This window comes from Streptomyces sp. NPDC040432 (assembly GCF_055595445.1).
In genome coordinates, this window is record NZ_JBVIVP010000002.1 from 57,672 (window position 1) to 115,342 (window position 57,671).

Sequence of the window (57,671 nt, forward strand, 5' to 3'; positions counted from 1 at the left end):
GCCTGGCGGGCGGGGATCTGGCCCGCGCCGGCCTGGAGCACCTGGCCCATGATCACGTACTGGACCTGGTCGCCGGAGATCCCGGCCCGTTCCAGCGCGGACTTGATGGCGAAACCGCCGAGGTCGGCTCCCGAGAAGGACTTCAGCGAGCCGAGGAGGCGTCCCATGGGCGTGCGGGCCCCGGCGACGATCACGGAAGTGGTGCTGTTCGATCCGGACATGAGGCGGATCCCCTTTCAACAAGGGAAGCTGAGGAGTGAACGAGGGTTTACCTGAATGTACTGAGCGGTACCCGCGCAGTCACCGGGCAGTCGGTGTGATCGCTGGCACGTTGCGTGACCACCCTCCTCGGCGGTGAAGTGTTCCCATGCTGACAAGAATCGACCACATCGGGATCGCCTGCTTCGACCTGGACAAGACCGTCGAGTTCTACCGTGCCACGTACGGCTTCGAGGTGTTCCACACCGAGGTCAACGAGGAGCAGGGCGTCCGCGAGGCCATGCTCAAGATCAACGAGACGTCCGACGGCGGCGCCTCCTACCTCCAGCTGCTGGAGCCGACCCGCGAGGACTCGGCCGTCGGCAAGTGGCTCGCCAAGAACGGCGAGGGCGTCCACCACATCGCCTTCGGCACCGCCGACGTCGACGGCGACGCCGAGGCCATCCGCGGCAAGGGCGTCCGCGTCCTGTACGACGAGCCCCGCATCGGGTCCATGGGTTCCCGGATCACCTTCCTGCACCCGAAGGACTGTCACGGCGTCCTCACCGAACTCGTCACCTCCAAGCCCGAGGACCCGGCCGCCTCCCACTGACCCGAAGAGCAGGACGAACACCGCGAACCTCGCATTCGGTGCCGCCCTCGGGATCCCCTCCGGTGCCCGGGGGCGCGCGCCTCATCGAGAGCGCACTGATGTCCCGATTCCCCGGCCGGTAGAGTGGCCATGGCTCGGCCGGGGTTCGGTGCGGAGACGGGGTCGGGGCCTGTGACCCCTGCCCCGGTATCTGACACCATTCCCCGGGGGCGTCGTTCAGCGGGCGAGCGATGCTCATGTGGAAATGAGCTTGCGACCAGGGGACGGATGGGACCGCGCTGTGCGGGGCTACGAAAGCCAGGAGAGCCACCAGGCCGAGGCCGACCACCTCTCGCGCTTCGAGGCCGAGATGGAGCGGCTGAAGAAGGAGCGCGGGAAGGCCGTCCAGCACGCTGAAGACCTGGGGTACCAGGTCGAGGTGCTGCGCGCCAAGCTCCATGAGGTACGCCGCAATCTCGCGTCCCGCCCTGCCTACGACGGCGCGGACATGGGCTATCAGGCGGAGCAACTGCTCCGCAACGCCCAGATCCAGGCCGACCAGATGCGCTCCGACGCCGAGCGCGAGCTGCGCGACGCCCGGGCGCAGACCCAGCGGATCCTCCAGGAGCACGCCGAGCACCAGGCGCGCCTGCAGGCCGAACTGCACTCGGAGGCCGTCAACCGCCGCCAGCGGCTGGACCAGGAACTCAACGAGCGCCGCCAGACCGTCGAGGCGCACGTCAACGAGAACGTCGCCTGGGCCGAGCAGCTGCGCGCCCGTACGGAGTCCCAGGCCCGCCGGCTCATGGACGAGTCCCGCGCCGAGGCCGATCAGGCGCTGAACGCCGCCCGAGCCGAGGCCGCCCGGACCGTCGAGGAGGCCCGCCGGCGGCTCGCCGCCGACACCGAGACCGCCCGCGGCGAGGCCGAGTCCACGCTGCTGCGCGCCCGCAAGGAGGCCGAGCGGCTGCTGGCCGCCGCCTCCGCCCAGGCCCAGGAGGCCACCGAGCACGCGGAGCGGCTGCGGAGCAGCACCAGCGCCGAGGCCGAGCAGACCCGGCAGCAGACCATGGACCTCGGTCGGGTCGCCGAGGCCCGCGTCCAGGAGGCCGACGGGACGCTGCGCACGGCCCGCGCCGAGGCCGAGACCCTGCTCTCGGACGCCAAGGAGAGCGCCGCCCGGCAGCTGGCCTCGGTCGAGTCCGTCAACGAGCAGCGGACCCGGACCGCCAAGGAGCAGGTCGCCCGGCTGGTCGGCGAGGCCACCAAGGAGGCCGAGGCCCTCAAGGCGGAGGCCGAGCAGGCCCTGGCCGACGCCCGCGCGGAGGCGGAGCGGCTGCGCACCGAGGCCGGCGAGCAGGCCCGTACGGCCGCCGCCGAGGACACCGCGGCGCAGCTGGCGAAGGCCGCGCGCACCGCGGAGGACGTACTGAACAAGGCCTCCGAGGACGCCCGGGCCACCACCCGCGCCGCGTCCGAGGAGGCCGAACGGATCCGCCGCGAGGCGGAGTCCGAGGCGGAGCGCCTGCGCGCCCAGGCGGCGACCACGGCCGACGAGCTCAAGGGCGCCGCCAAGGACGACACCGAGGAGTACCGGGCCCGCACGGTCGAGCTCCAGGAGGAGGCCCGCCGGCTGCGCGGCGAGGCCGAACAGCTGCGCGCGGAGGCCGTCGCCGAGGGCGAGCGGATCCGCGGCGAGGCCCGCCGCGAGGCGGTCCAGCAGATCGAGGAGGCGGCCCGTACCGCCGAGGAGCTCCTCGGCAAGGCCAAGGCCGACGCGGACGAGCTGCGCGGCGGGGCGACCGCCGAGAGCGAGCGGGTGCGCTCCGAGGCCGTGGAGCGGGCCACCACCCTGCGCCGGCAGGCCGAGGAGACCCTGGACCGCACCCGCGCCGAGGCCGAGCGGGTGCGCTCCGAAGCCGAGGAGCAGGCGCAGGCCGTGGCCGCCGAGGCGGACGCGGCGGCCCGGGCCCGGCGCGAGGAGACGGAGCAGGCACTCGCCGCGAAGCGCGAGGAGGCCGACGCGGAGCTGGTCCGGCTCCACACGGACGCCGAGGCCCGCCTCACGACGGCCGAGCAGACGCTGCGCGACTCCCGCGCGGCGGCGGAGGCCGTCCGCAAGGAGACCACCGAGGAGAACGACCGGCTGCGCGCCGAGTCGGCGGAGCGGATCCGTACCCTCCAGGCCCAGTCCCAGGCGGAGGCCGACCAGCTGCGCACCGACGCGGCGGACGACGCCGCGCGGGTCCGCGCGGAGGCCGAGCAGGTCTCCGTACGGCTGCGCGGCGAGGCCGAGGCGGAGGCGGAGCGGCTGCGCACCGAGGCGCAGGAGACCGCGGACCGGCTGCGCGCCGAGGCCAAGGCCGCTGCCGAGCGGGTCGCGGCGGAGGCCGCCGAGGCCCTGTCGGCCGCCCAGGAGGAGGCCGCGCGGCGGCGCCGGGAGGCCGAGGAGACCCTGTCGGCGGCCAGGACGGACGCCGGCAACGAGCGGGCGCAGGCCCGCGAACAGAGCGAGGAACTCCTCGCGCAGGCCCGCAAGCGCTCCGAGGAGGCCACCGCGGAGGCGGTCTGGCTGACCGAGGAGGCCGAGCGGCGCGCGTCCGAGGTGGTCGCGGCGGCCGAGGCCACCGCCCAGCAGGTGCGCGACGCCGTGGCCGGGCTGCACGAGCAGGCCGAGGAGGAGATCGCCGGACTGCGCAGCGCCGCCGAGCACGCGGCGGAGCGTACGCGCACGGAGGCGGAGGAGGAGTCGGACCGGGTCCGCGCCGACGCCCGCGCGGAACGCGAGCGCGCGGCCGCGGACGCGGCCCGCGTCCGCGACGAGGCCCGGGTCGAGACGGACGCGGCGAAGGCCTTGGCGGAGCGCACGGTCGGCGACGCGATCGCCGAGTCCGAGCAACTGCGCGCCGACACGGCGGAGTACGCGCAGCGGCTGCGCACCGAGGCGACGGACGCCCTGGCGGCGTCGGAGCGCGACGCGGCGCGCACCCGGGCGGACGCCCGGGACGACGCGAACCGGATCCGCGGCGAGGCGGCGGAGTCCCTGGAGACCTCGCGCGCCGAGGGCGGCCTGATCGTCGCCGAGGCGACGGCGGAGGCCGAACGCATCACCGCGGAGACCGCGGCGGCGAACGCCCTCACCGTCGGTGAGGCCGCGGCGGAGGCCGAGCGGCTGACCGCGGAGGCGCTGTCGGCGGCGGACGCGACCCGTGCCGAGGCGGCGGGCACCCTGGACGAGGCCCGGACGGAGGCCGGCCGGCTGCGCACCGAAGCCGCCGAGCAGGCGGATCGGCTGGTGTCCGGGGCGGCGGCGGAGGCCGAGCGCCTCACGGAGGAGACCCGCGCGGCCAACGAGGCGACCGTCGCCGAGGCCGGCGCGAAGGCGGAACGGCTCACCGCGCAGGCTGCGGAGACGCTCGCCGCGGCCGAGCGGGACTCGACGCGGATCCTGGTCGACGCGCGCGCCGAGGGCGACCGGCTGGTCGAGGAGACCCGCGCGGCGAACGAGGCGACCGTCGGCGAAGCCGCCGCGGAGGCGGAGCGGCTGCTCGCCGAGGCGGCGAACACCCTGGCCGAGGCGCGCGGCGAGGGCGGCCGGATCATCGGCGAGGCCACCGCGGAGGCCGACCGCGTCACGGTCGCGGCGAACGAGACGCTGGCCGCGGCCGAGCGGGACGCCGAGCAGACGCTCGACGAGGCCCGCACGGAGGCCGGCCGGCTGCGCACCGACGCCGCCGAACAGGCGGACCGGCTCATCACCGAGGCCGTCTCCGAGTCGGAGAAGCTCACCGAGCAGACCCGCAAGGACAACGAGCGCACGGTCGGCGAGGCCCGCGACGAGGCCGAGCGGTTGCGCGCGGAGGCGGCGCAGTCGCTGTCCTCGGCGCAGGAGCACGCGACCCGTACCCGGTCGGAGGCCGAGCGGGTCAAGGCGCAGGCGGCGTCCGAGGCCGAGCGCACCCGCGCCCAGGCCCGTACGGAGTCCGAGCGGCTGCTGGACGAGGCCCGGGAGGCGGCCAACAAGCGGCGCAGCGAGGCCGCGGAGCAGGTCGACCGGCTCATCACGGAGGCCTCGGCGGAGGCGGACAAGCTCACCGCCGACGCCGGCCGGCAGGCCCTGGCCGCCACCACGGCGGCCGAGGAGCAGGCCGACGCGATGGTCGACGCCGCGCGCAAGGAGGCCGAGCGGATCACGGCGGAGGCGACCGTCGAGGGCAACTCCACGGTGGAGAAGGCTCGTACGGACGCGGACGAGCTGTTGGTCGGTGCGCGCACGGACGCGGCCGCCATAAGGGAGCGGGCGGAGGAGCTGCGTTCGCGGGTCGAGTCCGAGGTCGAGGAGCTGCACGAGCGGGCCCGTCGGGAGTCGTCGGAGCAGATGAAGTCCGCCGGTGAGCGCGTGGACAAGCTGGTGCGGGCGGCGACCGAGCAGAGCGTCGAGGCCGAGACGAAGGCCAAGGCCCTGGTGTCGGACGCGAGCAGCGAAGCCGGCAAGGTCCGGATCGCGGCGGTGCGCAAGGCGGAGGCGCTGCTCAAGGAGGCCGAGACGAAGAAGGCCGAACTGGTGCGGATCGCCGAGGCGGCGCTGTCGGAGGCCCGCGCGGAGGCCGAGCGCCTGGTCGACGAGGGCCGGCGGGAGTTGGAGGTCCTGGTGCGCAGGCGCGAGGACATTCAGGCGGAGATCTCCCGTGTCCAGGACGTTCTTGAGGCGTTGGAATCATTCGAGGCACCTTCGGGTGGCGGAAAGCCCCTGTTGGGCGGCCAGGGCACGGGGGGCGTGAAGGCCGGCGCAACAGCGGGTTCCACTCGTTCGGGTGGCAAGACATCCGAGGGGTAGTCGGAACTCATGATGTGTGCTGCCGATGTGTGCTCCTGATGAAGGTTCAGGCGGACGAGTGACCAGCATTCCGTCGCCTTGCCACTCAAAAGGGGTGTCATTGTCCAGGGCAAACACGGATTGACTCGATGACACGCCGCCCGGGCGCCTAGGATTCCCCTTAACACCTCACGTAGCACCTCATTGGTCTCATTCGACAGGAACCCCATGAGCGACTCTCACTCCCCCTTCGGCTTCGAGCTCGTGCGGCGTGGTTACGACCGCGGTCAGGTGGACGACCGCATTACCAAGCTGGTCTCCGACCGCGACAGCGCCCTAGGACGTATCAACTCTCTGGAAAAGCGGATCGAGGAGCTGCACCTCGAAACGCAGAACGCCCAGGCCCAGGTGAGCGACGCCGAGCCGTCGTACGCCGGCCTCGGCGCCCGGGTCGAGAAGATCCTGCGGCTGGCCGAGGAGGAGGCGAAGGACCTGCGCGAGGAGGCCCGTCGCGCTGCCGAGCAGCACCGGGAGCTGGCGGAGTCGGCGGCCCAGCAGGTGCGCAACGACGCCGAGTCGTTCGCGTCGGACCGCAAGTCGAAGGCGGAGGACGAGGGCGTCCGCATCGTCGAGAAGGCCAAGGGTGACGCGTCGACCCTGCGTGCGGAGGCGCAGAAGGACGCGGCCTCCAAGCGCGAGGAGGCCGACGCGCTGTTCGAGGAGACCCGCGCCAAGGCCGCCCAGGCCGCCGCGGACTTCGAGACCAACCTGGCCAAGCGGCGCGAGCAGTCCGAGCGCGACCTGGCCTCGCGTCAGCAGAAGGCCGAGAAGCGCCTCGCCGAGATCGAGCACCGCGCCGAGCAGCTCCGCCTGGAGGCCGAGAAGCTCCGTACGGACGCCGAGCGCCGCGCCCGCCAGACCGTGGAGACCGCGCAGCGCCAGGCCGAGGACATCGTCGCCGACGCCAACGCCAAGGCCGACCGGATCCGCAGCGAGTCCGAGCGCGAGCTGGCGGCGCTCACCAACCGTCGCGACTCCATCAACGCGCAGCTGACCAACGTCCGCGAGATGCTGGCGACGTTGACGGGCGCGGCCGTGGCGGCCGCGGGCACCCCGATCGACGACGAGCCGGTGACCCGTGGCGTTCCGGCGCAGCAGAGCCGCTAGGGCATCCTCCCGAAGGCCGTTGCCGCGCGCCGGTAGCGAAACTGTGGGTCCGTGGGCCGTATGTCACCCGTTCGAGGTGGCGTACGGCCCTTCGGCGTTCTAGCGTGTCGGCATGATCGAGCTTGAGGGCCTTACCAAACGATTCGGCGCGAAGACCGCCGTGGACCACCTCAGCTTCCAGGTCAAACCGGGGGTGGTCACCGGCTTCCTCGGCCCCAACGGGGCCGGGAAGTCCACGACCATGCGCATGATGCTCGACCTCGACAACCCGACCAGCGGGACGGTCAGGATCGACGGCAAGCACTACCGGGACCTGCCGGAGCCTTTGAAGTACATCGGAGCGCTGCTCGACGCGAAAGCCATGAACGGCGCGCGCAGCGCGTACAACAACCTTCTCTGCCTCGCCCAGTCGAACCGGATCCCGCAGAGCCGGGTGACCGAGGTGCTGGACCTGGTCGGGTTGACGGCCGTGGCGAAGAAGAAGTCGAAAGGATTTTCGCTCGGGATGGGGCAGCGGCTGGGAATCGCCGCTGCGCTGCTCGGGGATCCGGAGATCCTGATGTTCGACGAACCCGTCAATGGTCTGGACCCGGAGGGAATTCTCTGGATCCGCAATCTCATGAAGGGCCTGGCCTCGGAAGGTCGGACGATCTTCGTGTCGTCCCACCTGATGAGCGAAATGGCGCTGACCGCCGACCATTTGGTGGTGATCGGACAGGGGAAGCTCCTCGCCGACTTGTCGATGGCCGATTTCATCCAGCAGAACTCGCGGAGTTTCGTCCGACTGCGCTCGCCGCAGCAGGAACGACTCAAGGACGTCCTGCACGGGGCCGGGATCACCGCCGTCGACGTGCCGGGCACCGGGGCACTGGAAATCGACGGTGTGGAGTCCGAGCGGCTCGGCGAGCTGGCCGCCGAGCACCGGATCGTGCTGCACGAACTCAGCCCGCAACGGGCTTCACTGGAGGAAGCGTTCATGCGCATGACGGCCGACTCCGTCGAGTACCACGCCCACGCGCCGGGCATGCCGACCGGCCCCGTCCCGGGTCCGGTCGACGCCGCCGCCTGGGGCGCCGGGTTCGACGCGACGCGCAAGGACGGCGAGTGATCATGGCTTTCTCCGCAGTCCTCCGCTCCGAGTGGACCAAGATCCGCACGGTCGCCTCCACCACGTGGACCCTGGCTTCCGCGCTCGTCGTCACCGTCGGCATCAGCGCCGCGCTGTGCGCACTGTTCAACTCCACCTTCGACGACATGCCGAAGGAACAGCAGATCACCTTCGACCCGACCCTCGCGAGCTTCGCGGGCATGACCCTCGGGCAGCTCGCGATGATCGTCTTCGGTGTCCTGGTGGTCGGCAGCGAGTACAACTCGGGGATGATCCGCACCTCACTGGCCGCCGTGCCGGGCAGGGCGGGCTTCCTCTTCGGCAAGCTCACCGTCGCGACGGCGCTCGCGCTCGTCGTGGGCCTGCTGACGAGCTTCATCTCGTTCTTCCTGGGCCAGGCCGTCCTCGGCGACCGCAGCATCGGGATCGGCGAGGACAACGTCCTGCGGGCGGTGATCGGCGCCGGCCTCTACATGGCGCTGATCTCCCTGTTCTCGATGGGCGTGACGGCCATCCTGCGCAGCCAGATGCTGGCGCTCGGCATCCTGATGCCGTTCTTCTTCCTGGTCTCGACCATCCTCGGGGCCGTCGAGACGACCCGGAAGGTCGCGCAGTACTTCCCGGACCAGGCGGGCTCCAAGATCATGCAGGTGGTGCCCGGCGCGATGGACAGCGGTGAAACGCCGTACGGGCCGTGGGGCGGCCTCGGGATCATGGTGCTGTGGACGCTCGCCGCGGTGCTCGGGGGCTACATCGTCCTGAAGAAGCGCGACGCCTGATCCAGGAGTACCCGGGGGGTCCGTCGCAGGACGGACCCCCCGGGTACTACGGGACATCCCGGAGCCGGATCTCAGGGGCAGCTCAGGGATTCGGCCCGGGCGGGAACCGACGTAGGCTCGATACCCTCTTAAGGCTCATACGGACGAGAGCCTTCCGGGCCTGGCAAGGGGCAGCACGATGATCGAGGCAGTCGGCCTGACCAAGCGCTTCGGCGCGAAGACCGCCGTCGAGCAGCTGTCGTTCCAGGTCAGGCCGGGTCACGTCACCGGTTTCCTGGGGCCCAACGGCTCCGGCAAATCCACCACCATGCGCATGATCGTCGGCCTGGACCGGCCCACGTCCGGTCATGTCACGATCAACGGCGCCCCCTTCCGGGAGCTGCCGAACGCGCAGCGGCACGTCGGCGCCCTCCTCGACGCCAAGGCCATGCACGGCGGGCGCAAGGCCCGCACCCACCTGCTGTCCATCGCCCAGCTCTCCGGGATCCCCGAGAAGCGGGTGGACGAGGTGCTGGGCGTGGTCGGCCTCCAGGACGCCGCCCGGCAGCGCACCAAGGGCTTCTCCCTCGGCATGGGCCAGCGCCTCGGCATCGCGACCGCCCTCCTCGGCGACCCCCAGGTGCTCCTCTTCGACGAGCCGGTCAACGGGCTCGACCCCGAGGGCATCCTCTGGGTCCGCAAGCTGATGCGAAAGCTCGCGTCCGAGGGCCGCACCGTCTTCGTCTCCTCGCACCTCATGAGCGAGATGGCGCTGACCGCCGACCACCTGATCGTCATCGGCCGCGGCAGGCTGCTCGCCGACATGAGCACCCAGGACTTCATCACGCACAACTCGGCCGGATTCGCGCGGGTCCGTCCCGCCGCGGACCGGCCCGACGGCCGGGCCGTCCTCGGCGCGGCGCTCGTCAAGGCGGGCGCCCGCGTCCTCCAGGAGACGGACGGGGCGCTGCGCGTCACCGGGCTGGAGCTCCCCCGCATCAGCGACGTCGCCCACGAGGCCGGGGTGCGGCTGTGGGAGCTGTCCCCGCACCGGGCCTCGCTGGAGGAGGCCTACATGCGGATGACGCAGTCGTCCCTGGAGTACACCTCCACCGAGGACCCCCGCGCCGAGCTGTGGGAACCCGAAGCACTGACCGTTCCCGACTGGGAGGAGGCGGTCGCCCCGGAGGTCCCGACGGAGACCGCGGCGAGCTTCTTCGCTCCCCCACCCCCCACCGCGGGTGGACGGCCCTTCCTGATGCCCGGCAGCGCCGCCGACCTCGCCCCCTCCGTACGGCAGGGCGACCCGGCCCGTACGCCCGAGAACGCCCAGAGCACCTCCGAGGACCACAGATGACCGGCCGCCCCGACCCGACGACGGGCTACACCTCGCCCCTGCCCGCCCGGCAGCCCCACCTGGGCCACGCGCTGGCCTCGGAGTGGACCAAGCTGACCTCGGTGCGCTCCACCCTGTGGACGCTCGGCTCCCTGGTGGCCCTGGTCGTCGGCGTCGGTCTGCTGGCCATCGTGCAGACCCGGGGCGCGGACTACATGAAGACCCCGTACACGGGGCCGGCCCTGTTCGGCCTCATGGTCGGCCAGATCGCCGTGATCGTCCTCGGCGTGCTGACGATCTGCTCCGAGTACGGCACCGGGCTGATCCGCACCACCTTCACCGCGGCCCCCGAGCGGACGCGGGTGCTCACCGCCAAGTACCTCGTCTTCGGCGCCGTCTCCTTCACCGTGATCGTGGGCTCGGTGGCGGTCGTCGGCCTGTCCGCCGCGCTGGTGCACCGGGCGTCGCCCGACGGGGCCCGCTGGGTCTCGGCGTGGGCGGACGCGGTGGGCGGCTGTTTCTACGTCACCCTGCTCGGGGTCCTCGCCCTGGCCGTCGGCGCGCTGGTACGGCATTCCGCGGGCGGCATCGCCGTCATGCTGGGCGTGGTGACCCTACCCCCCGTGCTCGGCTCCATCCTGACCGCCTGGCCCTCGACGGCGGCGGTCGGGGTGGCCGTCATGCGCTACAACGCGCCGGTCGCGCTCGTCCAGTTCTTCGGGGTCCAGGAGAACGCGACGATAGAGGGCTCGGCGACCCCCGGGAACGGCGCGCAGCTGCTGCTGCTCCTGACCGTGACGGCGGCCATGGTCGCGGCCTCGTACGTCGTGGTGCGGCGCCGGGACGTCTGAGCCCTCGCCGACCCGGTCAGTACTTGGGCGCGTTCCGGGACCGCTGCACCTTCGAGGTGCGGCGGTCCTTCGCGTTCCAGCAGGCCTTGTGCCAGTGGCGCCGGTCGTCCACACCGCCGTACTCGGGCCAGGCCACGAGGTGCGGGGTGCCGGAGGGGATCTCCTGGTCGCAGCCGGGGCACCGGTAGCGCTTGCCCGCCGCGGCGGCGCCCGCCACGTGCCGGACCTTCCACTCCTCGCCCTGGTACTCCTCGGTCCGCTCCAGCCCGAACCGGTCGAGGCCGGTCGCGGGTCGTTCGTCCGGGGTCTCGCCGCCCCTGGGGCGGTTGTGGCGCGGTGACACGTATACCTCACGAATGGGCGGCGGGCAGTGACTTTCTCCCAGACTACGCGCAGCGAGGCAGGGTACCCGCAGGGTGGCCGGAGAAGGCCGGAGCAGTTCGACGGACCGGCCCGACAATCTCAATAACTTTCCGGTGAGGCCGTGCCTTTGGCACGTGTCAGACGTTGTTGCCATCAGACGTTGATGTCATCAGCGAGTCGGTCCGCCTGGGGGAGGCCGCGTCAGCCGCGAGGAGGATAAGGGCGATGCGCGTAGGAGCGTTTGTACTGGCGGCCCAGTTTCCGGGCCAGGGACAGGGGGAGGCACTGCACCGGGCGGTGCGGACCGCCGAGGTCGCCGAGGAGGCCGGGCTGGACTCGGTCTGGCTGGCCGAGCACCACTTCGTGCCGTACGGGGTGTGCCCGTCGGCGGTGACCCTGGCGGCGCTGCTGCTGGGGCGGACCCGTCGGCTCCGGGTGGGGACCGCGGTGAGCGTGCTGCCGAGCACGCACCCGGTGGCGCTCGGGGAGCAGGCGGCCCTGCTGCACGTCACCTCGGGGGGTCGGTTCACCCTCGGGGTGGGCCGGGGCGGGCCCTGGGTGGACCTGGAGGTGTTCGGGGGCGGCCTGGAGGCGTACGAGAGCGGCTTCCCCGAGGACCTCGACCTGTTGCGGCGCTGGCTGAGCGAGCCGCGCGTGGGGGCCGCCGGCGACCGGTACGCCTTCCGCGAGGTGGCCGTCGTACCGCGGCCGGACGAGGCGCTGGACGGGGACGGGAGTGGGCCGGAAGTGATCGTCGCGTGCACGTCCCCGGCGTCCGTGCGGGCCGCCGCGGAGCGCGGACTGCCAATGCTGCTGGGCATGCACTGCGGTGACGAGGACAAGGCCGCGATGGTCGCGATGTGGAGCCGGACCGCGCTGGCGGCGGGGCACGGGCCCGACGCCGTGCGTGCGGCCGGGCACGTCTCGGCGGGTGTCTGCCAGCTGGCGGACCGGACGGCGGACGCCCGCGAGACCCTGGTCAAGGCGATGCCGGGCTGGTTCCGTCAGGGCCTGGACGCGCACGTCACGGTCGACGGTCGACAGCGCGCGATGCGCGATCCCGTCGCCTACACGGAACTGCTGTGCGCCCTGCATCCGGTCGGCACCCCGAGGTTGGCGGCGGACCGGCTCGCGGCGACCTCGGAACGCACCGGGATCACGCGCTTCGCCCTGCTCACGGAGGGCTCCGGGGACCTCGCCGCGACCGAGGAGAACGTACGGCGCCTCGGTGCCGAGGTGCTGCCGCGGCTGGAGGCGGCCGGGGCATGAGCCCCGGTGGATCCGGCCTGGGCTGCCGCTCCGGTGTCAGTCGCACCTCCCGCGACACGGAGCGGCAGCGAAGTACCGGTCCTGCTAGCAGTCCCGCATCTCCGGCGACTGGTTGAGCAGCTGGCCGCGGATCGAGGTGAACCGGGCATGCCTCTCATCCGACGAGGAATCCAGCGGGAAGACCGCCACACGGTGGCAGTTCTGGAATGCCAGGCGCACCCCGAAGTGCCGTTGAAGCGCAACACGTATCGCGTCACTCGCGAGCGCGCGCAGCAGCTGCCCGCGCGCCTGCTCGTCCGGCGGCGGCGTCTGGTTGTCGGCGAACTCTCCGCCCTCAACCTCCAGCTGGGCCGTCAACGAGCTGATCATCTCCCATGCGTAGGGCAGGGAGGTCCGGACGCAGTCGACGAAGGCGGCTTCGTCGACCTCGCCTCGCTCGGCCTGTTCGAGTAGGGCCGGTGAGACGTCGAGCGACATGGGTTCTCCTCTCGTGACTCCGGCCGTTGGGTTGCCGGAGTCTTACGGGCAGGGAAGGAGATCGCGACGCAGCGTGCACGCTCGACGACCTCCCGCTCACCACGGTAGGCGCCCGCCGGGTACCGCACCAGGAGAATGCGCATACAACGCGCCATCGGCGAACGGGGCTTTCAGGGGCGAATCGCGTGGAGGCGCATCCGTCGAGTAGCGTTGCCGACCATGCGTCTCGTCATCGCCCGCTGCTCCGTCGACTACGCGGGCCGGCTCACCGCCCATCTGCCCTCGGCACCCCGTCTGATCCTCGTGAAGGCCGACGGCAGTGTCTCGATCCACGCGGACGACCGGGCGTACAAACCGCTCAACTGGATGTCGCCCCCGTGCACCCTCAAGGAGGGGAGCGGTGACGACGCCGGCGTCTGGACCGTCGTCAACAAGGCGGGCGAGAAGCTCATCATCACCATGGAGGAAGTCCTCCACGACTCCTCCCACGAGCTGGGCACCGACCCCGGTCTCATCAAGGACGGCGTCGAGGCGCACCTCCAGGAACTGCTCGCCGACCGGATCGACACGCTGGGCGAGGGTTACACGCTGATCCGGCGCGAGTACATGACGGCCATCGGTCCCGTCGACATCCTGTGCCGGGACGCCTCCGGTGCGACGGTCGCGGTGGAGATCAAGCGACGCGGGGAGATCGACGGCGTCGAACAGCTCACGCGCTACCTGGAACTGCTGAACCGGGACCCGCATCTGGCCCCGGTCCGCGGCGTGTTCGCCGCGCAGGAGATCAAGCCGCAGGCGCGGGTGCTCGCGAACGACCGCGGCATGGACTGCGTGGTGCTCGACTACAACGCCATGCGCGGCATCGAGGACGACAAGCTCCGCCTGTTCTGATCACCCCTTGCCTCGGGGCCGGCACCTCCGGACACGACGAAGGCCCCCGGGACGGCTCCGGGGGCCTTCGTCGTGTCCCGGGGCGCGGACGCTACGTCGCCTCGGCCGTCGGGGAGCCCTCGACCGCCGACGCGCTGACGCTCGCGGGGGTCGTCGCCGGGGGCGTGGCGGTCGCGGGCGGCGTCTCGGTGGGCGTCGGGGTGTCGCTGGGCGTCGGGGTGCCCGGGTCGGGATCCGGGTCCGGGCCGGGGGGCGTGGGCGTCGGGGTGGGCGTCGGCTTCCCCGGGGGCCGCGGCGTGGCCGCGGGGACGCCGGGGCGTCGCGGCGGGGTCGTGCGGGGCGTCGGGCCGCCGTCCGGGGCCCGGTCCCCGGCCTCGCCGGGGGCCTCCTCGGGGCCGGGCGATTCCGCGGGCGGGGGCGTCGTACCGGGCTCGGGCGCGGGGTCGGTCCCGTTGTTCCCCGGGACCGTCGGCGGCTCCGGGGCCTCGGGCGTCGGGGTCGAGGACACCGCCGGCCTGGTGGGTGCCGCCTCCTCCTCCCCCGAGGTCAGGGCCAGGCCGATCACCGTGCCGAGCGCGGCCACCGTGAGCACCCCGGCCGCGGCGAGCAGCACGGTCTTGCGACGGGATCCCGGCTCGGATGCCGGGGCGGCGGGGGCGGGTGCGGCGGGGGTGGGCCCGGCCGGCGGCGGGAACGCGTCCTCGAAGACCTCGGACAGGGTCGCCGGCGCGGGGCCGGTGGTCGGGCCAGCGCTACGGACGACCGGGGTGACCTGCGTGACGGCCTCCCCCGGGGCCGTCGCCGCCGGCAGTGCGGTCGCGGCGGACATCGGGGCCGCGGCGGGTATCGCGGCGGCGGCCTTTCCCGAGGTCAGGGCCGGTCCGGGCGTCGCCGCGGGCAATGCTCTCGGCGTCGGGGCGGCGAACGGGCTCGGCGTCGGGGCCGGGGCGGTCCCGGGCAGGGCGACGGTGGCGGCGTTCGGCGGCGCGGCCGTCGGCGGCTCCAGCCGTAGCGGCGGCGAGGCCTGCGCCCGGGCCGCCTCCCGGTCGGTGACGAGGGCCAGCGCCCGGCGTCCGGCGACCGTTCCGCGCTTGTCCGCCAGCGCGCCGCGCAGCCCGATGGAGGCCTCCAGCTCGGCGCGCGCCCGGTCCAGGCGCCCCTCGCACAGCGCGAGCACGCCCAGCTCGTGGTGGAAGTACGCCTGCTCGGCGACCTCCCCCGCCTTGCGGGCGGCCTCGGCGCCCGCGCGCAGCGCCCGCTCCCAGGCCTCCCAGTGCAGCGAGGCGGCGAGGGCGGGGGCGGCCGTACGGGCCAGGAGTACGGCGGCCACCACGTCGGCGCCCGCCAGGGCGGCCAGTACGGCGTCGGCCTCCGCGGCGACGCGCGTCGGGGTCACCGAGGCGTGGCCGGTCCACCAGGCGTAGTGGCGTGCGGCGGTCCGGGCCTCCTCGGCGGCGGTCTCCCCGTACCCGGCGTCCTCCAGTTGTCGGGCGACGCCCTCGGCGAGCCGGTAGCGCGATCCGACCGGGGTGATCAGCCCGCAGCCGAGGAGTTCCGCGACGGCGGAGTCCGCGTGCGTGTCCCCGACCAGGGCCGGGAGGTGGGCGTGGTGCGGCAGCTCGCCGCCGAGCGCGCAGGCCATCCGCAGGGCGGCCCGCGCTGACTCGCTGACCCGGGAGGCCAACAGTTCGGCGGGGGCGGCGGCCTCGGCGAGGGTGGGCAGCGGAACGTGGGCGGGGTCCCGGGGGCGTTCCTCGAAGACGCCGGGTTCCTCGTCGTCGTCCTCGGAGGCGGCCCGGTTCAGTTCGTCGCGCTGGCGCAGCAGTCCGGCCGCCTGCACGAAGCGCAGCGGCAGCCCTTCGGAGGCGAAGCGCAGGTCCCCGGCCCAGGCGGTCTCCTCCTCGGTCAGGGCCCGTCCGGCGGCGGCCTCCAGCAGCAGGACGCAGTCGGCCTTGCCGAGCCCGCCGAGGAAGACCTCCTCCAGGTGCGAGTCGTCGGAGGGGGCCTTGGTGTCGGGGGTGGCCGCCAGCAGGTAGGCGCATTCGGGGGTGGCGCGCAGCAGCTCGTCGAGCGCGGAGCCGCCCAGTTCCAGGTCGTCGAGGAGCACGATGGCGCCGATCTCCCCGACCCGGGCGAGGAGTTCCGTACGCTCGGGCCGTTCGTCGCCGGCGTCGTGGACGGCCCCGTACAGCGCGTGGAGCAGTTCGCCGGGCTGCTGGTGGCCGTGGCCGCTGAGCCGGACGACCCCGTCGGGGGCGAGGCACGCACAGGCGGTGGCGACGGAGTCGAGGAGGGCGGTGCGGCCCGATCCGGCGGGTCCGGTCAGGCGTACGGAGCGGCCGCGGCCCAGCAGCCGGACGAGGCGTTCCCGTTCCTCGGCGCGCTCCAGGAGCGGCCGGGCGGGCAGCGGGGGTCCCGGCAGGGCGGGCGGGCGCGCGGCCGCGTCGCGGGCGGCGCGGGCGGCGGCGTCGCGCTTGGCGGGGCGGCGGCGGGCGGTGCCGGGGCGCAGGGGTTCGATCTCGCTGCCGTCGACGGGGTTGACGGTGAGGGAGAAGGTTCCGGCGGTGAGGGTGACGACGCGCGCGGGCGGCGCGGCGGCCGGTACGAGGGCCGCGCCGGGGGTCGGCCCCTCCGGGGGCGTCGGGTGCTGGGTCCGTTCCGCGGTGGGTCCGTCGGCCCGCTCCGCCGCCCGCCCGCCCCGATCGAACTGCCCCTGTGTACGGTCCATGACCAAGTCCCCCGATCGCGTCGCGCGCGCCGCCGCCGTCGTTACGCCCGGCCTTCGCTCGCCGCTGTCGCTACTGGTCCGGTTTCCGCCCGAACCCTAGACCGTGGTCCGCCGCGCGGGAACCGCCGGGGTGCCTTCACCACCGGACCGTTACGTTTCCCCGGGACGGCGTCGCGGCGCGTCCCTCAGTCCTTGCGTCCGGTGACGGCCACGGTGACGCCGAGGCCGATCATGGTGAGTCCGCCGGCGCCGCCCACCAGGGAGAGCCGTCGCGGCGAGCCCGCGAACCACTCCCGGGCACCGGCGGCGACCAGCCCCCACGCGCTGTCGAGGACGACCGCGATCAGGTTGAAGAGCAGGCCGAGGAGCAGCATCTGCGCGGTCACGTGGCCGGCGGAGCGGTCCACGAACTGGGGCAGCACGGCGGCGAAGAACACCATGGTCTTGGGGTTGGCGACGCCGACGACGAAGCCCTCCCCCAGGGTCCGCAGTCCGCCGCGTTCCGGGGGTGCGTCGCCGGTGACCGCCGCGTGCAGCTCCCCGCGCCGGCGCCACGCCCTGACGCCCAGGTGCACGAGGTAGGCGGCGCCGATCAGCTTGAGCGCGGTGAAGACGAGCACCGATCGCTCGACGACCGCCCCGACGCCCAGGGCGACGGCCACGACGAGCACGTAGGAGCCCATCGTGTTGCCGAGGACCGTGGTGAGCGCGGCGCGCCGGCCCTGGGCCAGGGCCCGTCCGATGACGAAGAGCACGCTGGGCCCGGGGATCACGATCAGGAGGAACGACATGGCCGCGAAGGCCAGCGCTCGGTCGGTGGACACCATGCGGCCATGAAAGCGGAAGGGGGCCGCGGAACGCAGCCCCTTTTCCGCGGCGGTGGCGTGGGGGCCCGACGTGCCGGGCCGGTCCGGGGCGGGGGCCCCGGGCGCCGTCACACCCGGGGCAGGGACTCCGCTTCCAGTCCGCCCTCGATCGCGAGGATGCGGTGCAGCCGGGTCGCGACGAGGAGCCGCTGCATCTGCGCGGGGACCCCGCGCAGGACGAGGCGCCGGCCGGTCCGGCCGGCCCTCCGGTGGGCTCCCATGATCACGCCGAGTCCGGTCGCGTCCCAGGAGTCGAGCCCGGTCAGGTCGAGCACGAGGTCGCCGTGGCCGTCGTCGAGTGCACTGTGCAGGACCGTACGGGCGTCCGCCGCGCTGCGCACGTCGAGGCGACCCCCGACCGCGAGTTCGGCGTGGTCGCCCCTGATGTGCATGTGTACTCCCCGGCTCTACCGCGTGCGTGTGGTCCGACTCCCGTGGTCGGCAACTCTCACTGCAACTGACTGCCTCGCGGGCAGGGAAGTTGCCGACCGTGAGCGAACCGATACCTAATTCACCCCGGAGGGTGAAGCCATTCGAACGGTGGTGCTCAGTGCTTGTAGAAGCCCTGGCCGCTCTTGCGGCCGATGTCGCCCGCGTCGACCATCCGGCGCATCAGCTCCGGCGGCGCGAACTTCTCGTCCTGCGACTCGGTGTAGATGTTGCTGGTGGCGTGCAGCAGGATGTCGACGCCCGTGAGGTCCGCGGTGGCGAGCGGGCCCATGGCGTGCCCGAAGCCCAGCTTGCAGGCGATGTCGATGTCCTCGGCGGAGGCGACGCCCGATTCGTAGAGCTTGGCGGCCTCGACGACGAGCGCGGAGATCAGACGGGTCGTCACGAAGCCGGCGACGTCGCGGTTGACGACGATGCAGGTCTTGCCGACGGACTCGGCGAACGCCCGGGTGGTGGCGAGGGTCTCGTCACTGGTCTTGTAGCCGCGGACCAGCTCGCACAGCTGCATCATCGGGACGGGCGAGAAGAAGTGCGCGCCGACGACCCGCTCCGGACGCTTCGTCACGGCCGCGATCTTGGTGATCGGGATGGCGGAGGTGTTGGAGGCGAGCACCGCGTCGTCGCGGACCAGCTCGTCGAGCGCGCGGAAGATCTCGTGCTTGACCTCCAGCTTCTCGAAGACGGCCTCGACGACGATGTCGGCGTCGGCGACCGCACCGAGATCGGTGGTCGTGGTGATCCGGCCCAGCGCCGCCTCGGCGTCCTCGGCCGTCATCCTCCCCTTGGCGACGAACCGGTCGTACGAAGCCTTGATCCCATCGGTACCGCGGGTCAGCGCGGCGTCCGTGACGTCCCGCAGGACGACGTCCCAACCCGCCTGGGCGGAGACCTGAGCGATCCCGGAACCCATCAGTCCGGCACCGATGACGGCGAGCTTCCCAGCCACTGCACACCCCTTAGTTCTTCACTCGGCCCAGTCTCGTAGCCTCTTCGGCGGAGACTAGCGTCCGTGGAGCGCGGTGTGACCGCGAAGTAACACGCGTCACGTCTCAGATGACGGACATCACACCGGTACGGCCCAGCACCCCTGCGCAGCCCTCCAGTTCGCGCCGACCCCACCCGGGAGCAGCTCTCCGCGGGCTCCACCGGCCCGGTCTACCCTGGCCGCATGGTGAACCTCACGCGCATCTACACCCGTACCGGCGACAAGGGCACGACCGCCCTGGGCGACATGAGCCGGACGCAGAAGACGGACCTGCGGATCTCGGCGTACGCCGACGCGAACGAGGCCAACGCGGCCATCGGGACGGCGGTCGCGCTGGGCGCGCTCCCCGAAGAGGTCGTCAAGGTCCTGGTCCGCGTGCAGAACGACCTCTTCGACGTCGGCGCGGACCTGTGCACCCCGGTCGTCGAGGCACCGGAGTACCCGCCGCTGCGGGTCGAGCAGTTCTACGTCGACAAACTGGAGGCGGACTGCGACCTCTTCCTGGAGCAGGTCGAGAAGCTGCGCAGTTTCATCCTCCCCGGCGGCACTCCCGGCGCGGCCCTGCTGCACCAGGCCTGCACGGTGGTCCGGCGCGCCGAGCGCTCGACGTGGGCGGCGCTGGAGGTGCACGGCGAGGTGATGAACCCGCTGACCGCCACCTACCTGAACCGTCTCTCCGACCTCCTGTTCATCCTGGCTCGGGTGGCCAACAAGGAGGTCGGGGACGTGCTGTGGGTGCCCGGCGGCGAACGCTAGGGCCACGGCCGCGAGGGCCTGCCGGTCGGGCGGCGGGATCAGGCGCGGGGGCCGGCCTCCACGCGCTCGGGCTCCGCTCCGGCCGGGGCCTTCTTCGGCCAGATCGTGTAGCAGACGGCGATGACGCCGTGGATGCCGACGATGCGCAGGGCGGCTCCCTGGTAGCTCGTGAGCGAGCTGACGTCACCCGCGTCGCCGACGTACCAGACCGCGGCCTGGAGCAGGGCCATCGCGACGGCCGCGGCGACAACGGTGCGGACCCACAACTTCCACTCGTGGACGGCGCGCGCCCTGCCGTGGCCGGCGCCGGCCGGCTTCGGCCCGCCGGCCAGCCGGTGCGCGGCGTGACCGTCGAGCCACTTCACCGTGTAGTGGCCGTAGGCGACGGTGTAGCCGAGGTAGAGGGCGGCCACACCGTGCTTCCAGTCGGGGGTGGCGCCGTTCTTCAGGTCGAGTGTGGTCGCGACCAGCAGGACGATCTCCAGCAGCGGTTCGCAGAGCAGGACCGCTGCCCCCAGCCGGGGCATCCTCGCCAGGTAGCGCAGGCCCAGCCCGGCCGCCAGTAGCACCCAGAAGCCGACCTCACACGCGATGATCAGCGCGACGATCACGGTTCTCTCCGTTCCGCTCGTTCCCCGGGTTCTCCGGGTTCTCCGGTTCTCCGGTTCTCCGGTTCTCCGGTTCTCCGGTTCTCCGGTTCTCCGGTTCTCCTCAAGGCTGTCGCCCGCGGAAGGCCGTTTCGTCGTCTCAGGTGACGAAAGCGCACTGCATCCTTCGATGTAGTGCGGGTTCCGTCCCGGTGTCGACGTCCACGGCCGTACCGACGTGTTGGATGGGAACGTGATCGAGAAGCTGCCCCGCCCCGACCGTGACGATGTCCTGATCGCGTCGGTCAGCGTGCTCGCGGGCCTCCTCCTCTGGTCCCTCGGGGTGCACAGCAACACCCGGCCGCACTTCGCCCCCGCGTGGGCGGCCCTGGTCCCGCTGCTCGTCATGGGCGCCCTCGAACTGCTGCGCCGCACGACCCCCGCGGTGACCCTCTCCGTCGGCACGGTGGCCCTCGTCGTCGACCAGTTCACGGTGGGGAATCTGGCCACGATCCTCATGTACACGGACCTGATGTACGCGGCGGCCCTCTACGGGAGACCCGCCATGGCCCGCCGGCTCCCGGTCGGTACCGGCCTCGTCACCGTCGCCCTCACCATCGCCTCCGTGGCCTGGCTGCGCACCCCGCAGGCCCTGCTGATCGGTGTGGTCGCGGGCATCGTCAGCTTCGGCCCGGCCATGACCGGCGCCACCCTGCGCAATCACCGCGACGCCGCGATCGCCGCCCGGCTGCGCGCCGAACAGACGGCCCTGTTGGCCGAAATGGACCGTTCCCAGGCAGTCGCCGCCGAGCGGGCCCGGATGGCCCGCGAGCTCCACGACATGGTGGCCAACCACCTGTCGGCGATCGCCATCCACTCGACGGCCGCACTGTCCATCGACTCCCCCGCGACGAGCCGCGAGGCCCTCGGGGTGATCCGCGAGAACAGCGTGCAGGGCCTGGCCGAAATGCGTCGGCTCATCGGGCTGCTGCGGGACGCGGGCGCCGGGGGCGACGCCGTCGCGGTGCCCACCCTCGACGGGTTGGAGGCGCTGCTGACCCGGGCCCGGGTCAACGGCGCCGCGAGCGGCCTGGACTTCGTCCTGCACGACGACCGCCCGGCCGGACCGGCCGTACCGACCCCGGTGGAGCTGGCGGCGTACCGGATCGTGCAGGAGTCGCTGACCAACGCCCTCAAGCATGCCGGCCCGGGCACCGTCACCATCCGGGTGACCTGCGGGGACGGCCTGCTGTCGGTGGGGGTCGACTCCCCCTACGAGGTCCACCACGGCTCTCGGGCGCCGGGTTCCGGGGCGGGGCTGATCGGCATGCGCGAGCGGGCGGACCTGCTCGGCGGAACGTTCACCGCGGGCCCGGTCGGGTCCGTGTGGCAGGTGCGGGCGACCTTGCCCGCCGAGGAAGGGGCCGTACGGGCATGAACGGGCGGAACATCAGGGTGCTGGTCGCCGAGGACCAGAGCGCGGTGCGCGCGGGCCTGGTGATGATCCTGCGCAGCGCGGGTGACGTCGAGGTGGTCGGCGAGGCCGCCGACGGGGAGGAGGCCGTGCGCCTCGCCCGGGATCTTCGGCCGGATCTGGTCCTCATGGACGTGCAGATGCCCCGGCTGGACGGGGTGGCGGCCACCCGGCAGGTCGTCGCGGAGGGGTTGGCGGACGTCCTCGTGCTGACCACCTTCGACCTCGACGAGTACGTCTTCGGCGCGCTGCGCGCGGGGGCCTCCGGGTTCCTGCTGAAGGACGCCGACGCCGCGGAACTGATCGAGGCGGTCCGTACGGTGGCGCGCGGCGAGGGGCTGATCGCCCCCGCGGTGACCCGGCGCCTGATCGCCGAGTTCGCCGCGCCCCGGGCGCAGCGGCCGTCGGTGGCTCCGGAGACGGCGGCGGCCGTCGATTCGTTGACGCGCCGCGAGCGGGAGGTGCTCGGCGCGCTGGGCGAGGGGTTGTCGAACGCGGAGATCGCCGTGCGCCTGGACATGGCGGAGGCGACGGTGAAGACGCACGTCAGCCGGCTGCTCGGGAAGCTGGGCCTGCGCAGTCGGGTCCAAGCAGCGGTTCTGGCACAGGAGTTGGGGGATCTCGACGGACACTGGAGGTGAGGTCTGGACCTCTTGACGGTTGGTCCAGACCTTTCTAGTCTCACCGCAACACTGTGGTGAGCGTGCCATGACGAGCGTCATGACGAAGCGTGCTCACGGGCGGCGCAGGTCCCACCCCCATGTGCCCGGTCGGCCCCACGACCGGCACGGACCTACGGAGGAGCACCCTTGAGCACAGCACCCCCGCAACGCACCCGTCTGTTCAGAAGGTTGGCCGCCACGGTGGCCGCCTTCGCCCTGCCCATCGCCGGCCTCGTCGGACTGGCCGGACCCGCACAGGCGGCCACCTCCGCGACGGCGACCTACACCAAGGCCTCCGACTGGGGCTCCGGCTTCGAGGGCAAGTGGACGGTCAAGAACACCGGCACCACCGCGCTGACCAGCTGGACCGTGGAGTGGGACTACCCCGCGGGCACCAGGGTCACCTCCGCCTGGGACGCCACCGTCACCAGCTCGGGCAACCACTGGACCGCCAAGAACGTCGGCTGGAACGGCGCCCTCTCCCCCGGTCAGAGCGTCACCTTCGGGTTCAACGGCACCGGCGCCGGCGCCCCCTCCGGCTGCAAGATCAACGGCGGCTCCTGTGACGGCGGCACCCAGCCCGGCGACGCCCCGCCCTCGGCCCCCGGCACCCCCACGGCCTCCGGGGTCACCGAAACCGCCCTGACCCTGTCCTGGGCCGCGGCCACCGACGACAACGGCGTCAAGAACTACGACGTGTACCGCAACGGCTCCAAGGTCGCCACGGTCACCGGCACCTCCTACGGGGACTCCGGCCTGACGAAGGGCACCTCGTACACGTACTCCGTCGTCGCCCGCGACACCGCCGACCAGACCGGCCCCTCCTCCGGCGAGCTCGCGCTCACCACGCCGGGCGGCGGCGGCACGGACCCGGGCGCGGGCACCAAGGTCAAGCTGGGCTACTTCACCAACTGGGGCGTCTACGGGCGCAACTACCACGTGAAGAACCTGGTCACCTCCGGCACGGCGTCGAAGATCACCCACATCAACTACGCGTTCGGCAACGTCCAGGGCGGCAAGTGCACCATCGGTGACGCCTACGCGGACTACGACAAGGCCTACACCGCCGACCAGAGCGTCGACGGCAAGGCCGACACCTGGGACCAGCCGCTGCGCGGCAACTTCAACCAGCTCCGCAAGCTGAAGGCCCAGTACCCCCACATCAAGATCCTGTGGTCCTTCGGCGGCTGGACCTGGTCCGGCGGCTTCGGCCAGGCCGTCGGCAACCCCGCCGCCTTCGCCCAGTCCTGCTACGACCTGGTCGAGGACCCGCGCTGGGCCGACGTCTTCGACGGCATCGACCTCGACTGGGAGTACCCGAACGCCTGCGGCCTCACCTGCGACACCAGTGGCGCCGCCTCCCTGAAGAACATGATGCAGGCCATGCGCGCCAAGTTCGGCACGAACAACCTGGTCACCGCGGCCATCTCCGCCGACGGTTCCAACGGCGGCAAGCTGGACGCGGCGGACTACGGCGGCGCGGCCCAGTACGTCGACTTCTACAACGTCATGACGTACGACTTCTTCGGCGCCTGGGCGGCGCAGGGCCCGACGGCCCCGCACTCCCCGCTCACCGCCTACCCGGGCATCCCGCAGGACGGCTTCAACTCCGAGGCCGCCATCACGAAGCTCAAGGGCAAGGGCGTCCCCGGCTCCAAGCTCACCCTGGGCATCGGCTTCTACGGCCGCGGCTGGACCGGCGTCACCCAGGCCACCCCCGGCGGCACCGCCACCGGCCCGGCCCAGGGCACGTACGAGCCGGGCATCGAGGACTACAAGGTCCTCAAGGCCACCTGCCCGAGCACCGGCACCATCGCCGGCACGGCCTACGCCAAGTGCGGCAACAACTGGTGGAGCTACGACACCCCCGCCACCGTCACCTCGAAGATGGGCTGGGCCAAGCAGCAGGGCCTCAGGGGCGCCTTCTACTGGGAGTTCAGCGGCGACACCGCCAACGGTGAACTCGCCAACGCGGTCCACACCGGGCTCCAGTAACCCCCACTGAACGAACCCGGTGACAGACGAAGCCGGGGAGACGGGTCCGTCCCCCGTCTCCCCGGCTTCTCCACGTCCGATCGCGGCCCCGGCCGGCCTCCCCCACCAACGGGCAAGGAACCGGGCCGCATTCACCCTCCCCCGAACTCCGTCCGGGGGATCCCCCGCCAACGGGCGAGGAATCAGGCCACATTCACCCGTTGGCCGGGAGGCGCCGCCTCCAGCCAGGCCAGGAATCCGGTCAGTGCGTCGTCGCTCATCGCCAGCTCCAGGCGGGTTCCCCGGTGGGAACAGCAGAGCACGACGGCGTCGGAGAGCAGGGCCAGCTCCTCCTCGCCCTCGGGCGCGCGCCGGGCGAGCACCTCGATGGAGGAGCGCTCCAGCAGCCGGCGCGGGCGGGGAGAGTAGGAGAACACCCGGAACCACTCGATCCGGTCACCGCTGTAGCGGGCGACGCCGTAGACCCAGCCCTTGCCGGAGACGTCCGGCTCGTCGGCCACGTCCCAGCGCAGGCTGCAGTCGAAGGTGCCGCCGGACCGCTGGATCAGTCTGCGACGCAGTCCGAACACAAACAGCCCGATCACCACCAGGGCTACGACCAGGCCGCTCACAAGCAGAGCGAGGAGCATCTTCACCGACCTCCTCGCTCATCGAAACACCGCACACGACCGTGCCCATCACCGGACAGGTCCGAGGACGGACGTACATCGCCTCAGCCGCGACCCGGTCTGAAAAATTCCAGAACGGACCGCGGCTGAGGTCTGCCGGCCCCGGAGGTCACCCTCCGGGGCCGACGGTTGGAACTCCGACGGGCTTTCAGCCCGTTACGGCGCGCAGCCGGACATCGGCGCGACGTTCGGCGGCCGCGTCGGCCTCCGACTTCGCGCGCTCCAGTGCCCGCTCCGCCCGCTGGACGTCGATCTCGTCCGCGAGCTCGGCGATCTCGGCCAGCAGGGACAGCTTGTTGTCCGCGAACGAGATGAAACCGCCGTGCACCGCGGCGACGACAGTGCCGCCCTCGCTGGTACGGATGGTCACAGGGCCCGATTCCAGCACACCGAGAAGCGGCTGGTGACCGGGCATGACGCCGATGTCGCCGGACGTGGTGCGGGCGACAACAAGGGTGGCCTCGCCGGACCAGACATTGCGGTCCGCCGCGACCAGCTCGACGTGCAGCTCAGCAGCCAAGGTGGCTCCTCGGGTCACCACCCGGCGGGTCGGCCGGGTGTTGGGTCAAATTCTAATGGGCGTGGGGAGAGGGACGGGACGTACCCCGCCCCTCTCCTTCGTTCTTCGACGATTCGCGCTCCGGGGAACGCGGACCGACTAGGAGACGCCCAGCTCCTTGGCGTTGGCCTTCAGGTCCTCGATGCCACCGCACAGGAAGAACGCCTGCTCGGGGAAGTGGTCGTAGTCACCGTCGCAGATCGCGTTGAACGCGGTGATCGACTCGTCGAGCGGAACGTCCGAGCCGTCGACACCGGTGAACTGCTTCGCCACGTGGGTGTTCTGCGACAGGAAGCGCTCGACGCGACGGGCACGGTGGACAACGAGCTTGTCCTCCTCGCCCAGCTCGTCGATACCGAGGATCGCGATGATGTCCTGGAGGTCCTTGTACTTCTGCAGGATCCCCTTGACGCGCATCGCCGTGGCGTAGTGGTCCGCCGCGATGTACCGCGGGTCGAGGATGCGGGACGTCGAGTCCAGCGGGTCCACGGCCGGGTAGATGCCCTTCTCGGAGATCGGACGGGAAAGAACCGTCGTCGCGTCGAGGTGGGCGAAGGTGGTCGCCGGCGCCGGGTCGGTCAGGTCGTCCGCGGGGACGTAGATCGCCTGCATCGAGGTGATCGAGTGACCACGGGTCGAGGTGATGCGCTCCTGGAGGAGGCCCATCTCGTCGGCCAGGTTCGGCTGGTAACCCACCGCGGAGGGCATGCGGCCGAGCAGGGTCGACACCTCGGAACCCGCCTGGGTGTACCGGAAGATGTTGTCGATGAAGAACAGCACGTCCTGCTTCTGCACATCGCGGAAGTACTCCGCCATGGTCAGACCGGCGAGCGCGACGCGCAGACGGGTGCCCGGGGGCTCGTCCATCTGACCGAAGACGAGGGCCGTCTTGTCGATGACGCCCGAGTCGGCCATTTCCTCGATGAGGTCGTTGCCCTCACGGGTACGCTCACCGACGCCCGCGAAGACCGACACACCGTCGTGGTTGTTGGCGACGCGGTAGATCATTTCCTGGATCAGAACGGTCTTGCCGACACCGGCACCACCGAACAGACCGATCTTTCCACCCTTGACGTACGGGGTGAGAAGGTCGATGACCTTGACGCCGGTCTCGAACATCTCCGTCTTCGACTCAAGCTCGTCGAAGCGCGGGGCCTTGCGGTGGATCGGCCAACGCTCGGTGACGTTGGCGTTCTCCTCCGGGTAGTTCAGCACCTCACCGAGGGTGTTGAACACCTTGCCCTTGGTGAAGTCACCGACGGGGACGGTGATGCCCTCGCCCGTGTCGGTCACCGGGGCCTGGCGGACCAGACCGTCGGTGGGCTGCATGGAGATCGTGCGGACCACGCCGTCACCCAGGTGCTGGGCGACTTCGAGGGTCAGCGTCTTGAGCGCACCGTCCTGGGCCGGGTCGGCGACCTGGACCTTCAGCGCGTTGTAGATGTCGGGCATCGCGTCGACGGGGAACTCCACGTCGACGACCGGGCCGATGACCCGGGCGACGCGGCCCGTGGCGGCGGCCGTCTCAACAGAGGTCGTCATTACTTGTCACTCCCCGCGGTCGCGTCGGCCATGGCGCTGGCGCCACCGACGATCTCGCTGATTTCCTGGGTGATTTCGGCCTGGCGGGCCGCGTTGGCAAGCCGGGAGAGGCTCTTGATGAGATCTCCGGCGTTGTCGGTCGCCGACTTCATCGCGCGGCGGCGGGCGGCGTGCTCGGAAGCGGCCGACTGCAGCAGTGCGTTGTAGATGCGGCTCTCGACGTAGCGCGGCAGAAGGGCGTCGAGGACGTCCTCCGCCGACGGCTCGAAGTCGAACAGCGGAAGGATCTCGCCCTTCGCACCGGACTCTTCTTCGACCTTGTCGAGGCTGAGCGGCAGCATCCGGCCGTCGACCGCGTTCTGCGTCATCATCGACACGAATTCCGTGTAGACGATGTGCAGCTCGTCGACGCCGCCCTCGGCCGTGTCCTTCTGGATGGCCTCGATCAGCGGCCCCGCGACGCGCTTGGCGTCGGCGTAGGCCGGGCTGTCGGTGAAGCCGGTCCACGACTCCGCGACCTTGCGCTCGCGGAAGCCGAAGTAGGCCAGACCCTTACGGCCGACGATGTACGTGTCGACCTCCTTGCCCTCGCCGCGCAGCCGCTCGGTGAGCCGCTCCGCCTGCTTGATGGCGTTGGAGGAGTAGCCGCCGGCCAGACCGCGGTCGCTCGTGACGAGCAGGACCGCGGCACGCGCCGGCGCCTCGACCTCGGTGGTCAGGGCGTGCTTGGTGTTCGAGCCGGTGGCCACCGCGGTCACCGCACGGGTGAGCTCGGTCGCGTACGGCATCGATGCCGCCACCTTGCGCTGCGCCTTGACGATGCGCGAGGCGGCGATCATTTCCATCGCCTTGGTGATCTTCTTGGTCGCCGTGACGGCACGGATGCGACGCTTGTAGACCCGGAGCTGCGCTCCCATGAGTCAGGTCCCTTCCGTCGTCACTTGGAGACGTTGACGGCCGGCGCGTCCTCGCCCAGGAGCTTGCCGTCCGAGGTCTCGAACTGCTGCTTGAAGCCGGCGATGGCGTCGGCGATCGACGTCAGGGTGTCGTCCGACATCTTGCCGCCGTCGGCGATGGAGGTGAGGAGGTCCTTGCGCTCGCGGCGCAGGTGCTCCAGCAGCTCCGACTCGAAGCGACGGATGTCGTTGACCGGGACGTCGTCCATCTTGCCGGTGGTGCCGGCCCAGACGGAGACGACCTGCTCCTCGACGGGCATCGGCTGGTACTGGCCCTGCTTCAGCAGCTCGACCAGACGCTTGCCGCGCTCCAGCGAGGCCTTCGACGCGGCGTCCAGGTCGGAACCGAAGGCGGCGAACGCCTCCAGCTCGCGGTACTGGGCGAGGTCCAGGCGCAGACGGCCGGAAACCTGCTTCATGGCCTTGTGCTGGGCCGAGCCACCGACGCGGGAGACCGAGATACCGACGTTCAGCGCCGGGCGCTGGCCCGCATTGAACAGGTCGGACTCCAGGAAGCACTGGCCGTCGGTGATGGAGATGACGTTGGTCGGGATGAACGCCGACACGTCGTTCGCCTTGGTCTCGACGATCGGAAGACCGGTCATCGAACCGGCACCCATGTCGTCGGAGAGCTTCGCGCAGCGCTCCAGCAGACGGGAGTGCAAGTAGAAGACGTCGCCCGGGTAGGCCTCGCGGCCCGGCGGGCGGCGCAGCAGCAGCGACACGGCGCGGTAGGCGTCGGCCTGCTTCGACAGGTCGTCGAAGATGATCAGGACGTGCTTACCGGCGTACATCCAGTGCTGACCGATGGCGGAACCGGTGTACGGCGCCAGGTACTTGAAGCCGGCCGGGTCGGACGCCGGGGCGGCGACGATCGTCGTGTACTCCAGCGCGCCGGCGTCTTCCAGGGCGCCGCGAACGGACGCGATGGTCGAGCCCTTCTGGCCGATGGCGACGTAGATGCAGCGGACCTGCTTGTTCACGTCGCCCGAGCGCCAGTTGTCGCGCTGGTTGATGATCGTGTCGACGGCCAGAGCGGTCTTGCCGGTCTGACGGTCACCGATGATCAGCTGACGCTGACCACGGCCGACCGGCACCATGGCGTCGATCGCCTTGTAGCCGGTCTGCATCGGCTCGTGCACCGACTTACGGACCATGACGCCCGGGGCCTGAAGCTCCAGGGCGCGACGGCCTTCGGTCGCGATCTCGCCGAGACCGTCGATCGGGTTGCCGAGCGGGTCGACGACGCGGCCGAGGTAGCCCTCGCCGACGCCGACGGAGAGCACCTCACCGGTGCGCTGCACCGGCTGGCCCTCCTCGATACCGCTGAACTCGCCGAGGACGACGGCGCCGATCTCGCGCTCGTCGAGGTTGAGGGCGAGACCGAGGGTGCCGTCCTCGAACTTCAGCAGCTCGTTCGCCATGGCGGAGGGCAGGCCCTCCACCTTCGCGATGCCGTCGCCGGCAACGCTGACCGTTCCGACCTCCTCGCGCGAGGCCGCGTCCGGCTGGTACGACTGGACAAAGTTCTCCAGTGCGTCCCGGATCTCCTCCGGCCGGATCGTGAGCTCCGCCATCTGGGTTCCCTGCTCTCCTTGTTGGGCCTGAAGCTTCTTAGGGGTCTGGGGGCGACCCCCAGGAATCTTCTGCAAGTTCTGCACGGCCCAACCGGGCCGCTAGGAATGCGTTGTTCTATTGGTGGCTGGTCAGCCGGCCATGCGGCGGGACGCCTCGGCGAGACGGTCCGCGATGGTTCCGTCGATCACCTCGTCGCCGACCCGCACCGTGATCCCGCCGAGGACCGTGGGGTCCACGTCGAGGTTCAGGTGCATCTGGCGGCCGTACAGCTTGGCCAGCACCGCGCCGAGACGCTGCTTCTGCGCGTCGCTGAGCGGAACCGCGCTGGTCACGGTGGCGACCATGCGGCTGCGGCGCTCGGCGGCGAGCGTGGAAAGGGATTCGAGTCCCGCTTCCAGGCTACGTCCACGCGGGTGCGTGACAAGACGGGTGACCAGCCGCTCGGTGACGGCGTTCGCCTTGCCGCCGAGCAGGCTGCGCAGCAGCTCGCTCTTGGCGGAGGCGGAGGCCGCGCGGTCGGTCAGCGCCGCACGCAGCTCGGTGTTCGAGGAGACGATCCGACCGAAGCGGAAGATCTCGTCCTCGACGTTGTCGAGCGCGCCGCCCTGCTGGGCCGCGGTGAGGTCGGCGGAAGCCGCCAGCCCCTCCAGCGCGTCCACCAGGTCACGGGACTGCGACCAGCGCGACCGCGCCATACCGGACACCAGGTCGAGGGTTTCCCCGCCCACCTGGCCCGCCAGCAGACGACCGACCAGCTCGGCCTTGGCCTCGCCGGACTGCGCCGGGTCCGTGATGACCCGACGCAGCGAGACCTCACGGTCGAGCAGCGCGGTGACGGCAGCCAGCTCACCGGCAAGCTTCGCCGCGTCGACGGACGTGTTGTCCGTCAGCGCGTCGAGACGCTCGCGCGCGGAGGCAAGCGCCTCGCGGCTCGCTCCGTTCATCGGGCAGCCCCAGTCGACGCTGCCTTCTCCTCAAGCTCGCTGAGGAAACGGTCGATGGTGCGGCTCTGCCGGGCGTGGTCCTCAAGGGACTCGCCGACGAGCTTTCCGGCCAGGTCGGTGGCGAGCTTGCCCACGTCCTGACGCAGCGCCTGCGCAGCGGCCTTGCGGTCCGCCGCGATCTGGGCGTGACCGGCAGCGATGATCTCCTCACGCTGCCGCTGGCCTTCTGCGCGCAGTTCTTCCTTGAGCGCAGTGCCCTGCTCCAGCGCGTCCTGGCGCAGGCGCGCGGCCTCGTGCCGGGCTTCGGCGAGCTGGGCCTTGTACTGCTCCAGCGCGCTCTGAGCCTCGGCCTGAAGCGCTTCGGCCGTCTCGATGCCACCCTCGATGGCCTCGCGACGCTCGTCCAGAACCTTGTTGATGTTCGGGAGCAGCTTCTTCGCGAGGAAACCGAAGACGATGACAAAGGCGATCAGGCCGATGACAAGCTCGGGAATCGGCGGGATGAGGGGGTTTTCCGCCTCAGTGGCCGCGAGCTGAACCAGAGGGTTCACATCAGTGCCTTCCGTCTAAAGGGTCTGTTCGCTACCGGGATCAGGAGGTCGGGTAGACGAACGGCATGACCAGACCGATGAGGGCGAGCGCCTCACAGAAGGCGAAGCCGAGGATCTGGTTGGCGCGGATCAGGCCGGCGGCCTCGGGCTGGCGGGCCAGCGCCTGGGTGCCGTTACCGAAGATGATGCCGACGCCGACGCCGGGGCCGATGGCCGCGAGGCCGTAGCCGATGGAGCCGAGGTTGCCCTTGATTTCGACGCCAGCAGCGAGGGTCTGGAGAGCGGACATGCCGGTTCTTCCTTCTCTTTCATGGACCGGTGGGGGTTGGCCACCGGACGACTGGTGGTTTGGGGGTGGGGCGGTCAGTGGTGCTCGGCGACGGCGCCCTGGAGGAAGCTGCAGGCCAGCAGCACGAAGACGTAGGCCTGGACAGCCTGGATGAAGAGCTCGAACGCGGTCATCACGATGACCATCACGAAGGACACGCCGGCGTAGGCGATGCCGATGCCGTTCAGCAGGTACCAGCTGGCGATCGTGAAGAGCAGCAGCAGGGTGTGACCCGCGAACATGTTCGCGAAGAGACGGACCGCGTGCGTGAACGGCCGGACGATCACGTTCGAGAAGAACTCGATCAGCATGACCAGCGGCAGGATCCCGCCGAGCGACTTGTCGTAGCCCGTGAGGTTCTTCAGGCCGCCGACGAAGCCGTGGCGCTTGAAGGTGACCGACATCCACATGACGTAGATGACGAGGGCCAGACCGGCCGGGTACGCGATGACCGAGGTCACCGGGAACTGGGCGAGCGGAATGATCGACCAGAGGTTCAGGATCCAGACGAAGAAGAACGTCGCGACCATGAAGGGGACGTACTTCTCGCCCTCCTTCTTGCCCATCGTTTCGTAGACGATGCCGCGGCGCACGAAGTCGTAGCCGGCTTCGGCGACCATCTGGAGCTTCCCGGGAACGACCTTCGGCTTGGCGAAGGCGGCCCAGAAGAAGCCGACGATGATGACGGTTCCGAGCAGGGCCAGGAGCATCGTCTTGTTGAAGTAGACGGCTCCGTCCATGTCGCCGAAGATCGGCTCGAACAGGAACGAGTGCAGGCCAGGAGCCGGGAAGCCACAGCCGTCGAAGATGTGGCAATCGGTCTCGAAGGCGAGCACCTGCGTCGGGTCAGCACTCACCGCGGGCTCCTTCAGCGTGGCGCATAGGTACGGCAACCTCGTTGTGTCGGCGCGGCGCACAGCCGCGGTTCGGCACGGGACTGGTCTTACGGATGTGGGGGCGGCTTGCAGGCAGTGAGCCTCGCGATTGAGCAGGCGTCAGCTCAGCTGCCTGCGCCCGCGATGCCGCAGTTGGCACCGGACGATAGCAGCATCTCGAACGCGCACTTATTCCGCCCCTACCGTTCACGACGAGGACCCCGTGTTCTTGGGCTTCTCACCCTTGTCACGCTTCGCGGACTCGGGCTCGACGTAAAGGATCTTGGCCTTCATGTGCGCGCGCGTCTGCGCGGCGATCCAAGCAAGGGTCGCCGCGACGATGGTGATCGCGAATGCCCTGGGATTGAACAGCGTCGTGTTCTGGAACACGGCGACGAAGACGAAGAGCAGCAGGATCTGGGTCGTGTAGAGCGCCAGACCCATCATCTGGAAGAGATGCGGCAGCGATCGTGCCGTCCGCTGCAGGATGACGAATCCGATACCCATGAACAAAATCACGACGATCGTGGCCGCGATCGCGCCGATCGCCCCCTTGCCGCCCGCGACCACGCCACTGACAACTGCGGCGATGACGCCGACGGCAGCGGTGGGCACAACGGTTTGCAGAAGGGATCGGGCGTCATCGGACAGCATGGCGCATGGCTCCGCGTGATGGTGGGGGTAACGGGACTCGTACGGGACGAGCGTAAGCCCGGGCCGAGTGAGTGCCTCGGGCCAATGGACCGTCGCACTACGGTCCTTCGGCTCTGTCGCCGGGTTTAGTGAACGGTATCACAAACTATTTGATGAGAGCTTTACCTGTCCGGTGTGCTGACTGTCACACATGAGAGTGACCCTGCGCGTGTGTGCAGGACAGGGTGGCAGGTTGTCTGGTAAAGGGCTTCCATGTCGGACATGTGCCCGACCGGTCAGCGGGCGGATCCGGCCTTACGCCGGTCGGGAAGGCGCGAACGGGGGCCTACGGCAGTCGCCCCGTTGACGCCCGAGACCCCGACGGCGACGGGCCGCGGCGCCTGCGGCTCCGCACCCTCGTCCTCCCGTACGGCGGCCTCCGCCGCGGCCTCGGCGGCCCGGGCCGCGTGCCGGTAGCGGGGCGGGACGAGGCCCTCCGCCCAACGCGGGGCCCGCGGCGTGAACCGCGGCAGGAGCAGCAGGACGAGGCCCAGGGCGCTCAGGGCGGAGATCGCGAGGACGATCCACATCGAGGTCGAGTGCACCGAGTAGGCCACCGCCCCGAATGCGATCAGGCCCGACCAGAAGTACATGATGAGTACGGCGCGACTGTGGGAATGCCCGAGTTCCAGCAACCGGTGGTGCAGGTGTCCGCGGTCGGCGGCGAACGGGGACTGACCGTTCCAGGTGCGCCGGACGATGGCCAGGATCAGGTCCGCCATCGGGATCGCGATGATGGTGAGCGGCAGCAGCAGCGGCATGAAGACCGGGAGCATCGCGTGCGTCGCGTTGCGCTCGCCGCCCGCGAACAGGGCCATGGCGTCGGGGTCGACCTGACCCGTCATGGAGATGGCCGCGGCGGCCAGCACCAGGCCGATGAGCATCGAGCCGGAGTCGCCCATGAAGATGCGGGCCGGGTGCATGTTGTGCGGCAGGAAGCCGATGCACATCCCCATCAGGATGGCCGCGAACAGCGTCGCCGGGGCGGCCGCCTCGATGCCGTAGCCGAACCAGATGCGGTACCCGTAGAGGAAGAACGCCGTGGCGGCGATGCAGACCATGCCGGCGGCCAGGCCGTCGAGGCCGTCCACGAAGTTCACCGCGTTGATGGTGATCACGACGAGCGCGACGGTCAACAGGTTGCCCTGCCACTGGGTGAGCGCGACCGTGCCGATGCCGGGGACCGGGATCCACAGGATCGTCAGACCCTGGATGACCATCACGCCGGCGGCGATCATCTGCGCGCCGAGCTTGATGAGGGCGTCGATCTCGAACTTGTCGTCCAGCACGCCGACCAGCCAGATCAACGCCGCTCCGGAGAGCAGCGCCCGCGGTTCGTTCGACAGCTCGAAGACGCCGTTGAGGTTGCGCAGGTGGTCGGCGACCAGCAGTCCCGCGCAGAGGCCGCCGAACATGGCGATCCCGCCCAGGCGGGGCGTGGGTTCGCGGTGCACGTCACGGGCACGGATCTCCGGCATGGCCCCGGCCGCGATCGCGAACTTCCGCACGGGCCCGGTCAGCAGGTAGGTCACCGCGACCGTGACGCAAAGCGTCAGCAGATATTCACGCACGGGCTGCCCCAGATGTATCGCCGGCCATCTCAGCCCCACACATTAGCCTCGATGTCACCGCTGATGAGGACGCACCAGGACCCCTCCCCGGTTGCGGTACACCCTGCTTGTACCGGTTACGCCCCGTACGGGGGAAATCCTCGGGTCAGGTCGGCGACCTCACTGCGGATCCCCGTGGCGTCCCCGCGCGAAGCGGCGGCGAACAGGTCCGCGATCCGGGTCATCTCGGACTCCACCATGCCCAGCGTCGTGACCGCCGCGGTCCCGAGACGGATGCCGCGCTGGTCCCCGTACGGCAGGGCGCAGGTGTCGAGGACGATCCCGGCGGCGGCGAGCCGGCCCCGAGCGGCCGGTCCGTCGATGCCGAGCGGCGCCGGGTCGACGGTGATCAGGTGGGTGTCCGTGCCCCCGGTCGTGACGGCGAAGCCGCGGTCCTCCAGGGCCCGGGCGAGGGTGCGCGCGTTGGCGACGACCCGGTGCGCGTAGCCGGCGAAGGCGGGACCGGCCGCCTCCCCGAACGCCACCGCCTTCGCGGCGATGGTGTGCATCTGGGCGCCGCCCTGGGTGAAGGGGAACACCGCCCGGTCGACGCGCTCGGCGAACTCGGCACCGCACAGGATCATTCCGCCGCGCGGACCGCGGAGCACCTTGTGCGTGGTCGCGCACACGACGTCGGCGTACGGGACGGGGCTGGGCGCCGCGCCTCCGGCGACGAGCCCGATCGGATGCGCGGCGTCGGCGATGAGGAACGCGCCCACCTCGTCGGCGATCTCGCGGAAGGCCGAGTACTCGGGGTGGCGGGGGTAGGAGATCGAGCCGCACACGATGGCCTTGGGCCGGTGGGTCCGGGCCAGCTCCTGCACCTGCTCGTAGTCGATCAGCCCGGTCTCCGGGTCCACCCCGTACCCGACGAAGTCGAACCAGCGGCCGGAGAAGTTGGCCGGCGAGCCGTGCGTCAAGTGCCCGCCGTGCGCCAACCCCATCGCCAGGACCGTGTCCCCGGGCCGCAGCAGAGCGGCGTAGGCGGCCAGGACGGCGGAGGATCCGGAATGCGGTTGGACGTTCGCGTGCTCGACGCCGAAGAGCGCCTTGACCCGGTCCACCGCGATCCGTTCCGCCATGTCCGCGTATTCGCAGCCGCCGTGGTGGCGTGCACCGGGGTATCCCTCGGCGTACTTGTTGGCGAGCGCGGAGCCGAGTGCGGCGAGCACCGCGCCGGAGGTGTAGTTCTCGGCGGCGCTCAGCTGGAGCGTCTCGGCCTGGCGCCGGGCCTCCCCCGCGAGTACGTCGGCCATCTGCGGGTCCTGCTGCCGGAGCAGGTCCGTCGGCTGCGTGATGACGCTCATGGCAGGACTCCAGGGGTACCGGGGTACAGCCACTGTAGGCGCGCCCGGCCGACCTCGCCCCTTGCGCGGTCGCACCCCCGGGCGCGGCCCGTCACGTGCGGCGCCCAAGCGCCCTCAGCGCGAGGCGGTGACGCCCGTCAGGGCCGTGACCACGGGGGCCGGCGCCTGGTTGAGCCCCGCTCCCGACGCGCCCCTCGTACCCCTCGGCCCGGGGGCCTCGCGGGCATCGGCCCGCTGCGCCGGCCTCCGGCCGTCGATCCCTCAGCGCGAGGCGGTGACGCCCGTCAGGGCCGTGACCACGGGGTCCAGCGCCTGGTTGATCTCGTCGCCGATCGAGCGGAAGAAGGTGATCGGGGCGCCGTACGGGTCGTAGACCTCGTCCGCGTCGGGGGAGGGCGCCAGCAGCCAGCCGCGCAGCGCGGCGGCGGCCCGCACCAGGGCGCGCGCACGCTCCGCCATGCCGTCGTCCAGCGGGGGCAGCGTCGCCGGGTCTATGGCGCGCACCAGCCGGGTGAACTCCTTGAGCGTGAACGTCCGCAGCCCGGCGGAATGGCCCATGGAGATGACCTGGGCCCGGTGGTCCCGGGTGGCGGTCAGCACCAGGTCCGCGCGTATGACGTGCTCGTCCAGCAGTTCGCGCCCGGTGAAGCCGGAGGCGTCGGCGCCGAAGTCCGCGAGGACGGCGGCCGCGTTGGCCTCCATCGGCGCGCCCTCGTGGCCCCACGTACCGGCGCTCTCCACGATGAGGTCACCGGCCGGAATGCCGCCCAGCCGGTGCGACAGGGCGTGCCGCGTCAGCCGCTCGGTGATGGGCGAGCGACACACGTTGCCCGTGCTGACGTGGAGTATGCGGAAGGCCGAGCCCGCACCCGCCGCCGGAAAGGGCCCGCTTGCTATGCCACGCCCCTGAGGGCTCACGGAGCCACCTCAAGATCGGGTACGACCTCCCGCAGCTGCTCGGCGGTCAGCGCCCCCTCGCGCAGCAGGACGGGAACCTTCCCGGTGACGTCGACGATCGACGACGGCAGCGTGCTCGGCGTCGGCCCACCGTCCAGGTACACGGAAACGGAATCGCCGAGCATGGCGCGCGCCGCGTCGCAGTCCTCGGGCGCCGGGTGCCCGGACAGGTTCGCCGAGGACACGGCCATGGGGCCGACCTCGGTCAGCAGCTCGATCGCGACGGGGTGCAGCGGCATGCGCACGGCGACCGTCCCGCGGGTCTCGCCGAGGTCCCACGCCAGCGACGGCTGGTGCTTGGCGACCAGCGTCAGCCCGCCCGGCCAGAAGGCGTCGACGAGCTCCCACGCCTGCTCGGAGAAGTCGGTGACCAGACCGTGCAGGGTGTTCGGGGAGCCGATGAGGACGGGCGTGGGCATGTTGCGGCCCCGGCCCTTGGCGGCGAGCAGGTCACCGACGGCCTCGGCGCTGAAGGCGTCCGCACCGATCCCGTACAGGGTGTCGGTGGGCAGCACGACGAGCTCGCCGCGGCGCACGGCGGATGCGGCTTCGCGCAGGCCCGTCTTGCGGTCCGTCGCGTCGTTGCAGTCGTATCGCCGGGCCATCAGCGGGCCTCCTCGTGCAGCGGGGTGGTGTCGGGGGTGGGGGTCGGGCGGGTCACGGCAGGGCCTTGCGGGCGGTCGCGAAGCGCGGCCGGTTGTTCAGGTCGGGGTGGTCCGCCGCGTCCGCCCAGCCGCGCTCGTCGGCGAAGATCCACGGAACTTGGCCGCCCTGGGTGTCGGCGTGCTCGATCACCACGATCCCGCCCGGTCGCAGCAGCCGGTGGGCGGTGCGCTCGATGCCGCGGATGGTGTCGAGGCCGTCCTCCCCGGAGAACAGCGCCATCTCGGGGTCGTGGTCCCGGGCCTCGGGGGCGACGTACTCCCACTCGGTGAGCGGGATGTAGGGCGGGTTGGAGATGACCAGGTCGACCTGCCCGTCCAGCTCGGGCAGCGCGCTGAGCGCGTCGCCCTGGTGGACGGTGACCCGGGAGCCCTCGGCGTTCTTGCGGGTCCACCGCAGGGCGTCCTCGGACAGCTCCACGGCGTGCACGCGCGAGCGCGGCACCTCCTGGGCCATGGCCAGGGCGATGGCCCCGGAGCCGGTGCACAGGTCCACGATCAGCGGCTCGACGACGTCCATCGCCCGGACGGCCTGTATGGCCCAGTCCACGACCGACTCGGTCTCGGGCCGGGGCACGAACACCCCGGGTCCGACCTGGAGCTCCAGGTAGCGGAAGAAGGAGCGGCCGGTGATGTGCTGGAGCGGCTCGCGCGCCTCGCGGCGGGCGACGGCCTCCCAGTAGCGGGCGTCGAAGTCCGCGTCCTTGACGTGGTGCAGTTCCCCCCGCTTGACGCCGTGCACGAAGGCCGCGAGCTCCTCCGCGTCGAAGCGCGGTGAGGGCACGCCGGCGGCGGCCAGCCGCTGGGTGGCCTGGGCCACCTCGGCAAGCAGCAAGTTCACGCTGGTCCTCCGGGCTGCTGTCGTACGGGGGGGTGGTGCGGGAATCAGGCAGGACTCAGTGCGCGGCGGCGAGCTTGGCGGCGGAGTCCGTGTCGACACAGGCCTGGATGACCGGGTCGAGGTCGCCGTCGAGCACCTGGTCCAAGTTGTACGCCTTGAAGCCGGTCCGGTGGTCCGAGATCCGGTTTTCCGGATAGTTGTACGTACGGATCTTCTCGGACCGGTCCACGCTGCGCACCTGGCTGCGGCGCACGTCGGAGGCTTCCTGCTCGGCGGCTTCCTGGGCGGCGGCCAGCAGGCGCGACCGCAGGATGCGCATGGCCTGCTCCTTGTTCTGGAGCTGGCTCTTCTCGTTCTGGCAGGAGGCGACCACACCGGTCGGGATGTGCGTGATGCGCACGGCCGAGTCGGTGGTGTTGACGGACTGGCCGCCGGGGCCGGAGGAGCGGTAGACGTCGATGCGGAGCTCGTTCATGTTGATCTCGACCTCGACCTCCTCGGCTTCCGGGGTGACGAGCACGCCGGCGGCGGAGGTGTGGATGCGGCCCTGGGACTCGGTGGCCGGGACGCGCTGGACGCGGTGCACGCCGCCCTCGTACTTCAGGCGGGCCCACACGCCCTGGCCGGGCTCGGTCGCCCCGTTGCCGCCCTTGGTGCGGACGGAGACCTGGACGTCCTTGTAGCCGCCGAGCTCGGACTCGGTGGCGTCGATGATCTCGGTCTTCCAGCCCACGCGCTCGGCGTACCGCAGGTACATGCGCAGCAGGTCACCGGCGAAGAGGGCGGACTCGTCGCCGCCGGCCCCGGCCTTGACCTCCAGGAGCACGTCCTTGTCGTCGCTGGGGTCGCGGGGAACGAGCAGCAGGCGGAGCTTCTCGGTGAGCTCCTCGCGCTGGGCGCTCAGTTCCTTGACCTCGGCGTGGAAGTCGGGGTCGTCGGCCGCGAGCTCCTTGGCCGTCTCGATGTCCTCGGTCGACTGCTTCCAGGCGCGGAAGGTCGCGACGATCGGGGTCAGCTCCGCGTAGCGCTTGTTCAGCTTGCGCGCGTTGGCCTGATCGGAGTGGACCGACGGGTCGGCGAGCTTCTTCTCAAGATCGGCGTGCTCGCCGATCAATTCCTCGACCGCCTCGAACATCGGGTGCTCCTGTGGTGAAAGTCAAAAAGGGGCTGGCGTGGCTGGGCGACGACAAAGGCGCCGGTCCGGCCGCCCCCGCATGGTCAGGGGGCGGCCGGTGACCGGCGCCTGGGTCGCGCTACTTCTGGGCCGCACCCTTGCCGAAGCGGGCCTCGAAGCGGGCCACACGGCCACCGGTGTCGAGGATCTTCTGCTTGCCCGTGTAGAACGGGTGGCACTCGGAGCAGACCTCGGCACGGATGGTGCCTTCGGTCAGGGTGCTACGAGTGGTGAACGACGCGCCACAGGTGCAGCTGACCTGGGTCTCGACGTACTCGGGGTGAACTTCGCGCTTCAAGGTGTCTCCTAGTTTCGGGAGGGCGCCGGGTCGCAGGAGCCGAATTGCGCACTGCGTGAACCGGGGCCGACAGACCAGTCTGCCAGGACCGGGCCGCCTGTCAAAATTCTGAGGACGCTCCCCTCAACGGCACGGGGGCGGCATCTATTCCGGCCGGCCCCCGCCGCGTCCCGACCCCCGGCCCGGAGCTCCCGTCAGCGGACGATCCCGGCGGCGGCGCCCTTGTCGCCCGCGGAGGCGGCGGTGGCCTCGGCGGGGATGGGCCGGTCCGCGAGCAGGGCGTCCCAGACCATCTTGGACTCCTTGGTGAGCGGGACGACCCGGTTCGGGTCCCGCGAGTCCGCGGTCACCGGCAGGGTGATCATGTGCATGTCCTCGGAGTCGATTCCCTGGAGTCCCTGGGCGAAGCCCATGAGGGACTTCACGTCTCCGAGCGCCTTGTCGGTGGTGATCGCCTTGGTCGCGGAGTCCGCGAGGCCGAGGAGCCGCTTCGGGTTGTCGAACACCCCGATGCCCTTGACCTGCTTGATCAGCGCCTTGATGAAGGCCTGCTGGAGCTGTATTCGGCCCAGGTCGCCGCCGTCGCCGACGCTCTTGCGGGTGCGTACGAGGCCGAGCGCCTGCTCCCCGTTGAGCTTGTTGGTGCCGGGCGGGAGGTCGAGGTGGCTGTAGTCGTCCTTGATGGGCTTGGTCGTCGTCACCTCGACGCCGCCGAGGTTGTCGATGATCTTCTTGAAGCCCGTGAAGTCGACCTCGATGTAGTGGTCCATGCGGATCCCCGACATCTTCTCGACGGTCTTGACCGCGCAGGCGGCCCCGCCGATGGTGAACGCCTCGTTGAACTGGGAGCGCGAGCTGCCCGGGTCGTTCTTACCGTCGGGGGTCGCGCAGCCGGGGCGCGGGGCCATGGTGTCGCGCGGGATGGATATGACGCTCGCCTTCTGGTGGCCCTCGTAGAGGTGGACGATCATCGCGGTGTCGGAGCGGGCGGATCCGCCGTCGTCCTTGCCGTACTCGCCGTTGGCGCCGCCGCGGGAGTCGGAGCCGAGGACGAGGATGTCCATCGAGCCGTTGTCGACGTTCGCCGGGCGGTCCTTGCCGAGCGCCTGGTCGATGTCGACGCTCTTGAGGTTTCCGTTGAACTTGAAGTAGACGTACCCGAGGCCGGTGCCGCCCAGGAGGACCACGCCGGCGGCGGTCCACGCGGCCACGCGGAGGCCCTTGCGCCGCGGCGGTTTGCGCCGCCGGGTCCCGGCACGACGGCCGCGCCCCCTGCTGTCCTCGCTCATGCTCTCCTCAGTCCCTGGCTCCGGTACGTGGTCCTACGGCACACCTTCCCGCTGTCCCTTCACTCAGACGGCGGAGCGGCCACCAGGGTTCCACGGCCGGCGCGGGGAGCCGACCGGCGCGGCCTGTCGGGGCCCGTGCGGACATCTCGGGACGAACGGGGTGTAGCGAAGTCCTTACCTGCGGTTTCCCAGGGGTTCGCGGGGTCGGTCCGATCGCCCTGCGGGCGGTACGAATGTGGCGAAGGTCGCACAGGGTCACGTAGGGGGCGCCGAGCGGGTGCACACGGGTGCGCACCACGAACGCGGGACCGCCCCCACCGCGGTTGCGGTGGGGGCGGTCCCGTTGGTGCGGAGCCCGAAGGCGGCGGTCAGTCGTCGTTCTTGCCCGCCGGCGTGGTCTTCGCGATCTGCATCAGGAACTCCGCGTTCGACTTCGTCTGCTTCATCTTGTCGAGCAGCAGCTCGATCGCCTGCTGCGAGTCGAGCGCGTGCAGCACCCGGCGGAGCTTCCAGACGATGGCGAGCTCTTCCGCGTTGAGGAGGATCTCCTCCTTGCGGGTGCCCGACGGGTCGACGTCGACGGCCGGGAAGATGCGCTTGTCGGCGAGCTTGCGGTCGAGCTTGAGCTCCATGTTGCCGGTGCCCTTGAACTCCTCGAAGATCACCTCGTCCATGCGCGAGCCGGTGTCGACCAGCGCGGTGGCCAGGATGGTCAGCGAGCCGCCGTCCTCGATGTTGCGCGCGGCACCGAAGAAGCGCTTCGGCGGGTACAGCGCGGTCGAGTCGACACCACCGGACAGGATGCGGCCGGAGGCGGGGGCCGCGAGGTTGTACGCGCGGCCCAGACGGGTGATGGAGTCCAGCAGGACGACCACGTCGTGACCCAGCTCGACGAGGCGCTTGGCGCGCTCGATGGCCAGCTCGGCGACGGTGGTGTGGTCCTCGGCCGGGCGGTCGAAGGTCGAGGAGATGACCTCGCCCTTCACCGACCGCTGCATGTCGGTGACCTCTTCCGGACGCTCGTCGACCAGGACGACCATCAGGTGGCACTCGGGGTTGTTGACGGTGATCGCGTTGGCGATCGCCTGCATGATCATGGTCTTGCCGGTCTTCGGCGGGGCCACGATCAGGCCTCGCTGACCCTTGCCGATCGGCGACACGAGGTCGATGATGCGGGTGGTCAGCACGCCCGGGTCGGTCTCCAGACGGAGCCGGTCCTGCGGGTACAGCGGGGTCAGCTTCTGGAACTCCGGCCGGCCGCGGCCGGATTCGGGCGCCATGCCGTTGACGGAGTCCAGGCGGACCAGCGCGTTGAACTTCTCGCGGCGCTCGCCGTCCTTGGGCTGCCGGACGGCACCGGTGGTGTGGTCGCCCTTGCGCAGACCGGCCTTGCGGACCTGCGCGAGGGAGACGTACACGTCGTTCGGGCCGGGCAGGTAGCCCGAGGTCCGGATGAACGCGTAGTTGTCGAGGATGTCGAGGATGCCCGCGACGGGGATCAGCACGTCGTCGTCGGCGACCTGCGGCTCGCTCGGCGCGAACTCGTCGCGGCCACGACGGCCCCGGCGGTCGCGGTAGCGGCCACGACGGCCGCGACGGCCGTCCTCACCGTCGAAGTCGTCCTGCGGGCCGTTGTCCTGACGGTCCTGCCGGCCCTGCTGCTGACCCTGCTGGCCCTGGCCCTGACCGCGACCGCCCTGCTGCTGACGGTCCGCACGGTCCTGACGGTCGGCACGGTCCTGACGACCGCCGCCCTGACCCTGGTTCTGGCCCTGACCCTGGGCCTGGCCCTGGTCGTCGGCCTTGGCGCCGCGCTCGCGACGGCCCGGGCGGTCGCCGCGCTCGGCACGCTCGCCGCGGTCACGGCGGTCGCGACGGGTACGGCCCTCGCCGGCCTCCGGGGACTGGCCCTGGGCGGCGACGGTGTTGGCCTCGGCCTTGACCTCGGACTGCGCGGCCGGAGCGGTCTCGGTCTTCTGCTCGACCTGCACGACGGTCGGGGCCGTCACCTCCGGGCTGCCGGAGGGCGCGGTGGCGCGGCGCCGGCGGCGCTCGCCGACGGGGGCGTCCTCTCCCCCGCGCTCGGCTTCGCTCGCGCGGGAGGGGCCCCCTGCCGGCTGTCCGGGGATGTCGATCTGCGCCTGGACGGCGGGCTTGTCGGCCGCCTTCTCGGCGGGCGCCTGGACGGCGGTCTCACCCGTGCGGGCCTTGCTGGTGGCGCGGCGCTTCGGCTTGGCCTCGGCGTCGCCGGCGGGGGCCGCGGCCTTGGGGGCGCTGCCGCCGCCCTGGGCCTCCTTGATGACCTCGATCAGCTGGCTCTTGCGCATCCGCGCGGTGCCCCTGATTCCGAGGCCGGACGCGACCTGCTGCAGCTCGGCGAGGACCATGCCGTCGAGGCCGGTGCCGGAGCGGCGTCGCCGTCCCGGGGCAGCCGCGGCGCCCGCGGCGGGGGCACTGGTGTCGACGTTGGTGTCGGCAGCGCCCATCAGATCGGTGGTGTCGCTCACGAAGGGTCCTTCCCTGGAGCGGACGTCGGCCTGTCTGGCTCGGCGACCGGTTGTGCTGTCCGACGACGGTCCATGACCTGATGTGTCATGGCCGCAGCCGGGGCGGTGGTCCGCCGGTAGAGATACGGCGGAGAGAAACGTGCGTGGGTGGTTCCGGCGAGAAGCCCCCGAGCTGGAAGCGTGGGAATGTCACGCCGATTCCGGAGCGTGCCCGAAACTGCTGGCAGCGATCAAAGCAGTCGGGGAGGCTCCCGGAAGAAAGGTGGTCCCGATTGGGGACACTGAGCACCGAGCCATGGCGGCTTCGGATGCGCACTTGAGACTAACACTACCGGATCCAACTGATATTCCCCCTCTCAATCACCGGCAATCGCCCCCGTCCGGGGCGGGCGGCCTGCCCTGGCCGCCCGCCCCGGAGGGCCGTGTCGCTAGTACACGGACTGGGCTCCCTGGGCTCCCTGGGTACCCAGCGGAAGGACGCTCGCGCCCGCGGCGTCGAGGGCGAGACGGTTCGCCGCCCACCCCTCGCCGGCGAGCTGCGCGACCTTGTCGGCCGCGTCGTTGTCGACCAGCGCGAGGACCGTGGGGCCCGCGCCGGAGATGACCGCGGGGATGCCGTCCGCCCGCAGCCGGTTCACGAGTGCCACGCTCTCGGGCATCGCCGGGGACCGGTACTCCTGGTGCAGCCGGTCCTCGGTGGCGGGCAGCAGGAACTCGGGACGCCTGGTCAGGGCCTCCACGAGCAGGCCGGCCCGGCCCGCGTTCACCGCGGCGTCCACGTGCGGGACGCTGCGCGGCAACAGTCCGCGCGCGGTCTCGGTCAAGACCGGCTTGGACGGTACGAAGACCACCGGAACGATGGAATCCGCCGGGTCCATACGGATCGCCTTGGCGCTTCCCCCGTCCATCCAGGCCAGGGTGAAACCGCCGAGCAGACAGGCGGCGACGTTGTCGGGGTGTCCCTCGATCTCCGTGGCGAGCTCCAGCAGCGCCGCGTCGTCGAGACGGCCCTCGCCGCCTATGGTCACGGCGCGGGCGGCGACGATGCCGGCGCAGATCGCGGCGGAGGAGGAACCGAGACCGCGGCCGTGCGGGATGCGGTTGGCACAGACGACCTCAAGGCCGCGCGGCTGACCGCCCAGCAGGTCGAAGGCGGTGCGCATGGAGCGTACGAGGAGGTGGCTCTCGTCCCTCGGAAGGGTGTCGGCACCCTCACCCGCGATGTCGATGTTCAGGCCGGAGTCGGCGACGCGGACGACCACGTCGTCGTAGAGCCCCAGGGCCAGGCCGAGGGCATCGAAGCCGGGGCCGAGGTTGGCACTGCTGGCGGGGACGCGCACTCGTACGGCGGCGGCGCGGAACGCTGGACCTGCCATCGGTCGATGACACTCCTTGTGACTGTGCGAGATCTGGTGACGGTGCGGGATCTTCGCTGCGAATGTACTGGAGAACGTACGACACCCGAAGGCCCTTGGGGCAGCACCGCGGTCATATGCGCGGTGGCGGATGTAAGTACAGCGTATCGAAGGAAGGTTCTCCCGCGACATAGGGCGCACAGGAGGCGCACGATGCGTGTCGCGTTCTTCCGCTGAATTCCGTTGACTTTTGGTGCCGTACGGGCCGAGTTGCCGGATTCCGGAAGCTTCCGGAATCCGGCAACGGGGCGTCGAGCCGGAGCTCGGGTCAGATCAGGCCGAGGCGGACGGCCGCGGCCTCCGCGTCCACCGGAATGGTGATCGGCTGCGGGGCGCCGGCAACCGCCCAGTCGGGGTCCTTCAGGCCGTTGCCGGTGACGGTGCACACGATCTTCTGGCCCGGGTCGACGAGCCCGGCCTCGGCGGCCTTGAGCAGGCCCGCCACGGACGCGGCCGACGCGGGCTCGACGAAGACACCCTCCTGCGAGGCCAACAGCCGGTAGGCGGCCAGGATCTGGCGGTCCGTCACCTCGTCGATGAAGCCGCCCGACTCGTCCCGCGCGGCGAGCGCGTAGTCCCAGGAGGCCGGATTGCCGATCCGGATCGCCGTGGCGATGGTGTGCGGCTCCTTGACGACCTCGCCGCGCACGATCGGTGCGGAGCCGGAAGCCTGGAAACCCCACACGCGGGGCGTACGGGAGGCCAGGCCGTCGGCCTTGTACTCCTTGAAGCCCTTCCAGTACGCGGTGATGTTGCCGGCGTTGCCGACGGGCAGTACGTGGATGTCGGGGGCGTCGCCGAGCGCGTCCACGATCTCGAACGCGGCCGTCTTCTGACCCTCGATGCGCACCGGATTCACGGAATTGACCAGCGCGACCGGGTAGTTGTCGGACAGCGCTCGGGCCAGGTCCAGGCAGTCGTCGAAGTTGCCGTCGACCTGCAGGATCTTCGCACCGTGCACGAGGGCCTGACCCATCTTGCCCAGCGCGATCTTGCCGCGGGGCACGAGCACCGCGCACACCATGCCGGCGCGCACCGCGTAGGCGGCGGCCGAGGCGGAGGTGTTGCCGGTGGAGGCGCAGATGACGGCCTTGGCGCCCTCCTCCTTCGCCCGGGTGATCGCCATGGTCATGCCGCGGTCCTTGAAGGACCCGGTGGGGTTCGCACCCTCCACCTTGAGGTGGACCTCACAACCCGTGCGCTCGGAGAGCAGCTGGGCGGGCACGAGGGGCGTCCCGCCCTCGCGGAGGGAGACCACGGGGGTCGTGTCCGTGACCGGCAGGCGGTCCCGGTACTCCTCGATGATGCCCCGCCACTGGTGGGTTCGGTTGCTGCTCATGGGTCCTTACTCCCCTTCAACACGCATGATGCTGGCGACACCTCGTACGGTGTCCAGCTTCCGCAGCGCCTCGACGGTCCCCGAGAGGGCGGCGTCGGGCGCGCGGTGAGTGACGACGACGAGGGAGGCCTCATTGCCGACCCCGTCAGGACGTCCTTGCTGTCGTACCGTGTCGATCGACACGCCGTGCTCCGAGAAGGTCGTCGCCACCTGGGCGAGGACACCCGGCTTGTCCGCCACGTCGAGGCTGATGTGGTAGCGCGTGACGACATCACCCATGGTGCTGACCGGCAGCTGGGTGTACGCCGACTCGCCGGGCCCCGTCGCCTCCGCGAGCTTGTTGCGGCAGACCGCCACGAGGTCGCCGAGGACCGCCGAGGCGGTCGGTGCGCCGCCCGCGCCCGGACCGTAGAACATGAGCCGACCGGCGGCCTCCGCCTCGACGAAGACGGCGTTGTACGCCTCGCGCACGGAAGCCAGCGGGTGGGTCAGCGGGATCATCGCCGGGTGCACGCGGGCCGTCACGGACCGGCCGTCCGCGGCGCGCTCCAGGATCGCGAGGAGCTTGATGGTGCAGCCCATGCGCTTGGCGGAGGCGAAGTCGGCGGCGCTGACCTCGGTCATGCCCTCGCGGTACACGTCGTCCAGGCGGACCCGGGTGTGGAAGGCGATGCCGGCCAGGATCGCGGCCTTGGCCGCGGCGTCGAAGCCCTCGACGTCGGCGGTGGGGTCGGCCTCCGCGTACCCGAGGGCGGTGGCCTCGTCCAACGCCTCCTGGTAGCCGGCGCCGGTCGAGTCCATCTTGTCGAGGATGAAGTTCGTCGTGCCGTTGACGATGCCCATCACCCGGTTGATCTTGTCGCCGGCGAGGGACTCGCGCATCGGGCGGACCAGCGGGATGGCGCCGGCGACGGCGGCCTCGTAGTAGAGGTCGAGCCCGGCGGCCTCGGCGGCGGCGTGCAGCGCGGCGCCGTCCTGGGCGAGCAGTGCCTTGTTCGCGGACACGACGGACGCGCCGTTCTCGAAAGCGGTGGTGATCAGGGTGCGGGCGGGCTCGATGCCACCGATGACCTCGATGACCACGTCGATGTCGCCCCGTTTGAGGAGGGCGGTCGCGTCGGTGGTGACGAGGGCGGGGTCGATCCCCTCACGAACCTTGGAGGGGCGGCGCACGGCGACACCGGCGAGCTCGACCGGAGCACCGATCCTGGCCGTCAGGTCGTCGGCGTGCGTCGTCATGATGCGCGCCACCTCTGAGCCGACCACTCCACAGCCCAGCAGCGCCACCTTCAGCGGACGCGTACGCATCATTCGACCTACGCCTTTCGATCTTTCTGCATTCCCCGGCGCGCGGTTACGCGCCAGGTATGAACCAGTCTCACTCAATGGACATCAGTTTCCATCCTCGGTCCATTGAGTGAGACACCCATTTTCAGGATTCGGGGGCTTCTCCCGGAAACATGACGGTCATCCGAGGTCGAGACGCAGGAGATCTTCCTCCGTCTCGCGGCGGACGATCACCCGTGCCAGTCCGTCGCGCACGGCGACGACCGGCGGACGCAGCGCGTGGTTGTAGTTGCTGGCCATGGACCTGCAGTAGGCGCCGGTGGCCGGCACGGCGAGCAGGTCGCCGGGGGCCAGGTCGGCCGGCAGGAACGCGTCCTTGACCACGATGTCACCGCTCTCGCAGTGCTTGCCGACGACGCGGACGAGCATGGGCTCGGCGTCCGACACACGGGACACGAGGTTGACGGAGTACTCCGCGTCGTAGAGGGCCGTTCGGATGTTGTCGGACATGCCGCCGTCGACGCTGACGTACGTCCGCAGCCCTTCGAGGGGCTTGATCGTGCCGACCTCGTAGAGGGTGAAGGCGGTCGGGCCGACGATGGCGCGGCCCGGCTCGACGGAGATCCTCGGCGCCCGCAGGCCGGCGCTCTCGCATTCACGGGCGACGATCTCCGTCAGCGCCTTGGCGATCTCCTGGGGCTCGCGCGGGTCGTCCGCGGAGGTGTACGCGATGCCCAGGCCGCCACCGAGGTCGATCTCGGGGAGTTCGACGCCGTGTTCGTCGCGCACGGCGGCCAGCAGTCGGATCACCCGCTTGGCGGACACCTCGAAACCGGCCATGTCGAAGATCTGCGAGCCGATGTGCGAGTGCACGCCGAGCAGGTCGAGGCTGTCGTGGCCCAGCGCCCGACGCACGGCCTCGGCCGCGCTGCCGTCGGCGACGGCGATGCCGAACTTCTGGTCCTCGTGGGCGGTCGCGATGAACTCGTGGGTGTGCGCCTCGACGCCGACGGTGACGCGGATCTGCACGGGCTGGCGCACGCCGAGCTCACGGGCGACGTGCGCGACGCGGGCGATCTCCTGGAAGGAGTCGAGGACGATGCGCCCGACCCCGACCTCGATGGCCCGCCGGACCTCCGCCTCGGACTTGTTGTTGCCGTGGTAGGCGATCCGCTCGGCCGGCATCCCGGCGGCCAGCGCCGTGGACAGCTCGCCGCCCGAGCACACGTCCAGGTTCAGGCCCTCCTCGCGCAGCCACTTCACGACGGCCTTGGAGAGGAACGCCTTGCCCGCGTAGAAGACGTCCGCGTCCTTGCCGAAGGCGTTCGCCCAGGCGCGGCAGCGGGCGCGGAAGTCCTCCTCGTCGAGGAAGTAGGCGGGGGTGCCGAACTCCTCGGCGAGCTTGGTCACTTCGATGCCGCCGACGCAGGCGACGCCGTCGTCGTTGCGCGTGACGGTACGGGCCCAGACCTTCTCGTCCAGCTTGTTCAGGTCGGCGGGCGGCGGCGCGTAGTGCCCCTCGGGCAGGACGTCGGCGTGGCGGGGCCCGGCGGGGTGCGCGGAACGGCTCATCGGAATCTCTCTTCGCGGGTCACAGGAAGTCGGGGGCGTCCATGCCGAGCAGGGCGAGGCCACCGGCCAGCACCGTCCCGGCGGCTTCGGCGAGTGCCAGCCGGGAACGGTGGGCGGCCGAGGGTTTCTCGTCTCCCCGGGGCAGGACGTCGTGCTGGAAGTCGAGCAGCGCGTCGGCGACGGTGACGAGGTGCCGCACGAGCCGCTCGGGCGCCCGGTGGTGCGCGGCGGCTTCGAGGACGAGGGGGTACTCGGCGAGGGCGGCCAGCAGGTCGGGCGCCTCGACGTCGCCCGGCTCGCCCCGGAACCCGAGGTGTTCGGCGTTGCGGTGGAGCGCGCGGGCGCGGGCGTGGGCGTACCGCACCCGGAACAGTTCGCTGGACTCGTCCTGCACCAGGAGTCCGGCGGTGAACGAGGGGGTCTCGCGCGCGGGGACGCCGAGCATGGCCCACGCGGCGGCGTCGGCCCCGTACACGGCGACGACATCGCCGTCGCGCCGGGCGACGGGGGCGATGGGAGCTGCTGCGGGCGGGGCGTCGGTGCGCGGCGGGGTGTCGGCGGCCGGCGGGGTGTCGGTGCGCGGCAGGGTGTCGACGTCCGGCAGGGTGTCGACGTCCGGCGGGGTGTCGACGTCGGCCGCCTGGCTCCACCGGATCCGGGCGACGGCGTCGCGCACGACGCGCGCACGCGGCTCGCCGTCGGGTGCGTATCCGTACCGGGTGCCGCGCGCCCGGACGTCCCGTACGAGGGCGGCGGCGGACCGGGACGCGAGGGTGAAGTTGAGGAACCCGGCGCCGGTGACCTCGACGTTCTCGATGCCGGGCTCGGCGGCGAGCCGACCGGCGAGGACACGGGCGACGTGGACCGGCGCGACCCCGGCACCCTTGGCGACCTGGAACGCGACGGGTGAGGCGTAGTCCCCGACTCCCCCGGGCCGTGTCCGTTCGACGACGACACGCCCGGGCACGGGACCGCCCAGCTCCCCGTCCTCGACGGCACGGCGCACGGCACGTACGACGGCACGAGAGAGGTCGGCGGGGATCACGACACCCAGCCTAGGGGAGAAGCCCGAGGGACATGCATCGGGTTTCGCCATGTGAACAGAGGGGACGAAAGTGCGGGTCGGAACGCGACGGGGAGGAAGGCGTAGGGGCTCAGCCCCGCCCTCTCCCTGCGGGCGTCCCCTTCCGCTCGCGCCGGTCCCTGCGCTCGACGAGCCGCCGCACGACACGGACCAGCTCGGCGGGCTCGAAGGGCTTCGCCACGAACGCGTCGACGCCGGCGGCGATCCCGGCCTCGACCTCGTGCTGCGTGCAGGCGCTGACGATCGCGACGGGCAGGTGCCGCGTCCTGGGATCGGCCCGCAGCTGCGCGGCAGCGCCGAACCCGTCCAGCCGGGGCATGACCACATCGAGGGTGATCGCGTCGGGGTTCACACGGTGGGCGATGTCCAGGCACTCGACACCATCGTTCGCGGTCACGACCTCGAAGCCCTCCAGCTCGAGATTGACCTTGATCAGTTGCCGGATGACCTTGTTGTCGTCGACAACAAGCACCCGGCCCGAGGCGCCTGGCACAACTTGAGAGTAGGTCCGCCGCCACCCCCGCGTCCGGGTTTTCGCCACTTCCACCCCCTCCGGGCGACCGACCTCCCGCTCCCGCCCAAAACGGTTCCTGATCACCCCGGGGATGCTGGTAGTGTTCAACCCGTCGCCGCAACGCGAACGACACGCCCCCGTAGCTCAGGGGATAGAGCAACGGCCTCCGGAGCCGTGTGCGCAGGTTCGAATCCTGCCGGGGGCACTTCGCAGGAAGTGCCAAAGAGACCCTCCAGACAGTGTCATTACTGTTCGGAGGGTCTTCTTGTGTTTCACACCATGGATACCCGCAGACCAGCATTCGGGGCCCCCTCAGCCGCTCGCTGGGCGGGATGACCTCTACCGCGAGGGCGACCGCGTCCACCTCCAGGACGGGGGTGGGGTGGTGGACCGGGTCCGCCACGGTGTCTCCTCCTTGCCAGCGGGGAGTGGGTGCGGCGCCTGGGCGGACACGGCACTCGGCACTCGTACGGCGCGTTTCACTTACGGCAGCCCTCGTACGGACAGCGGTTCCGCTGCGGGCAGGTGGAGGGGCGGGCCTTCGTCCAGGGCGAGGACGACCGTCAGGCCGCCGGTGGCGTGGCGAGCCGTCCGTACGCTGCGGACCGCGCGCCACGCGCCCCAGACGCGGATCTGCTGGCCGGGGCTGACCGTGACCGCCGCAACCTCCCTCGTTGACGGGGTGGGGAGGAGGTCCGGGGCCTTCAGCTCCGACCAGACCGTCTTGCCGATGCCGCCCGCGCGTGCGGTGACGCCCCAGCGGTGGCTGAGCTCGTCCACGAGCCGTAGCCCCCGGCCGCGTTCGTCGTCCGTGGCGGGGTGGCGGAGTTCCGGCCGGCCGGATCCGGCGTCGCTCACCTCCAGACGCAGCAGCCCGTCCGTCGAGGAGTGTGCGATGCGTACGCCGACCTGGCGGTCGCTGGGTGCGGGTGCGCGCAGGGCGTTGGTCACGAGTTCGGAGAGGACGAGTTCGGCGGTCTGGAGGAGGTCGTCCCCCGCGCCCTAGTCCCCAAGTAGGGCGTGCAGTGCCGCGCGGGCCCTCGGCGCGCTGCGGGGTCGGCGTGAGAGCCGGAAAGAGACGTCGATCAGTGCAGCCATGGCAGCTCCAGAGGGTCGGAACCCCCGGACAAACGGGGGCTCAGGTACCGACACCAGGAGAGTGCCCGCAGAACAGGTAACGGCGCAACGTTGAATGGATTGCCAGCTCCTAATTCACCCATACGGGCATTCGCGAGTCCGCAAGTCCCCTGGCTCTGATAGGGAGTCACCTATGCCAAACGTGATGCCCTCCACGGTCCTGGGTCGCCAACTCGGCGACGAACTACGTCGGTCCCGAGAGGCCGCAGGCCTCACCACTGCCGCTGCCGCCGAGGTACTGGACTGCACGAAGGGGAAGATCAGCCGCATCGAGAACGGCCATGTCCCAGTCCGCACACCTGATCTCGTCGCGCTCATGGAGGCATACGGGGTGATGGACACGGAGTCGCGGGAGCGCCTGACTTCCCTTGCCTTGAGGGCGAACAGACGACGGCGTGAAGGGTGGTGGCATGAGTACGCCTCCGTTCTCAGTGACGCGTACCGCGACCAGATCGAGATGGAGTCGATCTGCGACAGCATCCGCACTTACCAAGTGCAGATGGTGCCCGGACTCCTCCAGACTCCGGAGTACGGGCGGGCCGTAACGGTGGCATCACGCGCCTGGCAGACGGCTGAGGAGATCGACCGGTTCGTCCAGGTGCGACTTGCAAGGCAGGAACGGTTGACGGGTGCGGAACCCATGGAGTTCTGGGCAGTACTTGCTGAAGGAGTGCTGCGCCAACAAGTCGGCGGGCCGGACATCATGCACGCACAGTTGAAGCACCTACTGACCATGGCCGAGCGACCCAACATCACCGTTCAGGTGCTGCCGTTCACACGCGGCGCCCACTCGGGCATGTTCGGCCCGTACGTGCTGCTCAGCTTTCCGCAACTGGCGTCGCTCGACCTCGTACTCACCGAGGCCCCCACTGGCAACATCTGGATGGAGCGAGAGCAGGAAGTCACCTGCTACCGAGGGCTCTTCGATGACGCGCGCATGGCAGCATTGCCGCCTACGGAGTCACTCGCGCTGATCCAGCGTGTTGCCAAGGAGCACAGAGCATGAGCAACGAGGTCCGCTCGACGACCGGGGTCCGCAAGACCGCGATATGGCGCACGAGCAGCTACAGCGGAGGCCAAGGCGACTGCGTCGAGGTCGCCGATAACATCCCCGGCGTCGTCCCCGTCCGCGACAGCAAGCGGCCCGCCGGGCCTGTGATCGGGTTCGGGGTCGGCGCCTGGCAGGCGTTCGTCACGCAGGTGGGCTGACCGGGCGGCCGGGGACAGGAGCCGGGCGGCCACGTCGCCGGCGCGGGCCCCGGCTCCGCGTGGCCCCGGCCCGGTGTTCACGTCGGTCAGCGCCGCTTGCGTTTCCCGCCCGCGCGCTTGGCGGGCTTCTTCCTGCCCGAAGAGCGGGTCGTACCGCTGGTCTCGAAGGACCGCCAGGCGCGACGGGCCTGTTCGGCGGTGGCGCGGTCGGGGTGGTGTGAGAGCTGCCCTGCCAGGAAGGCGGACGTATACGGGTCCGCCGCCGTGAGGGCGGTGACCAGGGCCGGGCTGCCGCTGGGCCAGGCTGCTGCGGCCTTGTCGAAGACGGCGTGGACTTCGGCGAACAGCTCGGGCTCCTCCTCGTTCGCAGCCGCCGTCATGCGGTGGTCGAGGGATGCGGCGCTCCGTACGGCTTCGAGCGCGTCGAGCAGGTGCACCGCGCGGGCCGACAGCGGAACGGCTGAGGGGTCGGGCGCCTGGCCGCGTGCGTGCAGGGTGTGTTCGGCCCAGCCGCCCAGGACCGGGTCGGCCAGCAGCGCGTGCAGGGCCTCGTCGGGCACGGCCATCGCGTCGAGAGCGGCGAGCAGCGCCCGCCGCCTCGCGGGCTCGGCCTCGGGGCAGGCGGCGGAGATCGCCGCGAACAGAGTGGTCCATCCGTCGGTGCCCTGCGCGTCCAGCCAGTCGCCGATGGTCGGCCGGGCGGCCCGCTTCGGCCACCACTGGGCTGCCGCGACGAGCCGTTCCGCATCCCAGGCGAGCATCTGCTCCCGCGTGGGGAAGACATCGGCGGCGTCGCCTTCGAGGCCCACGAGGAGGGTGTCGCGCAGCAGGGCGGAGCCGAGAGCAGTGAGGCTGACGGCGTCTCCGGTGCGCTCGGTGACACCCAGAGCGGCCAGGCGGTCCATCAGGCGCACGAGGCGGGCAGCGGCCGGGATCAGATCCGTACGGTCGGACTCGGTGAGTGCCGGGAGTCCCAGGACCGCGGACAGGGCCTGGGGGTCGGGCAGCTCGTAGTCTCCGGTAACCGGGACGGACGCGTCGGGGTCGCTCTCATGGCCCGGCGGCACGAACCACATGTCGTTCAGGGCTGCCATGCGGGCCACGGACTGCTTCATCCCCGCTTGCTCGCACAGGAGGTAGAGGGTGAGCAGGTGCTCTCCGTCGTACTCCTCCGCGGTCTCGTCCTCCTCGGCCAGCTGTGTCAGCAGGACGCCGAGGAGGTTCAGGGCCAGTCCGGTCAGCTCGGCGGGGCCACCCTCACGCCAGGCCTCGGCCGACGGCCCCGCGCTCAACGCGCCTCCCTGCTCCCGCACCAGGAAGCCGCTCGCCAGCGCCAGTTCGCGCGTTCGCTCGTCCGCGCCCTGCGGGTCGGCGGCGGCTCGCGCCAAGAGCTGGGGCAGCGGGGCGGAACGCAGCAGCGCGGCCTGCTCCGCCGGGGAGTCCGGCAACGGGGCCGGGGGCAGCGGCGCGAAGGCGTCGCCAAACATCTCCAGGTGCTGGCCTGCCATGGCCTCGACGAGGGCGAGGAGAGGGGTGGGAGCGCTACCGCCGCCCGGCGCCAGGTGCGCGAAGGGGCCGCTCAGCAGGGTGTCGAGCCCGGCTGCGGTCCAGCGATCGGCGAGCACACCCGCCTGCTCGTCGTACCAGTCGTCCCTCTCCTCGTCCGGCTTGCCTACCGGGGCATCGGCGACCAGCAGGCCCTCGCCGGGGTGGGGCCTTACCTGCTGGGCCGGCGCCACGGCCGCCAGCCGTGTGGCGAGCAGCGGACGGGCCTGCCTGGAGCGTTCCGCGCACAGCGCCTCCGCGTATGCCCCTTCGGCGAGCGGTCCGTTCGGAGAGGAGGAGGCGAAGCCGAACGCGGCATGCCGCTCGGCGTACGGGCGCGCGGCGAACGCCTCCAGCCAGTCGCGCACAGCCCGGGGATCGGTGGCGTCCACGCCCGCGGCGCGCAGCAGGTTTCCGTACAGCCGCGGCCAGGTGAGGCGGCGGGGGCTCGTCATCGCCTGGGTGAAGCCCTCGGCGAGCTCACGTACCCGGGTCACGAGCTTCGCGTGCCGCTTGGCATTGAGGCGGCCGGCCTCGTGGGTGTGGTCGACGAGCGCGACCAGCGCGGCCACGAAGCCCGGCAGTTCTTCCTCGGTGGCGCTGGCGTAGAGCGGGAGCAGGATGTGCAGCAGTTCCTCGGCGAGCTCCTCGGTGGGCTCGGGCAGGCCGGTCCGGCGGCGTGCTTCGCCCAGCGCGAGCAGGCCGAGGACGGCCTCGGCCGCCCGCGCGTCCAGCGGGGCGCCTCGGTCTTCGGCCCGGGCCAGGAACGAGTCCAGATCAAGGAGAAGCGGCATGGCGATGGTCATCCCGGCAGCCTAGCGACGCCGCACAGCTGCCCGTTCCCATAGTTGAGATCCGGGACGGCGCACGGGAGCGCGACGCGCGAAAGCACCTGTATGCCATCGATGGCATACACACCGCCGCTCAGCTCGCCCGGCCCTGCCACCGTGCTCACCTCCACGCCGATGGCCCCTGCGCTGTGCGGCGGTCGGGCCACCGTCATCGAGGTCTGGCCCACGCGTCCTGGGGCCTGTCGTCAAAGTCCCGTCGTCGCCCGGAGGGCGGCCTCGCGGTGTCCGGTGCGTGCTCCCGGCGTGCCGGACACCGCGAGGCAGACGGGACTTTGACGACAGGTCCTAGCCGACCGAGGTGAGTGCGGAGGCCAGCGCGCGGGCGGTCGCGGGGACGCCGCGGGCCGGTTCGCCGTGTACGAGGTGGGCCTCGTCCAGGGAGGGCAGGAGGCTCGGTGCGCGGTCGGTGGGGGCGCGGTCGAGGAGCGTGGTGCCCGTTTCGGCTTCCTGGGTGGGGGCGTAGCCGGCCGTGCGGAGGGCCGACAGCGTCTCCTCCGGCGGGGCCGTGGAGATCAGGACCGTGGGGGCGATCCGGCGCAGGCGGAGTTTGGTCAGGCCGCGGGCCTGGGCGACCTCGGCGATCAGGGTGGTGTCGTCGGAGCGGATGCAGCAGGCCGAGCGGACGACCTTGAGTTGTCCGTGGGTCCGGGCGGAGTCCTTGATCGTGTAGGCCAGTGGTTGAGGGAGGGGGGTGTCGCGCTCGCTTGCCGCCGTGAGGCGGTCGAGGAGTTCGTCGGCGCTCCAGCCGGCGTCCAGGGCGCGGCGTACGGAGGTCGCGCTGATCCGCCAGACCACGGCGTGCCCTTCGGACTCGATGTCGCCGACGGCGGAGAGCAGGTCGGCGAGGGCGGGCGCGGGCGCGCCGGTGACGGTGGCGGTCAGGTCGCTCTGGAACCGGGCCGTGTCGCTGGGCTCGGGCAGCGTCGCGTACAGGGCCTCGCGGAGGCCGGTCACCGCCTTCGCCAGGGTGGGGCGGAGGTCGAGGTCTTCGCCCAGGCCCTCGGATCCGCGGCCGGACGGGTCCGCGCTCGCGCCGGGCACGGCCGGGTAGTGGTGGGCGGCGCCCGCCTCCAGGAGTCGGCACAGGGCGCGTCCCGTGGGGGTGAGGGCGCCGTGCGCGACGACTCCGAGACGGGCCGCCTCCGCCAGGGTGGCCGCCACGCGGTCGAGGATTCCGTCCAGGCCGGTCAGCTCACCGGCGTCGTCCACGGCCAGGTGGCTGCGCAGGCCGGGTCGGCACCACGAGGCCAGGGCGAGGAGTTCGGTGAGGCCCTGCGCGTCCGCGGTCAGCCCGTGTCCGTCGGGGAGGGTGGCGAGCGCTCGCAGGACCCCGGCGCGGAGGGTCACGGCGTCCTCGTCCCGCGGGCCGGCGAGTGCGACCGGGGTGTCGTCGGGGTCCGGCCAGTGGCTGGGAATTGCGGGGACCACGGCCCAGGCGGCCAGCAGCGGCAGCAGTTTGCCCGCTGCGGGGGCGGCTGCCCAGGCGTCGTAGCGGTCGCTCGGCAGCAGCCGGGCGGAGGGCTTGGGGGCCTTGGTGTTGCGGCGTCTCCGGGCGGTGGGGGCCGGTTCGTCGTTCCGGGGTGCGGCGAGTCCGGCGGTCACGGCGAGGTCGAGCCACAGCCGGGTGTCCGCCTCGTCCGCCCCCGCTGCCTTGGCCAGCCGCTTGGTGTCGCGTACGGCGATCCCGCGCGCCTTGCGGACCGCGACCGGCTGGGCGGCCAGGGCCCGCAGGACGAGTTCGGCGCGCCAGGCGGCGGCAGCCGCGGCCGTGCCGCCCTCGCCCTCCCAGCCGGACGGCAGCGGCGCGGTGGCGGTGGCGGTGAACGGTTCCGGTTCCAGTCGGGGGGTGGGTGCCGTGCTCCCCTCACGGAACACGCGGGCGACCTCGTAGGGAAGCTCCACCAGGTCGAGGCCGACGGGGACCAGGAGTCCGCGCGCTGCCAGCCAGTCGGAGCCCTCGTCGCCGCTTCCGCCCTCCCGGAAGACGTACTTGTTGTCCGGACCCGTGTACTGATCCCCGTACCGGCCGACGAAGCAGTGGGTCCGCAGC

Annotated in this window: 50 protein-coding genes, 1 tRNA gene and 1 pseudogene (2 of these 52 cut by a window edge); 16 read left to right on the forward strand and 36 right to left on the reverse strand. The window is 71.3% G+C overall.

All coding sequences use genetic code 11. The annotated features are described in order from the left end of the window. Positions 1-221, reverse strand: partial view of an acetyl-CoA C-acetyltransferase gene (locus ACZ58N_RS03970; protein WP_471155338.1) — the start only. The gene continues 982 nt to the left of window position 1, outside the view; the window shows 221 of its 1,203 coding nt (coding positions 1-221); it begins with the start codon at positions 219-221; the stop codon falls past the left edge of the window. A 146-nt stretch (positions 222-367) separates the two neighbouring features. Here ACZ58N_RS03970 and mce point away from each other — a divergent pair, with 146 nt between their 5' ends. From mce to ACZ58N_RS04005, 7 genes are all read left to right on the forward strand, one after another. Then, positions 368-811 (forward strand): methylmalonyl-CoA epimerase, encoded by a 444-nt coding sequence (mce, locus tag ACZ58N_RS03975; protein WP_471155341.1) that lies wholly within the window; start codon positions 368-370, stop codon positions 809-811. 280 nt (positions 812-1,091) lie between these two features. After that, complete coding sequence (gene scy, locus ACZ58N_RS03980; RefSeq protein WP_471155343.1) at positions 1,092-5,627, forward strand: polarized growth protein Scy; 4,536 nt, start codon at positions 1,092-1,094, stop codon at positions 5,625-5,627. Between the two features lie 207 nt (positions 5,628-5,834). Next, positions 5,835-6,773 (forward strand): coiled-coil domain-containing protein, encoded by a 939-nt coding sequence (locus ACZ58N_RS03985; protein WP_281209697.1) that lies wholly within the window; start codon positions 5,835-5,837, stop codon positions 6,771-6,773. 112 nt (positions 6,774-6,885) lie between these two features. Beyond that, the gene (locus ACZ58N_RS03990) at positions 6,886-7,881 is read left to right on the forward strand and encodes an ABC transporter ATP-binding protein (RefSeq protein WP_471155345.1); all 996 of its coding nucleotides are present in this window, start codon (positions 6,886-6,888) and stop codon (positions 7,879-7,881) included. Between the two features lie 2 nt (positions 7,882-7,883). Beyond that, on the forward strand, positions 7,884-8,660 hold the full coding sequence (locus ACZ58N_RS03995) for an ABC transporter permease (RefSeq protein WP_471155346.1): 777 nt from the start codon (positions 7,884-7,886) through the stop codon (positions 8,658-8,660). Between the two features lie 178 nt (positions 8,661-8,838). Further along, a complete protein-coding gene (locus ACZ58N_RS04000; RefSeq protein WP_471155348.1) occupies positions 8,839-9,996 on the forward strand; it encodes an ABC transporter ATP-binding protein in 1,158 nt (385 codons plus the stop codon). Beyond that, entirely contained in the window at positions 9,993-10,826 is an 834-nt protein-coding gene (locus ACZ58N_RS04005) for an ABC transporter permease (protein ID WP_471155349.1), read from the forward strand. Before ACZ58N_RS04000 ends, ACZ58N_RS04005 begins: the two co-directional genes overlap by 4 nt. 16 nt (positions 10,827-10,842) lie before the next feature. On the opposite strand, the gene ACZ58N_RS04010 is transcribed toward ACZ58N_RS04005, so the two are convergent. After that, positions 10,843-11,169, reverse strand: a complete 327-nt coding sequence (locus tag ACZ58N_RS04010) for an ATP/GTP-binding protein (RefSeq protein ID WP_471155351.1) — start codon at positions 11,167-11,169, stop codon at positions 10,843-10,845. A 245-nt stretch (positions 11,170-11,414) separates the two neighbouring features. Here ACZ58N_RS04010 and ACZ58N_RS04015 point away from each other — a divergent pair, with 245 nt between their 5' ends. After that, positions 11,415-12,458 carry an LLM class flavin-dependent oxidoreductase gene (locus tag ACZ58N_RS04015; RefSeq protein WP_471155353.1) on the forward strand — a complete coding sequence of 348 codons (1,044 nt, stop codon included), beginning with the start codon at positions 11,415-11,417 and terminating at the stop codon, positions 12,456-12,458. 84 nt (positions 12,459-12,542) lie between these two features. Here ACZ58N_RS04015 and ACZ58N_RS04020 read toward each other — a convergent pair whose 3' ends face one another. Further along, on the reverse strand, positions 12,543-12,935 hold the full coding sequence (locus tag ACZ58N_RS04020; protein WP_471155354.1) for an SCO5389 family protein: 393 nt from the start codon (positions 12,933-12,935) through the stop codon (positions 12,543-12,545). A gap of 219 nt (positions 12,936-13,154) precedes the next feature. Between ACZ58N_RS04020 and nucS the strand changes: the two genes are divergently transcribed. Continuing rightward, positions 13,155-13,826: an endonuclease NucS gene (gene nucS / locus ACZ58N_RS04025; RefSeq protein WP_356875545.1), complete on the forward strand. Its 672-nt coding sequence runs from the start codon at positions 13,155-13,157 to the stop codon at positions 13,824-13,826. A 91-nt stretch (positions 13,827-13,917) separates the two neighbouring features. Here the strand turns inward: nucS and ACZ58N_RS04030 are convergent, their stop codons facing one another. From ACZ58N_RS04030 to ACZ58N_RS04045, 4 genes are all read right to left on the reverse strand, one after another. Then, positions 13,918-16,554, reverse strand: coding sequence for an ATP-binding protein (locus ACZ58N_RS04030; RefSeq protein ID WP_471155357.1), 2,637 nt, complete (start codon positions 16,552-16,554; stop codon positions 13,918-13,920). Positions 16,555-16,739: 185 nt separating this feature from the next. Continuing rightward, on the reverse strand, positions 16,740-17,381 hold the full coding sequence (locus ACZ58N_RS04035; RefSeq protein WP_471155360.1) for a LysE family translocator: 642 nt from the start codon (positions 17,379-17,381) through the stop codon (positions 16,740-16,742). A 107-nt stretch (positions 17,382-17,488) separates the two neighbouring features. After that, complete coding sequence (locus ACZ58N_RS04040; protein ID WP_362876940.1) at positions 17,489-17,812, reverse strand: STAS domain-containing protein; 324 nt, start codon at positions 17,810-17,812, stop codon at positions 17,489-17,491. Between the two features lie 155 nt (positions 17,813-17,967). Then, complete coding sequence (locus tag ACZ58N_RS04045; RefSeq protein ID WP_471155362.1) at positions 17,968-18,816, reverse strand: 3-hydroxyacyl-CoA dehydrogenase family protein; 849 nt, start codon at positions 18,814-18,816, stop codon at positions 17,968-17,970. A gap of 222 nt (positions 18,817-19,038) precedes the next feature. Here ACZ58N_RS04045 and ACZ58N_RS04050 point away from each other — a divergent pair, with 222 nt between their 5' ends. Next, positions 19,039-19,611: a cob(I)yrinic acid a,c-diamide adenosyltransferase gene (locus ACZ58N_RS04050; protein WP_471155364.1), complete on the forward strand. Its 573-nt coding sequence runs from the start codon at positions 19,039-19,041 to the stop codon at positions 19,609-19,611. A gap of 38 nt (positions 19,612-19,649) precedes the next feature. On the opposite strand, the gene ACZ58N_RS04055 is transcribed toward ACZ58N_RS04050, so the two are convergent. Beyond that, positions 19,650-20,222: a hypothetical protein gene (locus tag ACZ58N_RS04055; RefSeq protein ID WP_471155367.1), complete on the reverse strand. Its 573-nt coding sequence runs from the start codon at positions 20,220-20,222 to the stop codon at positions 19,650-19,652. 232 nt (positions 20,223-20,454) lie between these two features. Between ACZ58N_RS04055 and ACZ58N_RS04060 the strand changes: the two genes are divergently transcribed. From ACZ58N_RS04060 to ACZ58N_RS04070, 3 genes are all read left to right on the forward strand, one after another. After that, positions 20,455-21,636: a sensor histidine kinase gene (locus ACZ58N_RS04060; RefSeq protein WP_471156523.1), complete on the forward strand. Its 1,182-nt coding sequence runs from the start codon at positions 20,455-20,457 to the stop codon at positions 21,634-21,636. Next, positions 21,633-22,313 (forward strand): response regulator, encoded by a 681-nt coding sequence (locus ACZ58N_RS04065; protein ID WP_471155369.1) that lies wholly within the window; start codon positions 21,633-21,635, stop codon positions 22,311-22,313. The genes ACZ58N_RS04060 and ACZ58N_RS04065 overlap by 4 nt, the downstream gene beginning before the upstream one ends. Positions 22,314-22,481: 168 nt before the next feature. After that, positions 22,482-24,329, forward strand: a complete 1,848-nt coding sequence (locus tag ACZ58N_RS04070) for a glycosyl hydrolase family 18 protein (protein WP_471155371.1) — start codon at positions 22,482-22,484, stop codon at positions 24,327-24,329. Positions 24,330-24,511: 182 nt separating this feature from the next. Here ACZ58N_RS04070 and ACZ58N_RS04075 read toward each other — a convergent pair whose 3' ends face one another. The 25 genes from ACZ58N_RS04075 to ACZ58N_RS04195 form a co-directional block, all read right to left on the reverse strand. Beyond that, the gene (locus ACZ58N_RS04075; RefSeq protein WP_471155373.1) at positions 24,512-24,958 is read right to left on the reverse strand and encodes a DUF2550 domain-containing protein; all 447 of its coding nucleotides are present in this window, start codon (positions 24,956-24,958) and stop codon (positions 24,512-24,514) included. 187 nt (positions 24,959-25,145) lie between these two features. Beyond that, on the reverse strand, positions 25,146-25,517 hold the full coding sequence (locus ACZ58N_RS04080; protein WP_281209075.1) for a F0F1 ATP synthase subunit epsilon: 372 nt from the start codon (positions 25,515-25,517) through the stop codon (positions 25,146-25,148). Between the two features lie 138 nt (positions 25,518-25,655). Beyond that, positions 25,656-27,098, reverse strand: coding sequence for a F0F1 ATP synthase subunit beta (atpD, locus tag ACZ58N_RS04085; RefSeq protein WP_471155375.1), 1,443 nt, complete (start codon positions 27,096-27,098; stop codon positions 25,656-25,658). Next, entirely contained in the window at positions 27,098-28,015 is a 918-nt protein-coding gene (locus ACZ58N_RS04090) for a F0F1 ATP synthase subunit gamma (protein WP_471155378.1), read from the reverse strand. The genes atpD and ACZ58N_RS04090 overlap by 1 nt, the downstream gene beginning before the upstream one ends. A gap of 20 nt (positions 28,016-28,035) precedes the next feature. Further along, positions 28,036-29,631: a F0F1 ATP synthase subunit alpha gene (gene atpA / locus ACZ58N_RS04095; protein ID WP_281209072.1), complete on the reverse strand. Its 1,596-nt coding sequence runs from the start codon at positions 29,629-29,631 to the stop codon at positions 28,036-28,038. A gap of 129 nt (positions 29,632-29,760) precedes the next feature. Then, a complete protein-coding gene (locus ACZ58N_RS04100; RefSeq protein WP_471155380.1) occupies positions 29,761-30,576 on the reverse strand; it encodes a F0F1 ATP synthase subunit delta in 816 nt (271 codons plus the stop codon). Further along, positions 30,573-31,127, reverse strand: coding sequence for a F0F1 ATP synthase subunit B (locus ACZ58N_RS04105; RefSeq protein ID WP_471155383.1), 555 nt, complete (start codon positions 31,125-31,127; stop codon positions 30,573-30,575). Before ACZ58N_RS04105 ends, ACZ58N_RS04100 begins: the two co-directional genes overlap by 4 nt. Before the next feature lie 40 nt (positions 31,128-31,167). Then, positions 31,168-31,416 carry an ATP synthase subunit c family protein gene (locus ACZ58N_RS04110; protein WP_030008695.1) on the reverse strand — a complete coding sequence of 83 codons (249 nt, stop codon included), beginning with the start codon at positions 31,414-31,416 and terminating at the stop codon, positions 31,168-31,170. A 74-nt stretch (positions 31,417-31,490) separates the two neighbouring features. Continuing rightward, positions 31,491-32,327 (reverse strand): F0F1 ATP synthase subunit A, encoded by an 837-nt coding sequence (atpB, locus tag ACZ58N_RS04115; protein ID WP_281209087.1) that lies wholly within the window; start codon positions 32,325-32,327, stop codon positions 31,491-31,493. 210 nt (positions 32,328-32,537) lie between these two features. Further along, positions 32,538-32,984, reverse strand: a complete 447-nt coding sequence (locus tag ACZ58N_RS04120) for a hypothetical protein (RefSeq protein WP_385572379.1) — start codon at positions 32,982-32,984, stop codon at positions 32,538-32,540. A gap of 275 nt (positions 32,985-33,259) precedes the next feature. Further along, positions 33,260-34,606: an MraY family glycosyltransferase gene (locus tag ACZ58N_RS04125; RefSeq protein ID WP_471156527.1), complete on the reverse strand. Its 1,347-nt coding sequence runs from the start codon at positions 34,604-34,606 to the stop codon at positions 33,260-33,262. 104 nt (positions 34,607-34,710) lie between these two features. Beyond that, on the reverse strand, positions 34,711-35,940 hold the full coding sequence (locus ACZ58N_RS04130) for a serine hydroxymethyltransferase (RefSeq protein ID WP_471155385.1): 1,230 nt from the start codon (positions 35,938-35,940) through the stop codon (positions 34,711-34,713). Between the two features lie 261 nt (positions 35,941-36,201). Continuing rightward, a complete protein-coding gene (locus ACZ58N_RS04135) occupies positions 36,202-36,858 on the reverse strand; it encodes an arsenate reductase/protein-tyrosine-phosphatase family protein (RefSeq protein WP_471155387.1) in 657 nt (218 codons plus the stop codon). Further along, complete coding sequence (locus ACZ58N_RS04140) at positions 36,855-37,502, reverse strand: L-threonylcarbamoyladenylate synthase (protein ID WP_079429782.1); 648 nt, start codon at positions 37,500-37,502, stop codon at positions 36,855-36,857. The genes ACZ58N_RS04135 and ACZ58N_RS04140 overlap by 4 nt, the downstream gene beginning before the upstream one ends. 52 nt (positions 37,503-37,554) lie before the next feature. Beyond that, a complete protein-coding gene (gene prmC / locus ACZ58N_RS04145; protein ID WP_471155390.1) occupies positions 37,555-38,400 on the reverse strand; it encodes a peptide chain release factor N(5)-glutamine methyltransferase in 846 nt (281 codons plus the stop codon). Positions 38,401-38,455: 55 nt separating this feature from the next. Further along, positions 38,456-39,535, reverse strand: a complete 1,080-nt coding sequence (prfA, locus tag ACZ58N_RS04150; RefSeq protein WP_471155392.1) for a peptide chain release factor 1 — start codon at positions 39,533-39,535, stop codon at positions 38,456-38,458. Between the two features lie 118 nt (positions 39,536-39,653). Continuing rightward, the gene (gene rpmE / locus ACZ58N_RS04155) at positions 39,654-39,872 is read right to left on the reverse strand and encodes a 50S ribosomal protein L31 (RefSeq protein ID WP_281209065.1); all 219 of its coding nucleotides are present in this window, start codon (positions 39,870-39,872) and stop codon (positions 39,654-39,656) included. A 194-nt stretch (positions 39,873-40,066) separates the two neighbouring features. Further along, positions 40,067-41,161: an LCP family protein gene (locus tag ACZ58N_RS04160; RefSeq protein WP_471155395.1), complete on the reverse strand. Its 1,095-nt coding sequence runs from the start codon at positions 41,159-41,161 to the stop codon at positions 40,067-40,069. 368 nt (positions 41,162-41,529) lie between these two features. After that, a complete protein-coding gene (gene rho, locus ACZ58N_RS04165; RefSeq protein ID WP_471155398.1) occupies positions 41,530-43,668 on the reverse strand; it encodes a transcription termination factor Rho in 2,139 nt (712 codons plus the stop codon). A gap of 428 nt (positions 43,669-44,096) precedes the next feature. Further along, entirely contained in the window at positions 44,097-45,044 is a 948-nt protein-coding gene (thrB, locus tag ACZ58N_RS04170) for a homoserine kinase (protein WP_471155401.1), read from the reverse strand. 307 nt (positions 45,045-45,351) lie between these two features. Then, complete coding sequence (gene thrC / locus ACZ58N_RS04175; RefSeq protein ID WP_471155403.1) at positions 45,352-46,422, reverse strand: threonine synthase; 1,071 nt, start codon at positions 46,420-46,422, stop codon at positions 45,352-45,354. A gap of 6 nt (positions 46,423-46,428) precedes the next feature. Continuing rightward, entirely contained in the window at positions 46,429-47,733 is a 1,305-nt protein-coding gene (locus ACZ58N_RS04180; RefSeq protein WP_389706055.1) for a homoserine dehydrogenase, read from the reverse strand. 156 nt (positions 47,734-47,889) lie between these two features. Continuing rightward, positions 47,890-49,281: a diaminopimelate decarboxylase gene (lysA, locus tag ACZ58N_RS04185; RefSeq protein ID WP_471155406.1), complete on the reverse strand. Its 1,392-nt coding sequence runs from the start codon at positions 49,279-49,281 to the stop codon at positions 47,890-47,892. 19 nt (positions 49,282-49,300) lie between these two features. Further along, a complete protein-coding gene (gene nrtL, locus ACZ58N_RS04190) occupies positions 49,301-50,326 on the reverse strand; it encodes an ArgS-related anticodon-binding protein NrtL (protein WP_471155409.1) in 1,026 nt (341 codons plus the stop codon). 109 nt (positions 50,327-50,435) lie between these two features. Further along, positions 50,436-50,912 carry a response regulator gene (locus tag ACZ58N_RS04195; RefSeq protein ID WP_471156530.1) on the reverse strand — a complete coding sequence of 159 codons (477 nt, stop codon included), beginning with the start codon at positions 50,910-50,912 and terminating at the stop codon, positions 50,436-50,438. Positions 50,913-51,012: 100 nt separating this feature from the next. Here ACZ58N_RS04195 and ACZ58N_RS04200 point away from each other — a divergent pair. Then, a tRNA-Arg gene (locus tag ACZ58N_RS04200) sits at positions 51,013-51,084 on the forward strand. A gap of 278 nt (positions 51,085-51,362) precedes the next feature. Here ACZ58N_RS04200 and ACZ58N_RS04205 read toward each other — a convergent pair. Further along, positions 51,363-51,863: pseudogene (locus ACZ58N_RS04205) on the reverse strand (ATP-binding protein); the annotation flags it as partial. A 286-nt stretch (positions 51,864-52,149) separates the two neighbouring features. Here ACZ58N_RS04205 and ACZ58N_RS04210 point away from each other — a divergent pair. Continuing rightward, a complete protein-coding gene (locus ACZ58N_RS04210; RefSeq protein WP_471155411.1) occupies positions 52,150-53,022 on the forward strand; it encodes a helix-turn-helix domain-containing protein in 873 nt (290 codons plus the stop codon). Next, on the forward strand, positions 53,019-53,225 hold the full coding sequence (locus tag ACZ58N_RS04215) for a DUF397 domain-containing protein (protein ID WP_471155413.1): 207 nt from the start codon (positions 53,019-53,021) through the stop codon (positions 53,223-53,225). Before ACZ58N_RS04210 ends, ACZ58N_RS04215 begins: the two co-directional genes overlap by 4 nt. Before the next feature lie 86 nt (positions 53,226-53,311). Here ACZ58N_RS04215 and ACZ58N_RS04220 read toward each other — a convergent pair whose 3' ends face one another. Together ACZ58N_RS04220 and ACZ58N_RS04225 are read right to left on the reverse strand one after the other, a co-directional pair. Continuing rightward, positions 53,312-55,576, reverse strand: a complete 2,265-nt coding sequence (locus tag ACZ58N_RS04220; protein ID WP_471155416.1) for a hypothetical protein — start codon at positions 55,574-55,576, stop codon at positions 53,312-53,314. A 330-nt stretch (positions 55,577-55,906) separates the two neighbouring features. Then, positions 55,907-57,671, reverse strand: partial view of a helicase-associated domain-containing protein gene (locus ACZ58N_RS04225; protein ID WP_471155418.1) — the 3' portion only. 719 nt of this gene lie beyond the right edge of the window; only the last 1,765 of its 2,484 coding nucleotides appear in the window; the start codon falls outside the window, past its right edge — the gene reads right to left on this strand; its stop codon occupies positions 55,907-55,909.

Coding starts and splice junctions, on each gene's coding strand:
- ACZ58N_RS03985 (WP_281209697.1), top strand. CDS start 5,835: ATGAGCGACTCTCACTCCCCCTTCGGCTTCGAGCTCGTGCGGCGTGGT.
- ACZ58N_RS03995 (WP_471155346.1), top strand. CDS start 7,884: ATGGCTTTCTCCGCAGTCCTCCGCTCCGAGTGGACCAAGATCCGCACG.
- ACZ58N_RS04015 (WP_471155353.1), top strand. CDS start 11,415: ATGCGCGTAGGAGCGTTTGTACTGGCGGCCCAGTTTCCGGGCCAGGGA.
- ACZ58N_RS04065 (WP_471155369.1), top strand. CDS start 21,633: ATGAACGGGCGGAACATCAGGGTGCTGGTCGCCGAGGACCAGAGCGCG.
- ACZ58N_RS04215 (WP_471155413.1), top strand. CDS start 53,019: ATGAGCAACGAGGTCCGCTCGACGACCGGGGTCCGCAAGACCGCGATA.
- prfA (WP_471155392.1), bottom strand. CDS start 39,535: ATGTTCGAGGCGGTCGAGGAATTGATCGGCGAGCACGCCGATCTTGAG.
- ACZ58N_RS04090 (WP_471155378.1), bottom strand. CDS start 28,015: ATGGGAGCGCAGCTCCGGGTCTACAAGCGTCGCATCCGTGCCGTCACG.
- ACZ58N_RS04000 (WP_471155348.1), top strand. CDS start 8,839: ATGATCGAGGCAGTCGGCCTGACCAAGCGCTTCGGCGCGAAGACCGCC.
- ACZ58N_RS04040 (WP_362876940.1), bottom strand. CDS start 17,812: ATGCACATCAGGGGCGACCACGCCGAACTCGCGGTCGGGGGTCGCCTC.
- atpA (WP_281209072.1), bottom strand. CDS start 29,631: ATGGCGGAGCTCACGATCCGGCCGGAGGAGATCCGGGACGCACTGGAG.
- ACZ58N_RS04120 (WP_385572379.1), bottom strand. CDS start 32,984: ATGCTGTCCGATGACGCCCGATCCCTTCTGCAAACCGTTGTGCCCACC.
- ACZ58N_RS04020 (WP_471155354.1), bottom strand. CDS start 12,935: ATGTCGCTCGACGTCTCACCGGCCCTACTCGAACAGGCCGAGCGAGGC.
- ACZ58N_RS03990 (WP_471155345.1), top strand. CDS start 6,886: ATGATCGAGCTTGAGGGCCTTACCAAACGATTCGGCGCGAAGACCGCC.
- thrC (WP_471155403.1), bottom strand. CDS start 46,422: ATGAGCAGCAACCGAACCCACCAGTGGCGGGGCATCATCGAGGAGTAC.
- ACZ58N_RS04160 (WP_471155395.1), bottom strand. CDS start 41,161: ATGAGCGAGGACAGCAGGGGGCGCGGCCGTCGTGCCGGGACCCGGCGG.
- ACZ58N_RS04210 (WP_471155411.1), top strand. CDS start 52,150: ATGCCAAACGTGATGCCCTCCACGGTCCTGGGTCGCCAACTCGGCGAC.
- thrB (WP_471155401.1), bottom strand. CDS start 45,044: ATGGCAGGTCCAGCGTTCCGCGCCGCCGCCGTACGAGTGCGCGTCCCC.
- ACZ58N_RS04035 (WP_471155360.1), bottom strand. CDS start 17,381: ATGGTGTCCACCGACCGAGCGCTGGCCTTCGCGGCCATGTCGTTCCTC.
- ACZ58N_RS04030 (WP_471155357.1), bottom strand. CDS start 16,554: ATGGACCGTACACAGGGGCAGTTCGATCGGGGCGGGCGGGCGGCGGAG.
- atpD (WP_471155375.1), bottom strand. CDS start 27,098: ATGACGACCTCTGTTGAGACGGCCGCCGCCACGGGCCGCGTCGCCCGG.
- nucS (WP_356875545.1), top strand. CDS start 13,155: ATGCGTCTCGTCATCGCCCGCTGCTCCGTCGACTACGCGGGCCGGCTC.
- ACZ58N_RS04140 (WP_079429782.1), bottom strand. CDS start 37,502: ATGGCCCGGCGATACGACTGCAACGACGCGACGGACCGCAAGACGGGC.
- mce (WP_471155341.1), top strand. CDS start 368: ATGCTGACAAGAATCGACCACATCGGGATCGCCTGCTTCGACCTGGAC.
- ACZ58N_RS04005 (WP_471155349.1), top strand. CDS start 9,993: ATGACCGGCCGCCCCGACCCGACGACGGGCTACACCTCGCCCCTGCCC.
- ACZ58N_RS04110 (WP_030008695.1), bottom strand. CDS start 31,416: ATGTCCGCTCTCCAGACCCTCGCTGCTGGCGTCGAAATCAAGGGCAAC.
- ACZ58N_RS04220 (WP_471155416.1), bottom strand. CDS start 55,576: ATGACCATCGCCATGCCGCTTCTCCTTGATCTGGACTCGTTCCTGGCC.
- lysA (WP_471155406.1), bottom strand. CDS start 49,281: ATGAGCCGTTCCGCGCACCCCGCCGGGCCCCGCCACGCCGACGTCCTG.
- ACZ58N_RS04100 (WP_471155380.1), bottom strand. CDS start 30,576: ATGAACGGAGCGAGCCGCGAGGCGCTTGCCTCCGCGCGCGAGCGTCTC.
- ACZ58N_RS04130 (WP_471155385.1), bottom strand. CDS start 35,940: ATGAGCGTCATCACGCAGCCGACGGACCTGCTCCGGCAGCAGGACCCG.
- ACZ58N_RS04075 (WP_471155373.1), bottom strand. CDS start 24,958: ATGCTCCTCGCTCTGCTTGTGAGCGGCCTGGTCGTAGCCCTGGTGGTG.
- ACZ58N_RS04180 (WP_389706055.1), bottom strand. CDS start 47,733: ATGATGCGTACGCGTCCGCTGAAGGTGGCGCTGCTGGGCTGTGGAGTG.
- ACZ58N_RS04050 (WP_471155364.1), top strand. CDS start 19,039: ATGGTGAACCTCACGCGCATCTACACCCGTACCGGCGACAAGGGCACG.